Consider the following 57671-nt stretch of genomic DNA (forward strand, 5'->3'; position numbering starts at 1 on the left):
AGGGCTGCGTGGGCGGCCGGCCATGCCTGGTTGCCGATACCGAGGAAGAACGCCGCCGTCCCGAACAGCCAGACGTGTCCCGCCGGAGCGGCCAGCAGCACCACCACGCCCAGCACCCGCACCAGCATCGACGCTGCCACGACCGTGCTGCGTGTGCCCCGATCCAGCCAACGGCCGACAGCGGGCAGGCACGCCAGACCCACGACGGCGCCGAGCGTCATGGCGATGCCGGTGGCCGGCGCGCCCAGCCTCAACACCGTAAGCCCGTAGAGCAGCAGAAAGGGCCGCAGCAGGCCGGTGCCGAGCGCATCCACGGCAAGGGCGACGGCATAGCGGGGGCCTCCGGAGGCACGGACGAGGGCGCGCGGCTGGATCTTGGTGGTGGTTGCCATGGCGTCAACGGTGCATTCGGCCGCCGAGCCGACCATGTCGGTTGACGGACATCGTCAACCGACGCGCTCGGCGGTCGGCCGACCAGCGATGATGAGGAGATGACGTTGAGGATCGGCATCGGCGGCCTGCCGTCCGGGCGACTGCGGTTCGCTGCCTCGCCGCTGGCCGAGCTGACGGCGATGCTGCACGTGCTGGCCGAACCCGGGCATCATCCACGACTCGCCGGCTGGGCCGGGGATGTCTGGGCTGGGCTGCGGCCGGAGCTGGCCGAGCAGCTCAGGGAAGCGGAGTTCCTCTGGCGTTCCTCACGAGCCGATTTCCTGGTCCCCGCTCGCCCCCGGCCGACCCTCGTCGAGGAGTTGGACGACGTGGACCGGATCGACGACGAAGCGTATGTGGCTTCCGCGCTCGTCACCACGTGCGGCAGCAACCGGGTCCACTTCGCCGCGCCGTCGCCGCTCGCCGACGCGACGGCGCGCGAGCGGGCCCTGGACCTGGCCCAGGCCCGCGGCCCGCTGCAAGAGGCCTTCGCAGAACGGCTGCTCGCAGATCCGCCCGCCGTGCGGGCACGGGTGCGCCGCACCCTTGAACAGTGTGTCGACGCCTTCTTCTCACCCGCTTGGACGGGCGTCGCCGTGCAGCTGGCCACCGACCTGCGTCTGAAGAACGACCTGCTGAAGTACCAGGGCGTCGGGGCGGCACTCGCCTCGGTCTCCGACGCGGTCACCCTGGCGCCGGACGGCGACAGCATCATCGTGGACAAGCTGCAGGACAACGCGACCGTGGCCCACGGCACCGGGGTCACCTTCCTCCCCAGCGTCTTCGGCCGCCCGCACCTGGTGGTGGTCCACGCGCCCGGGTGGCATCCGGTCGTGCAGTACCCCGTGGCCGAGCCGAGTCCATCGGAGCCGGTATCGCTGGAGACGGTCGCGCTACGGCTGGAGGCACTCGCACATCCGGTACGACTGCGGCTGCTGCGCACCCTGGCCCGTGGCCCGCACACCACCGGTGAGCTGGCACACGCCTGGGAACTCTCACCCCCGGAGGTTTCCCGCCACCTCGCTGTCCTGCGCCGCGCCGGGCTGCTCACGGCCCGGCGTCGCGGGCGCTACGTCCACTACACCCTCGACGTGTCCGCGACGGCGACGCTGGGGGCCGACCTGCTGGCGGCCGTACTGCGCTGAGTAGCTCGATGGCCGCCTGGTGCTCGGTGAGCACGGCGCGCGCGGCCCGGCAGGTGGCCGGCCGCAGACCTTTGGTCGACGTGGGACAGCGGGCCGTGCCTCAGCTCGTCGATCTCACCGATGACTGTGTGCAGCCGACGTCGCAGCCGTGGGCGACCATCAGCCCCGCGACGGACCGAATTCTGGGGCGGCGAGCAGGACTCGATCTCACCCTCCAGCGCCTCCACGTCGAGCGCGAAGAAACCCAGCGCAATGCGCAGTGCCCGCCTACCGAGCTGGGCATCCCCTAGCCGCACAGGAGGAAGGGTTCTACAGGCTCAGAGGTCTGCCCGCCGCCGGTTCACTTTCCCGTGTCGACGACGCCGCTCCCCGGGTTGATGCCCCTGTTCCTGTTCACCCAGGCCGTCCGCAGCATCTCGTAGTCCTCATCACTGAGAACCTGGCATGCCTCGGGCCGGTCGGGGACGGTGTATGTGCGTGTGGCGTTGATGGCCTTCTGACAGTCGGCCTGCCTGTCGGTCTCGGACGTGCCACATGCGGTAAGTGCGGCCGTGAGCAAGGCGATCGAGGCGACGGCGGTGCGCGTCCTCATGATTCCCCCAGGATCGTGTGATGCGAGTGAGGCAATCATGCGATGGGTGAGGTGACGGAGGGGAGGCTTCGGCGGCAGTTCGCGTTCCGTGCCTCGGATCCGCTGAAGGGCGGAGGATCCTCCGGGGCTGTCGTCTCAAAGGCGATGGGCGCGCACCAGGTCGATGCTCGGCTTCGCCGGACTGCACAACCTCCCCCTCGGCAGGTGGCCGAGCCGGGTGGGATCGAGCGAAGCAGTGCGTGACCGGCCGATGGAACCGCCAACGGTGCCACGGGCGGCGGACGGCCGGCTGGCCATGGCCGCCGACCTGACCGGCCGCCTGCGATCCAGCGCGCACACTTCACCGCAGCGGATCCTGGGCCACGCCTACTGATGGGGCAAGGACCACCCCATCCTCGCGCCCGGACGGCCGTACCCGTTGATCCGCGCACTGGAACCGGCCGCAGTTCCTGCACAGCACCGCTGGACGCACTACGCCTGGCAGCAAGCGACGGTGCCTTCACCCTCACCGCCCGGCAGATGCGCGAACCCGTCGGGCGGCTGATCACGGCCGGGCATTGCGTCGGGTCGAGGCCACAGCCTGCCACGGTCGATGCGTTCCCTGCGGCGCCGGTGGCAGTCGCCAAGAAGGCGCAGGATCGTGTCGCGAACCTGGCGACACGCCAGATAGCCCTGGTGTTCACCCTGGTGGTCCATGTCGCCGCCGGAGTCGGGGTGAAGGTCGGGGGGTGAAGGTCGGTGAAGGGGAGGCGCAGGTTGGCACACAGGACATCGATGCACGTCGGCCGCAGGCCATCGACATGCCGGGACAGTCAGGTGGTTGGCCCACTCGGGGCAGCTCGCGGTCCGGGAACATTGCCTACGGCGCGTTTGAACTCGGGACAGTCGACGATCGGCTCGTGGTCGCAAACGGCCGCGTGGCGGAGACTGTCGCGCAGACGTGTGAGCTGGCCGATCTGTTCGTCGAGTTCGCGGGCCTTGGTTGCCATCCGGGCGCGCAGGTCCACGTCGGACGGCGCCGCCGAGACGACGCGACCGATCTCGGCGATCGAGAATCCTGCGCTGCGCGCACAGGTGATCAGCGCCAGTCGTTCCAGAGCATCCGGGTGGTAAGTACGGCGTAGACCGTTGCGGCCTGCGGCCTCGATCAGTCCCTTCTTCTCGTAGAACCGCAGCGCCGACGGGGCCACCCCGGAAAGCTGTGCGACCTCCGCGATGTCCAGAGTCGATGCGTCCATCCCAACCCCCTTGACTTGAAGTGCGGTTCAAGTCGCAGTCTAGGCGACATGAAGATTCATCACTTGAACTGTGGATCAGTCATGACCATCGAGGCCACCTATGAGGGCCCGCAGCCCACGCCCGCGGTGAACCATTGCCTGCTGGTCGAGACGGAGGCCGACGGCCTCGTTCTTGTCGAGACAGGACTGGGCCTCGGCGACATCCATGACCCTGGAGGCACACTCGGTGGTGACTGGGTCGAGATGGCCCAACCTGTGCTCGACGAGGGAGAGACGGCCATCCGGCAGATCGCCCGGCTGGGCCTCGCACCGTCCGACGTGCGTCACATCATCGTGACCCACCTGGACGTCGACCACAGCGGCGGACTCCCCGACTTTCCCGAAGCCCGCGTCCACGTGCTTGCCACCGAGCTCGACGCGGCACGCGCTCAGGCGCCCAGCTTCCGTTACCGGCCGGCGCACTGGGCGCACCAAGTCCACTGGGTCACTTACCCGTTCGAGCCGGGCGAACCGTGGTTCGGCTTCACCGCACTGCAGCCGAAAGGGCTGCCACAGGAGATCAAGCTCGTCCCCCTAGGTGGTCACACCGCCGGGCACACCGGCATCGCCGTGCAGAGCGGTGACCGCTGGCTCCTGCACTGTGGTGACGCCTACTACTACCACCGCGAGATCGACGAGACGAGAGAGGTCCACCCTCTTCTCGACCTTGTCCAGACGAGCTCACAGGTGTCTCGCGACCTGCGGCTCGGGACACAGGCCCGCCTTCGCGAACTGGTGCGCGAGCACGGTGACCAGGTCGAGGTGTTCTGCGCACACGACCCATGGGAGTTCGCCCGCTATTTCGATGACGGCACATCGACGGGCTGACATGTGTGACGAGCCTGAGTCTGCGTCCCAGCCGGGCCGCAGACAGGCTGTCTCGGGCGAGCGGCGTGCGGGCCCAGGAGCGCCCAGAGGGCATCTTGAGCTGCAGGCCCACGAATCCGGGCAGCACGGCGTGAGCTACGGAGTTGAGGAGTACGCCCGTGCCGCACATCCTCAAGTCAGGCCGCTGGGCACGCCTGTGGACCAGTTATGGCGGGTTCATCCGGGCGGCGACACCCAGGCGGAGGCCCCTCCGCCGAGTCAGCGCAAGGTCGCCGGATCCTCAGCGTGAAGCTGACGTTCGGGGAAGTACCAACTCTTGATCCACCAGGTTCGGAGGCTCGACACGGGATGCTCCGGCTATGGCAGAATCTGCCTCCTTTGCCTGCTCCAATTGGGGGGATCATGCGCCACCTCGTCACCGCTTCCACGCTCGCGGCGGTCGGCTGTCTGAGCCTTACGGCCTGCACGGACAGCGACGACCGGAGTACGCCTCAGCCGCGCCCGCGCTCCATACTCCAGTTGGGGCAGAGCGTGGACAGCGTAGGTGCCGGTGGCCGCGGGGCTGCCCAGATCACCCCGGATACGGTCGTGTACGTCGACAGCGCTCGTTTCGGTACCCCGGAGCACGGCCTGTTCGCTGTCGTCAGCTACAGGTCCACGAATCGGACCAAGTCGCACGTGACAACCACCGCCGAACAGGGCGGCTTGCGATGGAAGGCCGCGGATGGACATACCGTCACGGTGAGGAACAGCAAAGCCGCGACAAAGGTCGCTCCCATCGGGTTCAGCGAAGGCGGGCCGGCCCTGACACGCGAGACAAGTCACCAGGACGTGGCTGTCTTCGACATCGCCGCAGCTGAGAGGGGCGGCACCCTCATCTACGTTGACGGCGACGGCACCGCCTTCCGTTGGAAGATCCCTGCTACCAACTCCGGTTCTTCGGTCCCCGCGCTGAAATCCGCCCTGAGCTAAGAGGTCGAACGCGATCAGGGTTCGGCCTTTTCGGGCCTCGCCGGCAGCTGACGGCCCGGGCCAACGAGACGACAGCACGGCGGTCGAGGATTCGTTGTCAGAGCAGTGCGATCCGCGTGAACCGAGGGAGCAGGGTGAAGCCCGCTCCACGACGTAGGGGAACTTCCCGGGCGCTGCACGACGGAGAAGAAGATCTCTATCCGGTTCAGCCAGGATGCGTGAACGGGGGTATGGGCCATGACGGCGTTCGGGAATCTGACGGCCAAGCGGTCGATGGCCTGCTTGCCGCGATGCGGGGGCCGTTGTCGACGATCCAGAACACGTGTTTCGCGCTGGAGTAGGGCTCTCTGGCCATCACCTGCTCGACCATGTTCATGAACACCACGATGCCGGTGCTCTGTTCACAGCGACCGAGGGCTTCGGTCCGATGGATGTCGTAGGCGGCCAAAGTAGGCCAGGCTGGGCAGCAGCCTAGGCCGCTGCCCAGCACAGATGTCGTCAGGCGACGCGGAGGATGCTTTTCCCATGGGTTGCGCCTTCGGCGAGCCGCTGCACGGCCATGGCCAGGTCTGCGAGGTCGTACTCGGCGGTGATGTCCGTGCGGACCTGGCCGTCGGCGACGAGGTCGAGTGCACGGCGGGCACTGTCGGCGAGTCGCTCGGGGTGGGTCTGGCTGAGCAGGTTGCTGTTGTAGGTCAGGAGCGATTTGCCGTGCGTGAGCAGGTCGTTGGCGTCGGCCAGGACAGGTTCGTAGGTGGCGAGGTTGCCGTATGCCACCAGTCGGCCGTGCGGTGCGAGCTGCTCGACGAGACCGGCGTGGCGGGTCGAGCCGCCGACGGGGTCGAGGATCACGTCGAACTTGTCGTCGCCGAGCTTGGCCGGGAATTCCTCGCGCAGCAGGAGCTGGTCGTACCCGAACTGTGCGGCGTAGTCGGCCCTGTCGGCAGTGCCGACAACACCGACGATCCGGTCGGCCCCTGCCAGTCGGGCGAACTGGGTGGCGAGTGTGCCGACTGAGCCGGCGGCGGCGTGGATCAGCACGTGCTCGCCGGGCCGTACATGTGCGGCGGTGTTGATCAGGTCGTAGGCGGTCGGTGCGCCCCACCCGAGACCTGCGGCAGTCCGCAGGGGCATGTCGCCGATGCTCAACGTGAGCACGGCGGGCGCCAGGACCATCTCGGCGTAGGCGCCTGCCATGGTCAGCGTGGTGACGGGTTCACCGACACGGCTTGCGTCGACGCCCTCGCCGACCGCGACGATGTGTCCGGATGCCTCGAAGCCGGGGACGAAGGGACGCGGTACGGGGAAGTGGCCGTCCCGGACCATGGTGTCGCCCCACTGGATTCCGGCATAGGCGACCCGAATCGCCACCTGGCCGGGGCCGGGGGTGGGCTCATCAAGTTCGGCAATCCGGTAGTGATCATCGGTGTCGAGAACGGCAGCCCTCATGGATTACAGCCCCTTGTGTTGACTCAGTATCCTTACAGTCGAGGACGGTACGTATATAAGGTTCCTGAGTCAATGCATGAACCTGTTAATGAAGTGGGAGTGCGCCATGGATGCCCCGATCGGGAACGACCTCTGCAGCCGGATCAGACGATCGGAGCAGGCGCTGATGGCGCACCACGAGGCAGTGTTGCGGACCTACGGGCTGACGATGACGCAGTACACCGTTCTGCTGTTCCTCTCGCACGAAGGCGGGATGTCCGGCGCCCAACTGGCCCGCTCCTGTGGGGTGACACAGCAGAGCATGAGCAGCGTGCTGACCAACATGGAGACCAAAGAGCTCATCCACCGCGAGACGTCCCCCGTCCACGCCAAGGTGCAGATCGCCACCCTCACCGAGCAGGGCCAGACGCTGCTGGACCGCGCCTACCAGGAGGTGATCATCCTTGAGCGCGCGCTCACCGACGCGTTCACGCCCTCCGAACACGCCTCACTCTGCGCACTCCTGGAACGCGCCACCACCGTCCTGATCCAGCAGACCCGCCACGCGGCAGCCCCGCCCACGACCTGAGACCGCGGCCACCACACGCGCCGCCGCCCCATCACCGTGAAGCCGCTCCGGAGGCGTCCCCGCCAGCCGCCCTGAAGACCCTCCGTCGCCCTGGTTATCCGATCAACCCCCGAAGGACTTCCGGGGCCGACCACATGCCGTATCCACTGAGTGGATACCCCCCCGTCCAGGTCGTGCGCTCCCGCCACCTGTCAGGACGGCCCCGGCGTTTCTCGCCCGTCGGCCATGCGTCTGCCGACCCGGGCCGCCGTCTCGCGTAGCCAGATGTGTGCGGCGTCGTGCGTGTGGACGGGGTGCCACCACATTGCCTCCTGCAGCGGCACCGCTTCGTAGGGCGGTTCCAGTACCCGCACGGCGGCGAGGGGCGTCATCAGCTGGGCGAGGCGGGCCTGGATCAGGGCGATGCGCCGGGTGCCGGCGACCAGCAGAGGCAGCAGCTGAAAGCTGTCGACTCAGACCTCCACGCGCGGTTCGACGCCGAGCATGCCGAGTTGCCGTACGGCCGGGGCGTCGTAGGTGCGCTGGTAGGTGACCCACGGCAGCCTGGCGAGGTCCTGGCGGGTGAGCCGGTCCTCCACACTCGGGTGATCGTTGGCGACGAGGTAGACCCACCGGTCCTGGTAGAGGTCGGTGGCGGGGAAGTCGCTCACGACTCCGTGCGGCATGAGCAGGCCGTCGGTGGTGCTCAGCAGCGTGGCGGTTTCGTCGACGATGGTGGTCGGGGGCTGGGTGAAGCGCAGGCGGATGCCGGGAGCCTCCTCGTGCACGACCCGGGCGAGCTCGGTACCGAACACGGCGACGGCGTAGTCGGACGCGATGAGCTTGAACTCGCGGCTCTCGCTCACCGGGTCGAAGTCGGCCTGGCTGGCGAACAGGCGCTCCAGCACGTCGTAGGCGGTCGTGGTGCGATCGAGGAGGACCTGCCCGAGCGCTGTGAGTTCGTAGTGACCGCCGACCCGGGCGAGCAGGTCGTCGTCGAAGTGGCGGCGCAGCCGGGCCAGGGCGGCGCTCATGGCCGGCTGGCTGAGCCCGACGCGCTGTCCGGCGCGCGTGACGTTGCGCTCCTCCAGCAGAGCACGCAGCGCCACGACGAGGTTGAGGTCCAGACGGGACAGGTTCACGGGCTTTCCTCTTGCGATAGGACGCTGACCAGGAAGAATAAACACTGTGGATGACTATGATCCACAGAATCGATTTCCATGATTGCGGGCGGCAGGTTCAGATTAGTCACATCGCCATCAGGAGGACATGTCTGTGAAACCTGCACCCGCGTCCGCGCTCTTCGCCGGACCGTTCGCCCTCGCCACGCTGTCGGCACCGGACGGACCCTCGTTCCCCGCTCTTGTCACACCCGACGCGCAGGTGGTCGATCTACGCGCCTCATTCGGCGACGACCGGTTGGACATCCGCGGCCTTCTCGAGATCTGGGAGGAGGCCCTCCCCCGGCTGGAAGCACTGGCAGAGGACGGCGGGCAGCAGCGAAAGCCGCTGGCGGACTTCCGGGTGCACGCTCCCGTCGAACCCCGCCAGGTCTTCCAGTCGGGTGCGAACTACCGGCAGCACGTCATCGATCTGCACGTCGCACACCGCGCCCCCGACGACGACCGTTCCGAGGATGAACGGCGCGCGGAGGCGGCGGAGATCATGGACCGCCGGGCGGCCGAGGACCTGCCGTACGTGTTCATCGGGCTGCCGAGCGCGATCACCGGTCCGTATGACGACGTTGAGCTCCCGGCGTGGGCCGAGAAGCCCGACTGGGAGCTGGAGTTGGCCGCCGTCATCGGGCGGCCCGCCTACCGGTTGTCCGCCGAGGAGGCACTGGACCACGTCGCCGGCTACACCATCGCCAACGACCTGACCGATCGCACCACCGTCTTCCGCCGGGACATGCCCCAGATCGGCACTGACTGGCTGCGCAGCAAGAACGCCCCCGGTTTCACCCCGCTCGGCCCCTGGATCGTGCCCGCCGCGTCGGTCACCGACCCGGACGACCTGCAGGTGACGCTGAAGCTGAATGGCGAGACCATGCAGGACGAGTCCACCCAGGACATGATCTTCAACGTCGCGCGGGTGGTGGCGTACGTCTCGCAGACCGCACGACTCCTTCCGGGGGACGTGGTGTTGACGGGAAGTCCGGCCGGGAACGGCATGCACTGGGGCCGGCTGCTGCGCGACGGAGACGTCATGGAGGGCACGGTCACCGGGCTCGGCGTCCAGCGCACCCGTTGCGTCGCGGAGGAGACGTCGTGAGCCTCGACCGCACTGACCCCGAGGGTTCGATCGCCGCGGCCGCCAAGGCGTACAGCAACTGGGGCCGCTGGGGCGAGGACGATGTGCTCGGCACCCTGAACTTTCTCGACGCGGCCAAACGCCGCGAGGGCGCCGCCCTGATCCGGCGGGGCGTCAGCTTCTCCCTCTCCCAGCGCTTCGACATGGACGGCCCGCAGAAGGGCTGGCGCCGGCGCACCAATCCCGTGCACACGATGCTCGACACCGGCACCGACGCCGTCCTCACCGGGCAGGGCTTCCCGCACGGCATCGGTGGCGCCGACGACGTCATCGCGATGCCGCTGCAGTGCTCCACCCAGTGGGACGGGCTCGGTCACATCTTCGATCACGGCAAAGCGTGGAACGGGCGCCCGGCGGAGAAGGTCGTCACCTCCGAAGGCGACCTGGTCACCGGCATCGAGCACATGGCACCGCACGTCGCAGGACGGGGAGTGCTCCTCGACGTCGGCCGGGTCATCGGCGAGAGCGGCGAACTTCCCGACGGGTTCGCGATCACGGCGGACCACCTATCGGCCACGGCAGATGCCCAGGGCGTGAGCGTGGGACGCGGCGACATCGTCCTGGTGCGTACCGGGCAGCTCGCCCCGGTCCGACGCGACGGCTGGGGCGACTACGCCGGCGGACCGGCTCCCGGCCTGTCCTTCACCACGGCCGGCTGGCTGCACAGCACGGAGATCGCCGCTGTCGCCACCGATACCTGGGGCTTCGAGGTCCGGCCCAACGAGTTCGAGCACGCCTTCCAGCCGCTGCACCAGGTCGCCATCCCCAACATGGGTCTGCTCATCGGGGAGATGTGGGATCCGGAGGCGCTGGCCGAGGACTGCGCGGCCGACGGCGTGTACGACTTCTGGCTCACCGCCGCCCCTTTGCCGATCACCGGCGCGGTCGGCAGCCCGGTCAACCCCATCGCCGTCAAGTAATCAGCGGAACAGAGGAGTTCCCCATGAGTATCGACCGTACGGTCCTGGTGATCGGCGGCGGCGCGGCCGGCAACGCCCTCACCGTCCTGCTGCGCCGCTCCGGCCTCGGCGTGGACCTGATCGAAGCGAAGGACGACTGGAACGCGACCGCGGGTTCCGGCATCACGCTCCAGGGAAACGCCCTGCGCGTGCTGCGTGAACTGGGCGTGTGGGAGCAGGTGCAGGCGTCCGGCTACGGCTTCGGCTCGGTGGGCATCACCGCCCCGGACGGCACCGTACTGCACGCGCAGGACGACATCCGCAGCGGCGGCGACGACCTGCCGGCCACCGTCGGCATGCAGCGCCCCCAGCTGCAGCAGATCCTCATCGAAGCCGTCCGTGCGAGCGGGGCCCAGGTGCGCCTGGGCATCACGGCCACCGACTTCGACCAGGACGACCAGGGCGTCACCGTGCGCTTCAGCGACGGCTCCGAGGGCCGCTACGGCCTGGTGGTCGCCGCCGACGGTCTCGGTTCCGCCACCCGCGCCGCGATAGGCATCACCGAGAAGCCGGAGCCGACCGGCATGGCCATCTGGCGGATCGCCGCCCCCCGCCCGGCGGGTCTCACCCGCACCGATCTCGCCTACGGCGGGCCGGCCTACATCGCCGGCTACTGCCCCACCAGCGAAACCACGCTCTACGCGTACGTGGTCGAGGCCAGGCGCGACCGGGCGTCCATTCCGCCGGGGACGTACGCCGACGAGATGCGCCGTCTGACCTCCGCGTACGGCGGATTCTGGCCGGAGATCACCGCGACGATCACCGACCCCGGGCAGGTCAACTACACCTGGTTCGACCGCATGCTCGTCGAGGGGTCATGGCACCGCGGCCGCATCGTACTCATCGGCGACGCCGCGCACTGCTGTCCGCCCACCCTCGCCCAGGGCGCCGCCCTGTCGCTGGAGGATGCCTGGGTCCTCGCAGAGATGCTGACCGAGGCCGGTGCCTGGGACGACGCACTGCTCCAGGCGTACTACGAGCGCCGCATCTCCCGCGTCCGGCCGGTCGTGGAGGCTTCCGTACAGATCGGACAGTGGCAGCTCGACGGCGTCCGTGACGCAGACGTCCCCGGTCTGATGGGCTGCACCATGACCATGCTCCGGGAGCGGCCGTGACCACCCCGACCGTGGATGTGCACGCCCACGTCCTGCTTCCCGAGGTCGATGCGCTCGTCGCCGGTATGCCGGGCCACGCCGAGGCCAAGGCGCTGGACGTCCGGCGCAATGGCTCCGACGCCCTCGCCGTCAGCGGCCCCATGGTCCGCGCACGCATCCCGAAGATGACCGTCGTCACCGCACGCCTCGCGGCGATGGACGCGCAGGGTGTGGACGTCCAGCTGGTCAGCCCCTCCCCCTCGCACTACCACTACTGGGCGGACCGCGACACGGCCGAGAAGGTCTGCCGGCTCGCCAACGAGGCCACCGCCGCACACTGCGACCAGGCGCCGGACCGCCTGCGTGGGCTGGGGCTCGTACCCCTGCAGCACCCGGATCTCATGGTGCGCGCCCTCGACCATGCCCTCGACCAGGGGCTGGCCGGTGTGGAGATCTCCAGCCACGCACCGGGGCGGGAGCTGTCCGATCCGGCGTACGAGCCGTTCTGGTCGCGGGCCCAGGAGACGGGTGCGCTGGTCTTCCTGCACCCCTTCGGGTGCACACTCGATGAACGCCTGGACCGGTGGTACCTGTCCAACACGGTCGGGCAGCCCACCGAGAATGCCGTGGCGCTCTCGCACCTGATCTTCTCCGGGGTCCTGGACAGGCACCCCGGCCTGAAGCTGATCGCCGCCCACGGCGGCGGTTACCTCCCCACGCACATCGGCCGCTCCGACCACGCCTGGTCGGCACGTTCCGACGCGGGCGCCGGGTGCGCGCACCTGCCCAGCAGTTACCTCAGGCGCATCTACTTCGACTCCCTCGTCCACGACCCACGGGTGCTGGGCTCACTGATCGAGGCCGCGGGGGCGGACCGGGTCCTGCTCGGCTCGGACTTCCCCTTCGACATGGGGTCCGAGGACCCGGTCGGCGCGCTGCGCGCCGCACGGCTGTCCGAGACCGACTCCGACGCGGTACGCGGCGGCAACGCCGCCACCCTCCTGCGACTCGCCTGACCTCAACGAGGAGGAACACCATGAACGCACGCCTGCTCACCCACCTGCGGCACGTCGACCTCGCCGTGCCCGACTACGACAAGCAACTCGACTTCTACGCGGGGGTGTGGGGCCTGGCCAAGGTCGCCGAGGACTCCGGGATCTCGTTCCTGGCCGCCGAGGGCTCCCCCGAGCAATACGTCGTACGACTGCGCAAGGCCGAGGAGAAGCGCCTCGACCTCGTCTCCTACGGTGCCGCGAACCCGGCCGACGTGGACACGCTCGCCGAGCGGCTGCTGGCCGGTGGGGTGGATCTGATCAGCCGGCCCGGGAAAGTGGACACCCCTGGCGGTGGGTACGGTTTCCGCTTCTTCGACGTCGACGGCCGCACCATCGAGGTGTCCGCCGACGTCGAGGTCCGCCGGCACCGGAAGATCGAGGAGAAGGAGGCCATCCCGGTCAAGCTCTCCCACGTCGTCCTCAACTCCCCCGACCTCAACCGGACCCGCGAGTGGTACGAGCGCCACCTCGGCTTCGCCCTCTCCGACACACTCAGCTCCCCGCACATGGGCGAGGTGATGCACTTCATGCGGATCAGCAACCAGCACCACTCGATGGCCATCGCGCAGGGCCCGCACACCGCCCTGCACCATGTCTCCTTCGAGATGCGCGGGATCGACGAGTACATGCGCGGCTCGGGCCGGGTCATGCGGGCCGGGTTCAAGAAGATCTGGGGCCCCGGGCGGCACATGGCGGGTGACAACACGTTCACGTACTTCCTCGACCCGCACGGCAACACCGTTGAGTACACGACGGAGTTGGAGAACCTCGACGAGGACACCTGGCACCCGCACGTCTACGACTTCTCCCAGCCCGAGGTCACCGACCAGTGGGGCACCGCCAACGCGATGAACGAACTCGTCGCCAAGGAGTCCTTCAACGACCCCGACCGCGGCGTCTTCGTCGCTCCGCCCGTCTAACGGCTGTCCCCTCCCGCACCGCTCGTGCTGCCGCGGAGGTCATAGCCGTGGGGCACGCCTCGATGCGCGTTCACCTCGACCGACCCCTCCCCCTTCAGGAGCAGCACGTGCGTTTCGCCAGCTACGAGCACCAGCACCGCCACCGCGTGGCCGTCGTGGAGGAGGGTGGCACCCTCCACCCCCTCCCCGGTGTCACCTCACTCACCGCTCTCCTCAAGGAAGTCGACGGGCTGCCGGGGCTGCTCGCCGCCGGTGCGGCCGCCCTGGACGCAGCTCCCGGCCCGCACGTTTCCCAGGTTCGACTGCTCCCTCCCCTGCAGCCCTCATCCATACGGGACTTCGTGACCTTCGAGGAGCACGTCGAAGGCGTCCGCCGCGCCGTCGACGGCGTCGCCGGTGTTCCCGAGCAGTGGTACGCGGCGCCGACCTTCTACTTCACCAACCCGCACGCCGTCTACGGCCCGCACGACACGGTTCCGATGCCCCCCGGGTCGTCGGTGCTCGACTTCGAACTGGAGGTGGGCGCGGTGATCGGCAGGGAGGGGCACGACCTCACCCCCGAGCGGGCCCGCGACCACATCGTCGGCTACACCGTCTTCAACGACTGGTCCGCGCGCGACCTCCAGTCCGCGGAGATGAAGGTCGGCCTCGGCCCCTGCAAGGGCAAGGACACCGCCACCACGCTCGGCCCCTACCTCGTCACGGCCGACGAACTGGAACCGTACCGGGGCGCCGAGGGACTGCTGCGTCTCGCGCTGACCGCGGAGGTGAACGGGGAGGTGATCGGCAAGGACCTGCTGTCCAACATGAGCTGGACCTTCGAGGAGATGACCGCCTACGCCTCGCGCGGCACCCGGGTGGTGCCGGGAGACGTTCTGGGCTCCGGTACGTGCGGCAATGGGGGCTGTCTCGCCGAACTGTGGGGGGTGCGCGGCGAACAGACACCGCCCCCGCTGAAGCCGGGCGACACGGTGAGGCTCACCGTAGAGGGGATCGGCACCCTGACCAGTACGGTCGTGGCCGGCGTTGCGCCCGTGCCGCTGCCCGTGGGCCGGCGTCGCGATCGGCAGCGACCGTGAACGAGGGGTACTCCAAGAGGCTCCTGGGCAAGGTCGTCGTCGTCACGGGCGCGGCCCGTGGCCAGGGCGCCGCCGAGGCCGTAGCCCTCGCCGGCGAGGGCGCCCGCGTCATCGCCACCGACGCGACCGACGCCCCCGGCTGCCGCCGCCTCGACGTCAGCAGCGAGCAGGACTGGGCCGAACTGGCCGCCGAGCTGCGCGAGAAATACGGCCAGGTGCACGGCCTCGTGAACAACGCCGGCATCACCTGGCGCGCCCGCATTGGCGAGGTACGGCCCGAGGACATGGCACGCGTCCACGCGGTCAACGTCACCGGTCCGCTGCTCGGTATCCAGCACGTGACCCCGCTGATGCCCGTCGGCTCCTCCATCGTGAACGTCGGCTCCTCAGCGGCCCTCACCGCCCACTACCCGGTCGCGTACACGACCAGCAAGTGGGCGCTGCGCGGCCTCTCGAAAACGGCTGCTCTGGAACTCGGCCCGCGCGGCATCCGCGTCAACACCATCCATCCCGGCTACATCGAGACCGAGATGACCGCATCGGCCGCCCCTGCCTTCCGGGAGGCCAACATCCGCGAGACTCCGCTCGGCCGCACCGGCAGCGTCGATGAAGTCGCCCCGCTCGTCGTCTTCCTGCTGTCGGACGCGTCCTCCTTCATCAGCGGTGCCGAGATTCCGGTGGACGGCGGCATGACCGCACACGGCGGCGTGAAGTCCGTATCCGACGCCCTGCGACCGGACAGCAGCGCATGAAGCGGCTCGAAGACGAAGTGGCCCTGTCAAAAGACGCCTGCGGCCTCATGCGCTCCGGCACAGCACCCGCGCGCACTCCCCGCGCGCATCCACCGCACTCTGCACCCGTCTGTACGCCCCACACCACGTTACGTAGCCTGCTCAATGGACAGACAACGCCCCTCGTCGGTCGCGAAGGCCGCGACAACGTCAGGGGCGACCGAGCCGGAATTCCGTTTCGCGTGAGTCATCACCGCGACCGACCGACACCTCGCTTCTGTCAGGCCAGTCAACTCACCACCGACCGGCATCCGTTCGTGTCTTGACGGCGTCCGGTGCGTCAGGGGGAAACGATGTCCATCCATCAGCGACGTAAGCGCGAGCGGATAGCCGACGGCAGACGTATCGGAGCGGTGCCGAACAGCGGACGGTGGAGGCGGCGTGCGATCGGCGTGCTGTCGTCACTTGCGCTGGCGGCCGTCGCGGTGGTCGCGGTGCCATCGGGACCGGCGGCAGCGGTTCCCGCGGGGACGTATGCCTTCATCGCCGGCTACGGGAACGGCACCGTGACGGTGATCGACACCGCCACCCACACGGCGGCCACGAGCATCGACGTCGGCGGCAGCCCTCGCTCCGTGGCCCTCACCCCGGACGGCACCCGCGCGTACGTCACCAACTACAGCACCGGCAAGGTCTCGGTGATCGACACGACCACCAACGCGGTGACCGCAACCGTCGGCGTCGGTACCTACCAGGAGGAGCTGGGGGTGACCCCGGACGGATCCCGCGTCTACGTCGCCAACGCCGGCAGCGCCAGTGTGTCGGTGATCGACACGGCCACCGACACGGTGTCGTCCACCATCTCCGTCAGCGGAAACCCCCGCGGTCTCGCGGTGTCGCCCGACGGGTCACGTGTCTACGTCACCAACTCCGGCAGTACCGTGTCGGTGATCGACACCGCGACCGACACCGTCTCGGCCACCATCGGCGTCGGTGGCAGCGCACTCGCCGTCGCGTTCACCCCGGACGGGGCACACGCCTACGTCACCAGCGCGGGTACCGACAGGGTGTACGTGATCGCCACAGCCACCAACACGGTGACCGCAGCCATCGGTGTCGGCTCCAGCCCGCACGGGGTGATGGTGACCCCCGACGGTTCGCGTGCGTACGTCGCCAACTACTACAGCAACAGCGTGTCGGTGATCGACACGGCGACGAACACGGTGACCAACGCGATCGGCGTCGGTACCCACCCGTGGGAGGTATCGCTACCGCCGGGCGGCGACCACCTCTACGTCACCAACAGCGACAGCAACAATGTGTCGTTGATCGACCTGGCCGACAACACGGTGACCTCCGCCATGAACCTCGGCACCACTGTCCTCGGCGTCACATCAGGTGTCGTACGTCCCGCGCAGGCCGACCTCGCCGTCGATCTGAAGGCCAAAGCCAACGTGCTGCTCCCGGCCTCCATCGGCTACACGCTGACGGTGCGCAACACCGGCCCGGGTAAAGCTACCTCGGCCGAGGTCACCGCGACCCTGCCCGTCGGCACCACGGCGACCGGCCTCTCGCCCGGCTGTACGACCACGGGCAACACCGTCGTCTGCACGTTCGCGGACCTCGCCAAGGCCTCCACCGCCACGGCGAATTTCAGGGTTCCCCTGACACTGCTCACCCTCGGCCAGGTCACGGTCAAGGCCGCGCGTACGACGTCGTCCCCGGTCGACCCCAACCCTGCCAACGACGCCTCGTCGGCCTCCTGCACGGTGGTCTCCATCCTGCTGGCCACCTGCTGACGTCGACGCGGATCGGACGTACTCGTAGCTCAGGAGGGAGAAGCGCGGCCGCGCAGCGATCGCGCAGGGGAGACATGTACCTCGGGGAGATGCGGCGCCGCCGGCCTCCAGCGACAACGACCGGGGCCGGCGGTCGCCCGCACCACCGCTGCGCTCCAACCCCGTTTCCGCTCCTGCAGGAGCGCCCCCCGGGAAGCCCTCGGCCAGGCAGAGGAGGGCGGCCGATCCCCACTTCTGGAGCTGGTGATCGTCGGCAGCCTGTCCGCACGACCGGCGTCGTGTGCGGATCCGAGTACGAAGGTGGTGACGGAGCGCTTCGGTTCGAGCCGGCGTCAGGCGGCAGACTTCACGTGGCGGACCAGCCACTTCAGCAGAGTGTCCAGGTCGGCGGCGGCCGAGAGGACCCGGTCGACCGCCTCGGGGGTGTGCAGCCACTCCTCGCAGCCGAAGGAGCGAGCGGCGATCAGCGAACGGTGGCGCAGCAGGTTCGTACGGGAGTGGTCCGCCGGGTAGCCGCGCGGGGGGCGTTTCATCACGTCCCCGGAGATGTCATAGCCCTTCTTCCGTACGTCCTCGACGATCGCGGACAACTCGCGGCCGCTCCTCTCGGAGGCCACGGCTTTGCGGAACATGTCGACCTGGCCCGGATCGGGGTACCACCAGGCACCCTGGACCCGCAAGCCGTCCAGTGAGAACACGAGACTGATCTCGATCTTGCGGCCGAGCCGGATCACCGCGCCCTGGTGCTGCCACCACCAGGAGTTGGTGCGGTAATGCCAGACGGAGAAGTCCTCGTACCGGGCGTCCGCGTCCGCGACCTCGTTGAGCAAGGCGATCATCGGCTGCCGGATCAGACGTTCGCGTTCCTCGCGGTAGCGCTCGCGAGTCGCGTGCGTCGGTTCGCCCTGCAACTGCCACAACACGTCCAGGGCCTGTTCCGGCCAGCCGGTGAACTGTCCACGCATGCGCGGAGAATAGCGCACCCACGCTCCGCCGCGCCGAAAGTGGGACGGGCGAGCGGCGAGCTGACGAAGGCGCACGGAGAGGCGTGCGATTGCACCTGACCCGCGGCTTCCACCCGCCGAGGCCTGGCGCTTCGACATCCGCCGGCACCCCGTCCGGACGAGCTCGGGAACCGTTCCCCCAGCTCCTGCGTCAGCTCCTTTGTTGCCGACTGTGACTGAGGGGCCTGAATGCGAGTTCGGACGCTGGTGAGCGTGGCCGTATCGACGTGTGTGGCGCTGGGGGCGTGCGCGTGCGGTCCGGAGAAGTCGGAAGAGAGCACGTCCACGACCGCGAAGCCCTCGCGGTCGTCCGGATCGGTGCGGCCCGAAGAACCATCCGCGTCGCCTCGGACCGAGAAGCCGTCCGCGGAGCCGCCCGGTGACCAGTCCGCGCCCAGGACGAAGGAGGGCGCGATCCAGCGGTACGAGCAGTACCTCCATGCGGTGGGACGTGAGGACATCAACACGGTCTGCGAAGTGGCGGGGCCGGCCGCGAAGCAGGCAGAGGACCAGGGATTCGGCCCATGCACGTCGACGTTCGTCGTGACGTTCCAGATGATCTCGCCTGCACAGAAGAAGGCCCTGCGAACCGCGACGGTCGACCCGCAACGCGTCGACGTACTGACCCCCGCCAAGGTCGAGATCCCGGCCGAAGCAATCAAGGCCTCCGTCACATTCTCCGATAGCGAGCTCGGCAGCAGCACCCTGGAGTACCAGAAGAGCAACTGGTACATCACCGACTGAAGCCCGATCGCCGTCGCCCGCACCAGCGGGTAAGGCCCGCCATCACGGCGAACACCTCTGCGATGCCAGGGCCGGGCCGGTCCGGAACAAGATGCGGCCCGTCGCGCAGGCAGAACTCTGCGTCAGGCCAGGACGGCCACGCGCATGGCTCGGTGCGCACCACAGCACCAGGTGCCTCCGCGCACAGCGCGTCGTCCGACCAATCGCCCGTCGGCATGCGGGCAGATGGCGTCGATGGAGGCGGCCGCCGGCTCAGTCATCCTCCAACGTGTCGGCGAAGGCGCGGAGAGCATCGGCCAGCTCCTTCTTGGAGGGCAGCTCATCCACCTTCTTCTCCAGACCCTCGATGCGCTCGGCCAGGTCGTCCAGGCTCGCCGGAGCCGTGGGAGACGATGTCGGTTCGTCCGTAGGAGCAGGGGTGTCGGAGGGCATCGGTCCCGCATCCGAACCACCCGAGCCCCCCACATCCGCACCGCCGGAGCTGGCTCCGTCGGTGCCACCTGAACCACTGACGGAGCCACTGTCTCCAGTGCCGGCGTCGGCGCCGGCCGAAACGCCGGCGATTCCCGCATCGGACGTCTCCGAGGGCACCGGAGTCGGCCCGGACGCTCCGCCGTCCTCGCCGGCCACTGCAATCGCCCCGCCTATACCCAGCACCATCGCGGCGGCCGCGCCGACCAGTGCCACCGTCATCCGCCTCGCTTGCATCTTCCGCACATGTGTCATGTCTCGGACACTAGCCACTGTTCACCGCGGAAGGATTCCTTCCGATGATTTGCTGCCACATGGGCTTCTCGTGCAGTCGGGAGCCGGGGTCACCCGCCCAGGCCCGCAGTCCCACCGCCGCAACCGCGAACCCACTGCCTGGGCCACGTGGGCGTCGCCCAGGCATGCGCGGTGTGCGGCACATCGAGATCGAGAGTCCCCCACCTCGACGGCGCCCGCCACGCCTGGGACCTGATCGACCGAGGGCGCGACAGGTCAACTCGCCCGACGTACCACGCGTGCCCCTCCGGCAGCGGACGCGCCTGCGGGCGAATGAGCCCGGAGGCCTCAGCCGCCTGTTCTGCGCTCCGGCCCCAGCCACCCCTGCCCGGCCGCCCGCAGCGCGATCTGGAAGCGGGTCTTCGCGCCCAGCGCGTTTCCCGCATCTGTGACGTGTTTCTGCACCGTGCGACGGCTCACCTTCAGCACCCGGGCAATGGATTCGTCCTTCAGGCCAGTGGCCATGAGCCGGAGGATCTCCCGTGTCCGCTCGTCGACCCGGGGGACGTCCGGCCCGGCCGGGCCCCGCGGACCATCGGGGACGTTCGCCCCGCCCGGCACCGGCCAGTCGTCCCGGCTCTCCAATGACACCGGCGTAGCCCCCGCCCACACGCTCTCGAACAGCGCCGCCAGCGCCTCCACCAATGCGGGGGAATGAACAACCAGCGACCCCGCCTCCGGCCGGTCGCTGTGCACCGGCAGCAGCGCCGCAGTCCGGTCGAAAAGCACCAGCTTCACCGGCAGGCGCGAGGCCAGGCGCAGTTCCCCGCCCCGCGCCGTGCCCTGCAACGCAGTCTCCAGCGAGACCGCGTCGGTGAACCCGTCCGTCTCGTACACCGAACGCAGCCCCACTCCCGTCACCACGCCCGGTTCACCCGAGGAGGCCTCGGTGCCCGTCAGGTACGGCGGCTTCGCCAGGTGCAGCACCTCCACCTCGCTCTGCTTCAGGAGCTGGGTGTAGCGCGCGGACACTTCCTCCTCGTGCTCCAGCACCTCTATCAGGTGCGCCGCCCGAGGGCCCGACGCCGCGTCGTACGCCTCTTGGAGCCGCTCCAGAATCCCCTCGGCCGTGGCCAGTTGGGCCCGCCGGCGGGCCAGGACCGCGCCGAGCGACGAACGTGGCGGACCCGCGGCCCAGCGCATCGGCCGCCCCTCGAGCCGTATCACCAGCAGGGCGCCTTCCAGCCGCCGCAGCGCTTCCTCGGCCCGACGCGGCGAGATCTCGGCCGCCTCCGCGACCGTGGTCACTTCCGCGGACGGCACACCCACCAGGTGCTCGAGCACCCGCCCGCTGATCGCGTCCAGACCTGCTGCCGCCCATGGGCTGTCCGGGATGACGTTCATACGGCCTGAAACTCCTGTGCGCGGGGCCGGCCGAGGCCGGCCCAAGCCGATGCTGAAGCCTAACGGGCTCCGACGGTCGCTCCGCCGGGATGACTCAGCACATGTGGGCAGTTGCGCCAACACGCGCGTCGGCGCTCTTGTTCCGGCCGCCGCGTCCCACGAGAGCAAGCGCGCACTCCGCACGATTGGCGCACGCCCCACAGCCCTGGAGACGTGGCTGGGCTCCCCCTCCGTTTCCTCCCACGAGGAACCTTCCCGGCCGCCGCATGCCGCCACCCCATCTCCGAGCGTCGGGCGCGGTGCTCACGGCTTGGCTCATCGCCGTGCCGGCAGCGCCCGTCTCCCACGCGGCCGATTACGCCCGGCCCGGCTCGCCGGCCACCGCCTCCGCCTCCCGGGGGCGGTTCGCTCCGCCGGACCCAAGCCGCCCCCGGCGACAACCAGCTCCACCTCGACTCGGCCGGAATCCTCGAGAGCAGGACCCCAACCTCGGCGAAGTCCCCCTCGACTTCTCGATGATGTCCCGTGGCGGCACAGCATCACAGCACGCCCACCGGCGGCGCCGCACCTCTTGTGGGGGTGCGGCGCCGCATTGCGTCCGGGCGACGCGGGATCGCCGTACGGGGGCGGATCAGGGGTCGAGGGTCAGCTGTCCGCTCTCAGCCTCACCTTCCCGGTGACCACTCGGTCGGCCCGCGCCCGCACTTTGCGGGTGACCGTGTCGTATCCGGATGCGCCCACGGTCAGGGTGTGCCGGCCCGGTTCGGCCAGGAAGAGCGTGTAGAATCCCTCCCCTACGGCCGGGTCGTCCGGGGTGGCCGCGGTGAGGACTCCTGTGTCCGGCGCCGAGGCGTCCACAACGGTGGCGCCCACCACCCCCTCGCCGGTTCCTGCATCGTTCACCGTACCGACGGCGAGCCCGCCGGATACGGGCAGCAGCGTCCGGGCCCGGACGTTCACGTCGTCGATGGCCCAGTAGTAGCCCCAGTTCGCGACGAAGTGGAAGCGCAGCTTCACGGAGGAGTCGCCCGCGTACTTTCTCAGCGGGACCCGCACGGTCAGCTTCTGCGCGTCTCCGCTGACCTTCGGTCCCGCCCAGACGTTCGCCCAGGTGGCGCCGTCGTCCGCGCTGGCGTCCACGGTCATGTGCTGCTGGCTGATGTTGGCCAGATAGGCGGTGCCGAAGGTGAGTTCGGCGGACTGGGCGTCCGACAGATCGTATGCCGCGGTCGTCAGGTAGGTGTCCTGGTGCGGGCCGAAGGGGCCGCTGTCGCTGTCGACCACGGCGAAGGTTCCACTGCCCCCCGTGTAGTTGCCACGCTGGATCGGGTCGTCGAACTGCCAGCCGTTGTCGGTGCCTTCGGCGTTGGTGACCGTCCATCCGCCGGGGGCCGCGATGGTGGAATCGAACGGCTCGGCACGGTCGGTGACCTGCGGGGTGTATCCGACGGCGGTGGCGGCGTCCGGGTCGGCAGTCAAGGAGACGTGAGCGGTCACCGCCCTGCCGGCCACCGTCACCTCACGGGTCGCGGCCTCGTATCCCGGCAGCACGGCGGTGACGTCCAGGGAGTAGTCGGACCCCTTCGGCAGCAGGATGTCGTACTCGCCGGTGGCCGGGTCGGTCCACGCGGGGGCCTCGGGCGAACCCTCGACGGCGAGCCGCGCGTAGAGCGGCCAGCCGTGTCCCGAGCCGTCCCTGACCTTCCCCCGGACATGGACGCGGCGTATCGGCTGGAGGGCCAAGTCCTGCGTTCGGGTCTGGTCCTCGGCGATCTCCACGGTGATCGGTTCGGTGGTCGTGTATCCGAACATCGTGACGGTGAGCCCCTCGACCGTACCGGCCGGCAGGTTCAGTGTGTAGCTGCCGTCGGCGAGGGTGCTCGCGACGTCGGCACCGGAGCCCACGATGGCTCCGGCGAGGGGTTTCCCGGACTTCGCGTCCGTCACGACACCGGACAGAATTCCGCTCGGCCCGCCGCGGAAGGCGGCCAGGCCGGACGGGGTACCGAGACCGGTGGGGCCGTCGTAGCCGGCGACCGCCGTGCAGAGGTACTCGGTGTCGCAGTCGCCGTTGGACCCGGAGGCGATGTCGTTCAAGCCAGCACCATCGCCCTTGTACGGGTAGGAGTTGGGATAGGTGGCGGGTCGGGGAGCACCGGCCAGGGCGTAGACGGCCGCGATCAGCGGTGTGGAGGCGCTGGTGCCCCCGTAGCGCATCCAGCCGGTGCCGGTGGAGCCGAAGCTGTGGTAGACGGCGAGGTTGTCGGCGACGGCGGAGACGTCGGCCACGCTTCGGCCCGCGCAGCCCGTGTCCATCTGGAAGTCAGGCTTGGGCTGGTAGGTGGCACACCCGGACCCCGGGCCGTAGAAGTCCCGCTGCCACACGGTTTCGGACCAGCCGCGGGTGCTGTCCGGGTCGGCGACCAGGTTCGTGCCGCCGACCGAGGTCACGGTGGACAAGGTCGAGGGGAAGGACAGTCCGTAGCCGAAGTCCCCGCTGGCCGCGACGATCGCGATGCCGGGGTGATCGTAGTGGGCGCCCCAGGACGAAGCGTCGGCCGGCGAGTCTCCGCTTCTGCCGTAGGAGTTGGAGACGTACTTGGCACCCATCGACACAGCCAGGTCCACGCCGGCCCCGAGGTTCTCAAGACCGGCGTTGTCCGTCTCCACCAGCAGGATGTGGGCGTGCGGCGCGGCGGCGGACACCATGTCGAGGTCGAGGGCTATCTCGCCCGCCCACCCCTCGTCGGTCGGCGGGTAGTGGGTGCCGCCCCGCTGGTCGACCTTCTTGAAGCAGCCGTTCTCCGTGGTGCACGGCGGGAGCCCGTACTGGCTGCGATAAACGGCGAGGTCCGCCTCGGCGTTGGGGTTGTCGTTGGCGTCGACGATGGCGATGGTCTGCCCGGAACCGCCGTCCGAGGGCAGGCTGTAGGCGCTCTGGATGTCCTGTGGTCCGAGCCCCGCCGGCGTCTGCGCCGCGCTCAGCCTCATCACCGGCGCCTCATCGGCCGCGCGCATCGCATAGCAGCGGGCACGGCCCTCGGCGGGAACACCGCAGACGGGTTCGAGGTCGTCCGTCCGCCCGTCGGCCGGGAGTTCGTCGGAGGTGGGTACGACGGCGGTGCTGGGCTGCGGGGCCAGTCGCGTCGGCGTGGTCGCGGTGGCTTCGGCCATGGCGCTGGGTGCGGGGCCGGCCGGGGTCCCGGCCTGGGCAGCGGGCTGGACGCCGAGGATGACCAGGGCAGTGAGGCCCAGGACCGCGGTAGCGCTGCGGAGTGCGCGGGGTACGTGGGGTGTGTCCCCGGCGCGCTTGACTGTTTTCACGCATCACCTGTCATGACGTGCCCTCAATTCGGGCGCGGAAAAGGGAGATCGATCGTTCACGCATTTGCGCGGAAGACCTATTAGTCGCCTCAGCCCGATGGGGTGTCAATAGCTTCCCTGTTAAGAGCGCATGTCGTGCCGACGTCTACAGCTTCCCTGGTGGCGGCGGCACTTCTCACTTGCGCAGTCTCACGAATGTCCTACGGACAGCGCTTGCCCGGGCCGCTCCACGCGACGCAGAATGAGAGCGATGCCGATGCGTCCGGCGTTCGAATGCAATTACGTACGGCCAGGCTCGAATACGCCCGACCTCTTCTTTACCGGTGTTTTGGAAGGCTGTTCCATGACCAAGTCGGTCTGGCTTTCTGGAAGGATCAGCCCATGTTGGTATTGCCTTCTCCACTGAGTAGCGGGACGGCACGGAGAAGGCCCCGGCCATCATCCGAGCGGACGGGCCCGGCCTCCGGGAGGTGCTCCGCGCAGCGGCCGAGGCGGACACTCCGCGATGATCCCGCTCGGCCGCCGCGCCGGAGCACCAACTTCCGCCCGAAGCTGTTGACGCAGGGGCAGGCCTTCATCACGTCGCACCGCTGAGTGCCGGAAGATTGCCATGCTTCTGAGCGTTGTCGCCGGGTATGAAGATCAGCGAAGCTTCCGAAGTCAGCGGCGTGAGTGCGAGATCATTACGGCACTACGAGGATGAGGGCTTGATCGTCCCTGGCCGGTTCAGCAACGGCTTCCGCGACTACTGCCAGTCCACGATCGACCGGGTGCTCGTCATCCGTTCGCTACTGGAGTCCGGGCTTCCGGTGCGGTTGATCCGAGAACTCCTGCCCCGCCTCACTGACGCATCCGATGTCGGCACAGACGCGGTGTGCGCGGAATTCCTGCACGAAGTACAGAGCTACCGCGATCGGCTCGCTGCACGAACTGCGATTCTCAACGATCAGCGGGCAGCACTCGATGCCTACCTGCGAGAGATCCGCCGTGCTGATCTCTGACTGCCCCTTGACCTTGACGCAAGTGTCAGGTTCTTACCTTCGGTGCATGGAGACCAACGAGCAGCAGAGCACTACTGAGCCGACGATGCGAGCCCTGGTGCAGCAGTCGCACCAGGGACCGAAGGCCATGACCCTCACGACAGATCTGCGCCGCCCGACCCCGGGGCCTGGCGAGTACTTGATCCGCGTGGGCGCTGCCGGGGTCAACTTCGCTGACGTCATGCAGACGCATGGAACGTACGGAGAAGGCCCCCAGGCCCCGTATGTTGCCGGCTTCGAGGCCGCCGGTGAGCTCGTGGGTGTCGGCCCGGACGTCAAGAGTCCGATGCCCCTCGGCACCCGCGTTGTCGGAGCAGGCGCGGGGGCCTTCGCGCAGTACATGACGATGCCGGCCGCGGGTGTGCTTCCCGTGCCGGCCGGATGGAGCGACGCCGCAGCACTCGGCCTCGTGTTGAACTGGGCCACTGCCTTGGCGGCGCTGAGGCCGCTGGGCGAGATCAAGAGGGGCGAGGTGGTCCTCATCCATGCCGCCGCCGGCGGCGTGGGGCAGGCTGCCGTTCGCCTGGCCCGTCACTACGGTGCGCACGTGATCGCCACGGCGTCACCAGCGAAGCACGACACCGTCAGGGCGCTCGGCGCCGACGAGGTGCTGGACAGCCGGCGCCCTGATCTGGCTGCGGAGATCACACACCTGACCGGCGGGGTCGACCTGGTCCTGGAATCGGTGGGGCGGGCCACGTTCGAGACCAGCCTGTCAGTCACCAGAGCCTTCACCGGACGTCTTGTCGTTTTCGGCGCTGCGTCAGGCGACGCCACCCTCACCACGCGCGACCTGGTCTTCACTCACCAGGTTCAAGTCAAAGGCTTGCATATCGGGGCTTTGGCGGTCGCGGCCCCATCGGTCTACCGAGAGTTGCTCGTCGAGATCGATGCGCTCATCGCCCACGGCGTGTATCCGCCCGGTACCCCTCAGCTTCACCCCCTGGCTGAAGGGGGCTTGGTTCTGCAGCAACTCGAGGCCGGCCGGACCAGCGGTAAGCACGCACTCGATCCGTGGCGTTACTGAGGTTGATCTTGTGGTGTCGTTGTCCTGATCTCAGTGAAGGTGGAGGTTCTCACCCACGATTGACTGCTGTGGTGTGACTGCTGTGGTGTTGTTTCAGCGAAGCTTGATCGAGATGTCCAGCTGGGATCCTGGGACCGTGGAAGACTTCATGGAGCAAGGACTGCCCTACTCGGTCGCTGAAGCCGACTCTCCGGCCTGGCACGTCCGGGCAGCTGCGGGGCGACGGCTGGCGGCGGCGTCTCGGATCGAGAGCGTCGCCGGTGTCCTGCACCGTCTCCTCCTGGACGCTCACGACACCGGAGTGACCTCCGATACCGCCGCGGCTTTGTTGGCTCGGAGGGATCTGGCCGGCCTCCGTGCCGTGCTCGCGGCCCGTGCGGTGGCGTCCGACTTGGGGACGGCTGATCAGCTCGCCGCGGAACTCGACGGTGACCCACGCTGGGCGACCGGAGAGGGCGGCGTCGAGCTGATCGCGCAACTCCGGACTCTTGCGTCGGATCCAGATCCGGAGGTGCGCAACGAGGCCCTCTTGCGACTTTCGCGCCTGTGCTGATCACCGTGCGCCCGCCAGGAATTGCGGACAGCCCTTGGCTCAGTGGTGACAGGACGAACCCATTCGGCTGAGGGGGCTACCCACGGGCGCGTTCACGCTCTCCCAGGAAATGGTCACGATTCAGATGCGCGTCACCGATCCGTATCGACCCATTTTCCTCTGACCGGATCTCAAGTGCGGACTCATGTGCTCGCTCCGGCAAAGGAGGCTTCGCTTCGTCCCGCCGGTCATGACCACCTGCTCCCGGCCCGATCAACCGAACTGGCCTCGGGGCGCGGCAGGGAGTTCCTTTGCGTCGGGAGCCGCTACCAGTAGTGCCGTCGTCCACCGACCGCGTGTCCCACAGATCCGAGGATCCAGAGGACGATGCCGATGACCAGCAGAACAATGCCAATGGTCCAGAGAATGCCAATGCCAGCCACGAGGCCGATGACAAGGAGGATGACTCCGAGGACGATCATGACGCCCTCCGATCTCGCAGGAGTAGTACTCGTAGCGGTACCCGCTGCAATAATTCTACCCCGTTATGACCGCTTCTCGGAAGCAGATCTTCCGTAACCAGCATGCATCCGGAGCACGTCCGCTCGAGGGATCACCTGCGCACGTCGTGCGCGACGGCGTTTTCCTCCCCCATTCGGAATGGTTCGCTCCGAGAGCGGTGCACCGATGGGATGCCATTGCCGACGCGGCAAGGGCTGTCGCTCTTTCCGTGACGACTGCGCCGCTCACCCACGCCACCCGGGAGCTCGTCGCGCCCCCGGACATGGTCGCGCACTGGAGCGTTCCCGCAGCCGGCCGGCCCTCTCCTCCTCGAAGCATCAGCCCCGCGCGGGGATATCGAGACGGAGCTGCCCGCGATCCTGCTCTCCGCCCTCATCGCTCGACTCCGGCCGCCTCATATGAGGTGAGGTCGACAAATCCAGTGTTCCGCCCGCACCGGTTCAGCGTCGAAGCGCACGTCCGGAAACGTCACGACGCCGGCTACTACGCCCAGGCATGGGGATACACGCCGCGCACCCTCTAGATGATCGATTCCAAAGGGTTCAGTGGTTCGTGCGTCGAGCGTGAATACCGCTCGCCCACGGTCATGCGCTTTCCGGCGCTGCGGATGCCAGCCGTTCCGCTGGTGGCAGTGGTGCGTGCTGCGGGCAGGCTTCGAACGCCTGGATCACCAACGCTGCGAAGCGTCGGGAAGCCTTGATCTGGCCGGCGGTCGACGTGGCGCGGATCCCCTTGTTAGCCATGAGTACGAGAATCAGGTCGTCCAGGACGAAGTCGGACCGCAGCCGGCCCGCTTCCTTGGCTCGCTGAGCCAGATCGGCGACTGCTTTCACCGTGTACTCACGGCCTGCGGCAACATCCTTCACCTCTGGGTAGGACGACAGGAAGGCTTCGGTGAAGCCCCGATCGCGTGCGTGCAGCTCACAGATCCTCTCGATCACCAGGCACAGACCACGCCACGGATCAGGATCGGCGCACCCCTCGTCGACAATGGCGCGACATGCATTCAGCTGGTCCGCGAAGGCCTCGGCAACCAGCATCTGCTTGGTCGGGAAGCGACGGTACAAGGTGGCAGGTCCCACCTCGGCATGCCGCGCGACCTCCCGCATCGGCACGTCCAGACCATCGGTGGAGAACAGCGCTCGGGCCGCGTCGAGGATGCGTTCGCGGTTGTCCCGCGCGTCGGAACGCAACGTATGAGGCAAACGGTCGGTCACCACTCTCACTTTACCTAAATGGACGGGGGCGTCCGTTACCGTCCGGGACGTAGAAGCTCTCGTGCTTGAGCTGTCCGAGGACCTGGAGACCACCGTGAAGGCAATATCGATCCAGACGTTCGGAAGTCCTGACGGCCTGGCCGTTGTCGGCCTGCCGGTACCCGCACCTGCTGGCGGGCAGGTACTGATAGCCACCGAGGCGGTGGGCGTAGGCGGTGTCGACACCGTGATCAGAAGCGGGGCTCTGGCCGTCCACGGCTTCAAGGAGGGCCACATCCCGGGCAGCGAGGTGGCGGGCACGGTGGCGGCGGTCGGCGACGGCGTCGACGCGTCGTGGATCGGCCGTCGGGTGTGGGCCTTCACCGGCACCGGCGGAGGATACGTCGAACAGGCCCTCGCGCAGATCGAGGAGATCGTTCCCCTGCCCGTGAACCTGTCCGCGGTCGATGCGGTGACACTCGGCAGTTCCGGGGTGGTCGCCCACTTCGGGCTACGCCACGCCCACTTCGTTCCCGGGGAGACGGTCCTGGTGCGGGGTGCGGCCGGCAGCATCGGGATCATGGCAGTGCAACTCGCCGCTCGCGGCGGCGCCGCTGCGGTAGCGGTCACCACCTCCTCGGCCGAGCGTGGCGAGCGGCTGCGACGTCTTGGCGCGTCCCACGTGCTGAACCGCTCCGGCGAAGGAGCGGAACAAGCTCCCGCAGGCTACGACGTCATCATCGATGTGGTGGCCGGCAAGGACATGCCGTCGTTCTTCGACCGGCTCAACCCGAACGGCCGCATGGTGGCCGTGGGCGCTGTCGCAGGCCAGCCACCGGCGGACTTCGGCACGAAGATCATGGCGGCGTTCCAGAAGTCGATGTCCTTCGCCACTTTCAGCGCAGCCACCGTCACCGCAGCCGACCGACGTGCCGTGCGGAGCGAGCAGTTCGCCGCAGCGGGCCGGGGCGAGATCGAAACAGTGGTGCACGAGGTGCTGCCACTGGACGCGGCCGTGCTGGCGCACCAGAAGATGGATGCGGGCGAGGTCTTCGGCAGGATCGTGCTGACTCCGTAGCGTCACCACCGCCGCCGGGACGGTCGAGGCCAAGCCTCCGCGCGTGAACGACAAGCGTGTCGACGATGCGACCGGGGAACGCAAGCGGTCCTCCTCGGGCGTGTTTCGAAAGTCCCGAAAAGCGGCGAGGTGTTGCCGCTGCTTTCTCTGCACGGCCGGTGCTCCGAGCGACATTCGTGCCCGCGCTCGGGCAATTCCTCGGCTCCTGTGCTGGGCTCTCGCCTGCCACGGTCGCCCCGGCTGACCACGCAGTGGCGGGCCGGCCACAAGGCCCTCGGCAAGCGCGACCCTTCTGTGTGCCACTACGTCTACGACTGGACCGACGGCATCCCCCTGCGCGTCCGGCCGGCCGAGGCCAAGTCCTGTGTCCTGGTCGTCGTGGGCGGGCGTCGGACGACGTCAAGGATCTCATCGCGATGGCCGACGGCTACCGCGAAAAACGCACCGCACCTCGTCGCCCTCGTCAGAGCTGGATCCCGCTTCGAACGCGGGGTGCTGGTTGACCGCAGTGAAAGGATCGCCGCATGAACCAGCCCACCACCGACGCGGCGACGTCGGCTGCTCCGCCTGGAAGAGTGATCATCCTCACCGGTCCACCCGGGGCGGGCAAGAGCACGGTGGCCCGCTTGCTGGCGGCCCGCCTGTCGTCCAGCCTCCATCTGCACGGCGACGACTTCTGGGACTTCATCAAGAAGGGTGCGATCGCTCCCTATCTGCCTCAAGCCCAACGGCAGAACGAGACCGTCATCAATGTTCTGGCCCACGCGGCGTTCGGCTATGCCGCCGGTGGCTACCAGGTGATCTGCGACGGCATCATCGGCCCCTGGTTCGTCGACGTGTTTCGTGCCGTGAGTGAGACACGGGGGGTGGAGCTTCACTACATCGTCCTGCGCCCCGACCAGAACACGACGCTGCGCCGGGCAGCCAGCCGCAGCAACGAAGCACTGACTGAACCTGAACCAATCCGTGCGCTGCATCAGCAGTTCACTGACATCGACGTATTCGAAGGCCACGTGCTCGACACGACGCACCTCACACCCGAGGCCACCGGTGACTCTGTCCTGCATGGCCTCGACGAAGGTGCCTTCCTGCTCGAGCCGAGGTTTCTCACGCAGTGAGTGAGAAACCGATCCACGACTCTCGACGATTGCGCGTTCTGGAGCAGCTCAAGCGGAATACCGACACCGACGTCGTCAGAGCTCGGATGTCCGGCCCCTCCGTTCACGTGCCCTGGCGTCCCCGTAGTTCCTCCACAGCGGCCCGGGCCGCAGCGCCGATGACCGCGTCGGCGCGTGGGAGCTTGTTGTCGGACCGGGCGGCCTGGGTGAAGACGACTGCGGTGTAGGTGGTGCCGTCGGCGAGTTCGACGACGCCCGCTTCGTGGCGCAGTGAGCCGAAGGTGCCGGTCTTCCCGTAGACGGTGACGTCGTCGTAGGGGAATCCGGACCCGAGCCGGTGTGTCCAGGGCTGTTGGCGCATCACCCCGCGCATGAAGGCGCAGTGTTCCTCGGAGGCGGCCTGTCCGGTCCAGATCGCTCGCAGAAGCCGTGCCATGTCCGACGGTGTGGTGGAGGCCTTGTATGCGGGGTCGTACACACCTGGTGGCACGACGGTGTCGTTGTCCGCCACGCTTGCCAGGGCCGCGTCCAGTGAGTGGGCGCCTGTTTCGGTGACCAGTTGGCTGAACGTGTTGACGACGCCTCCGTGGATTCGGGTGTCGGGCATGCCAAGGCTGCGGCACACGGCGTCGACCACGTCCGGGCCGACCGCTCGGAGTACGGCGTCGGCCGAGGTGTTGTCGGAGATGGTCATCATCAGCACCACCATGTCGCGCAGCGACATGGTGACGGCGTCGCGCAGGATGGAGATGCCGGTCGGCCCGGGAACTCGCTCGTCGGGCACCAGCGTCACCCTTCGCACCGGATCGATCAGCCCCGCCTCCGCGAGCCGGCAGAAGGCGACCATCACAGGAATCTTGTATACCGAGCCCATGGGCAGTTGTTCGTCGGGGTCGACGGCGACCTGCGCCGACGGCCGGTGCAGTTCCGCCACGTGCAGCCAGCCGCGGACACCCGCGTCGTCGAACATGCCGCGGATGGTGCTCTCCACGCCGTTGCCTCGCAGTATCCCGCTCACGGTGCCACCTTCCGAGTCAGCGCGTCCTCCAGTAGTTGCGCTGTCCTGGCGGCCTCCTTCGCCCCGGGACGACGCGGGTCCCAGGCCACCCGCAGGCGCAGTGGCAGCGGCGGGTCTGTCGTAGGTCGCCGGTCGACGCCGGGGGCGGTGAGCGTGTCGTCCGCCGTGACCAGCACTGCCTGACCGGCCGCGACGAGTGCGAGGCCCGCACGCTCGTCGGAGACCACCACAGTTTCCACGCGGCGGCCGCGGCTGGCCAGGGTATCGATGAACAGATCGTGGGCCGCGGGGGCTTCGGCGCGGGGACGTACGGCAACGGGCAGACGCGGCGCCCGTGCGTCACGTACATCCCCGCGACCGGCAGGGGCGAGGATCCAGGTCGGCAGAAGGATCACGCGGCCGGCGGCGAGACCGTGCAGCACGGAGGGGTGCCGGATCACGGCGATGTCCAGCCGCCCGGCAGCCACGTCGCCGAGCAACACGGACGTCGACGCCGTCACCATACCGATCCGCGTCCGTTCGCCTGCCCGGACCGGCGCGGCAGCCACGCCCGCCGCGAGGGACGTCGGTACTTCGGGAGCCAGCCCGAGCCGCAGCCGGCGGCCGTCGGCCTGCTCGCGAGCCCCGGTCTCACGGAGTGCCGCGAGCGCGGCCAGTGCTTTGCGGGCGTGCGGAAGCAGCTGAGTCCCCTCCTCGGTGAGGGAGACTCCCCTGTCACGGTCGAACAAGCGGACACCGAGCAGGGTTTCAAGTCGCCGCAGCCCTTGTGACAGAGGCGGCTGGGTGATGCCCACCCGCTGCGCCGCGGCTCCAAAGTGTTCCTCCTCCGCCACCGCGATGAAGATTTCCAGATGCCGTTCCGTCAGCACTCTGCACCTCCTGGCCTCTACTGATACGACCTGTGAATCACTTCGACGCCGAGATCGTATTCGACATGCAGTCCGGCAGCGGGCTTGACTCCCGACAGGTCCGGTTCCGACAGGGCCAGCACCGAGCTGCTGCCAAGCCGAGGCCCCCGCCCACGCCGAGACCGCATCCGGCCGACCATCCGGTGCGAACGGCACGCCCCGAAACGGAGATCACCTTGAGGCGTACCCACAGCCAGAACACTTCCGTCCCGCGCCGCCGCCGGTCGCGAAGCGTGCGGCGACCACTGGTCGTGGTGCTGTCCGTTCTCGTGCTGGCGGGAGGCGGGTATGCCGCATTCGGTCTCCGGGGCGGCGATGCGGGGGAAGACGACGTGGATGTGGCGGCCGCCCGCCGGCCCCTGGCCGCGTTCCTCGCCGCATGGGCCGGGCACGACGCGCGGAAGGCTGCCGGCTACACCGATACCCCCGACGACGCCGCATCGCTCCTCACGTCGGTCCTGACCAATCTCAAGCCCTCCAAGACCACCATCGTCGGAGGCAAGGGGGCGAAGAAGGGTGAGGGGGAGGTGCACTTCCCCTTCACGGTGACCATGGCGGTACCGGGCGCCGGAGACGTCATCTGGCGCTCCGGCGCGCAGGTGATCGACTCATCGGGCACCTGGAAGGTCGAGTTCACTTCGCCGTTGGTCCATCCGGAGCTGAAGCCGGGGCAGACCCTCGCGCTCAAGAGCACGAACAGCAGGGCAGAGGTTCTCGACGCCGAGGGAGACCCGCTCCGCGCGGAGAGTCTCACCGGAACCGTCGACCCCGTCAGCGGCAAGGGGACGTCGGGCCTGGAGGCCCGGTACGACGACATCCTCTCCGGGGGCAGGACCGCAGCCAAGTCCGTCGTGGTCGCGGACCGGCAGAGCGGGCGCGCCGTCAAGGACCTCACCAGTGTCGCGGGGAGCAAGGGCCGCCCGGTGCACACCACCATCGACCCTCACGTCCAGGCGGCGGCGGCCGATGCCCTGACCGGGGTCGAGGTCAATGCGGCCATCGTCGCGATAGACCCGCGCAACGGGCACATACTCGCCGCCGCCAACCGTCCCGGCGGCTTCAACCGCGCCCTCGAAGGTCGGTATCCGCCCGGTTCCGTCTTCAAGGTCGTGACGGCAGCGGCTCTTCTGGAAGGCGGTATGGAACCCGGGGACTCCGCGGCCTGCCCGAAGTTCGCGCGTGTCGACGGGCAACGCTTCGAGAACCAGAACCAGTTCGAACTCCCCACCGGTTCGACCTTCACGGACGTCTTCGCCCAATCCTGCAACACCTACTTCGTCAACGCCCGCAACCGGCTTTCCGACACCGACCTGAGGGACGCGGCGCAGGCGTTCGGCATCGGCGGCAGCTGGGACGTGGGCACCACCACCTATGACGGCAGCGTTCCCGTCTCCACGAGCGACAACGACAAGGCCGCGGCGACCATCGGCCAGGCACGCGTTCAGGCGTCACCGCTGGTCATGGCGTCCGTCGCCGCCACCGTCAAAAGTGGGGCGTTCCACCAGCCAGTACTGGTGCCGGACGCGGTGAAGAAGAAGTACCAGGCACCGAAGGCGCTGGACGCCGAGGTCGCCGACCGGCTGCGCGCCATGCTGCGTACCACCGTGACCTCCGGCTCCGCCCACGCCCTGAAGGACCTCTCCGGTCAACCGCACGCGAAGACCGGAACCGCCGAATTCGGCAGCGAGACCCCGCCGCGCACCCACGCCTGGATGATCGGTTACCAGGGCGCCACCGACCTCGCGTGGGCGGTGCTCCTGGAAGACGGCGGCTCCGGTGGCGCCGACGCGGGCCCGGTCGCTGCGCGGTTCCTGAGCAACCTCGCACGGTGAGCCAGGACCGGACCGTCCGAACCACCACCACCGAAGGGAACGCCCGCGCCTCATGCACCGTCGATCTCGTGTCTCCCGTCGTGCCGCCCTCGCCGCGCTGGCCGGGGCCGCGACCCTGCCTCTCGCCGGGTGCACCACCACTCCGGACGGCACCGCCCCGCCAGCATCCGGTCCGACTCCGCCCGCCGCGAAGCCATCCGCATCACCTCAGCCTGCCGATGAGCCTTCGGAGCGCGCGTTCGTCGAACTGGAGCGGAAGTTCGACGCCCGGCTCGGGATCCACGCGCTCGACACCGGCAGCGGCCGGACAGTGACCCACCGGCCCGACGAACGCTTCGCCTACGCCTCCACCTGCAAGGCTCTGCTCGCCGGCGCCGTGCTCGGCAGGAACTCCCTGCGACAGATGGACCGGCTCGTGCGCTACGGCCGCGACGACCTCATCAGCAACTCGCCGGTCACCGAACGGCACCTCGCCACCGGACTGACTTTGCGTGAGCTGTGCGACGCAGCCGTCCGATACAGCGACAACGCCGCGGCCAACCTCCTCTTCCGTGAACTCGGGGGGCCGCAGGGCCTCCAGGACGCCCTGCGCGCACTGGGCGACAGCATCACCCGCTGTGACCGCTACGAGACCGCGCTCAGTGACGCGGTGCCGGGGGACCTCCGCGACACCAGCACGCCCCGCGCCCTCGCCGACGATCTGCGCGCCTACGTCCTCGGCGCCACTCTTCCGGCAGACAAGCGGGCCGTTCTGACCGACTGGCTCGGACGCAACACGACCGGCGACCACACCATCCGGGCCGGCACTCCCGCCGGGTGGCAGGTCGGCGACAAGACCGGCACCGGGGACTACGGCACCCGCAATGACATCGCCGTCCTCTGGCCTCCGAACGCAGCTCCCGTCGTCCTGGCCGTCCTCTCGCGCCGCGACACCAAGGATGCCGAACGCGACGACGCCCTCATCGCTCACGCTGCCGAAGCCGCTCTGCGTGCGCTTGCCTAAGGGGCAGCAGGCTTTGAGTGGACCGCTAGGATCAGTGCCTTTGGGTGCGAGGCTGCGGGGAGGTCGTTCTATGGTCGGCTTGGCGGGCCTGAGACGTCGGGGTGCGCTCGCGCTGGGCCTTGCGACGCTACTCGCGGCGTGTACGTCGACTGCGAAGGACAAGGACGGCAACGAAGTCCGTACGGACTCCGAGCCGCTCGAACGTCGGTTCGCCCCGCTCGGCCCGCTCTCCGATGCACATTGGCTGGGCGTCGCACTGGGTACCACCGATGCGAGGGTTCCGGGCCCCACGGACCTTCGCGTCGTGGGGTTCGCCCAGTTGCGAGCCGGAGCCGTCTCTTCCATCACGGGGACGTCGTCGCAGCGAGGCTTCAAGGCCGCGAAGCCACATCAACTACCGTCGGAACTGGTGCAGTTCATGCCAGAAGGGGCCCGGTGGGTTCGTAGCGAATCCTTCGACCGTCAGGTGACGGGCGAGACGTATGCGGGGCGGTTCTACTTCGACGCGGCTACGGACCTGGTCTACTTCGACACGATCAATCCGAGCGTTGCTTCCAGTTCCGGAACGTGACGGTGTCCCGGTTCGACCCGGTAGATGATCGAGGGCTTCCAGAGTCATCGCGTGGATGGCCGACCCTCTGGACACCCCCGCGAACGCGCGCTGGGCGAAGACCGGCGACCGGCGGGACGAATCGCCGGTCCGACTGCGCACCGTCAGTCCCCGACGAACCACAGATACCGGTGCACTCCCTGCTGGGCGACCTGGCACAACTCGCGGGCCTGCCCCACCCAGTCACCGTCACACTCCGTCGGGAGCCGGTCGAGCTCCGCCAGCAGCATGGGAACCTGACGGTGGTTGAAGACCGCATCCCCGTAGGGATCCAGGGCCCAGAGCATCGGGAATTCCGCCGGGTCCAGATCCGCGAAGGCAGCAGTCCACTCCACACCGCCTTCGGCCCGGGCCACTACGCTCCTGCGGTCTCCCCGCACCGACATATTGATCATCTGCCGAGCCTATCGGCGCCCGTCCCGAACGACGAAGGAGCGCCGCCTGCCACACACCTGGGTCTCCGAAATGGGTCTCCGAAAAACGCCAGGCCGTCCCTCCCACGGCTACCTGCACGGGCATTCTCCATGGCCGCTGAAATCTCCCCGGCCAGGCGGGGGCACCTGGTGGCCAGTGACTCGACAGAAGGCATGCGCCACCTGCTGAGGGCTGTCCCGCAGCCCGGCACGGTCCACGGGCTCCCGAACGCAGCGGTCACGTGTGGGAGAGGGCGAAGGAGACCAGGAAGCCGGACACCGTGATCAGTCCGATGGCCAGGTGGGCGTCTTCGAACGCCTCGGGAATCATCGTGTCGGCAATCATGGCGAGAATCGCTCCCGCCGCTACCGCGGTCACCGCGGCAATCACGGACGGGGAGAAGGAACCGACGACCGTGTAGCCGAGGACGGCCGAGACCGTGCTGGCTGCGGCAATCGCCGCCCAGACACCGAAGACATATCCCTTGGTGCGGCCCGCCTTCTTCATCCCCGCCGAACTGGACAGCCCTTCGGGCACGTTGCTGATGAACACCGCGGCCACCGTCACCAGGCTGACCGCACCGCCCTCGAGGAGTCCGACGCCGATCACCGCGGACTCCGGTATCCCGTCGAGCAGCGCGCCGAGCGCAAGCGCCATTCCGGAGCCCCCCTGCTCCGTCTCCGAGGGCTGCACCTCCCCCCGCGCGTGACCGGAGCGCTTGCGGTGCCTGGCACCCCGGCCGGCCAGCCACACGTTGCCCCCGGTGTAGGCAAGTGCGCCGATGAGCGTGCCCATAGCCGCGGGAGCAAGTCCCGCCTGCTCATACGCCTCACCGACCAGTTCGAAGGAGACCGCCGATATCAGCACACCTGCCCCGAACGCCATCACGGTCGCGATCACCTTGCGCGGCACCCGCAGCCCGTACCCGAGCGCAGCACCGAGGAGCAGCGCGGAGCCCGCCACCAACCCCCATAGCCCAGCCTCTACCACGTCAGCCATGCCGCCCGTCTACCCGCTACGGATGTGGATCAACAAGGAACTGGCACAGCGTGGGGACACCGGCACAGCGGGCAGGCTGCTGGTCCCGGGACCGGGACCGGGACGACCGTGGTCACGCAGTAGCGGCCGGAAGTCCTGGGGCGGCCGTCCGAGGACGTTCCCACTGCACCGCGACCACTGCGGGCGCTGCCAGGTCGACACGAAACCCGGCCGCTATGGACTGTCCGCAGTAACCACCGGCTTTCGTCGCCCTCGATATCGCGAGCGCGGACTCGTTCTGTCACCGGGCGAGGCTCGGCGTCCGGATGCCGCTGGAGGGTCGTGTTCAGGAGATGTCGTTCGAGTCGGTCGCGACCGTCTTGGCTACGGCCCCGTTCCGGGTGACGCCGTCCCTGCCACGCAGATACCGAAGACGCGCTCACGGCTGGTCCAGCCATCGACGCGGCCACGGTCAACAGGCGCTTGAGCCGTGATATTCGCCGATTCGCTCTTCAACCAGCTGAGATACGCGAGCAAACCTGATCAACTCGTCCTCAGCCGGCACACCGCCGCGGCCGACCAGCACGCCCAGGGCGACCAAACGGAAGATCAGAGCCCGCAAAAGCATCTGAGCGCCCTCGGCGCTAGGGGCCGCGGAGTCGACCAGGTCGGGTCCGGCCCCGTGATAGAGCAGGCCATCGACCACCACGATCGCATCCGCGTACGCAACCGGGCGCCAGTACGGCGAGAAGTCAATGATCGCGGGAGCATGGCCAGGAGCGAAGAGAACATTTCCCGTAAGGTCACCGTGAATGAGCTGAGCACGCACGTCCACGGGTTCGCGGAGCGCCTGCAGTCCGGTGACCAACTGGGCGATGCTCGCTGGTACTTCCACGGTGGTCTCGCCCCAGGCAACGCGATCGGCCAACGCCCACGGATGCTGGTGCACGTCCAGCCGATCGGGACGCGGCACGTTCCGCAGAGCCTCGTGGAAGGCCCTACCCGCAGCCAACAAAGAGTCCCATCTGCCGGCCGGCCCTGGCTCGCCCGTCAGAAATCGGGTCGCCGCCCACCCTTCGACGACGTGACCACCCCTTGCAGAACGCAGAAATCGCGGGACACGAAAGCCCTTCCTGTTCTGCAGGCCATGCATCAGCGTCGCGGTCCACTCCACGTCAGCACCGTCACCAGCCGGCTTCAGCACGACGTCGCCCACTCGAACGCTCTGCCCCTGCCCGCCTTCAAGCACCTGAGGACGCCCTGTCAGCTGGAACCCTCGCAAAACGGATGGTGGTGGCAGGGCTGAGTCAGTCGCGGGAGTCATACCGTGCATCCTTAGGCCACGGCACCGCCTCGCGCATCCCCATTTCCGCCAGGCCCACTTCCCTCTCCACCCCCTCCTTCCCGGTGAAGCGAAGAGAGGGAGCGAGCGATGCAGTGACGTGAGACAGCGGTGCCAGGCCCGTCTGACGCGTGAGCAGCTGTGGGCTCTGGACGCCAGATGGAATGGGGCCAGGTTTCGGCGACGAAGTCCTCGCCACCGCTATCCTCGACCGCCTCCTGCACCACTGCGAAGTCGTCGCCATCAACGGTCCCGGCTATCGGCTGAAGAACCGCCTCAAGGCTGTCGAGCGCGAGACGGAAGTCGCCTGATCCGGGAGTTCGATCCTGGCCCAGCTCCTCACCCGGCGGGATGAAGGCGTCGGCACTGTCGGCATCGTCAACATACCCGTGAGCATCCGTCGTGATGGCCGTTGGCCGGCCTGCGAGGTGATCAGCCACGCGAGTACCTGTTCCGTGAGCGGAGTGTTCCCCGGGCCGTCGCCCTTCCAGTGGGCCCGCCACCCGCCACCAGGAACTGCGGCTACGACCTGGCCGGCCTTCGCAAGGTGGGAGAAGGCCTCGTAGTCCGTGACGGGACGCATGGCGCCTCGCTTCGGGTCGACTACGAGTGCCGTTCCAGTTGCCGGGTCCCATGCCTCCACCCGCACCGCGCGGCCGATCTCGGTCTCGGTGCCATTGAAGATCGCGGTCCAGCCGGTCTGATTGAAGTAACGAACGTGCACTGCCCCGTCCTCTCGCATGGCGATGAGCGCAGCGGGCGGCTACTTGCTCTGCACGTTCATCCGTACGCACCTCTGCCCATAGGCAAGTACGCCGACAGATGACGCCTGTGGATCGGGAGGCCGGGAAATGTCGTTGCGATTTGACGTCGCGGAGCGGCTGACTGGCGGGTGGTGACAGCTGGGGGGGGCTGGCTTCGGTTCGGCCTTGCCAGGGCTACTGTCTGGAGATCATCGCCAACGCGAGTGGCGCGGACAGCGAGTGCCGGATGAGGAGTGCCCGATGCCTGAGCTGATAGATCACCTTGAGGGCCGGCTCGGCCGCATGGGCGGTGCCTGGCCGGCCCGTGACGGGGCTCCTGAGGGCAGTCCCCAGGTGGCGTGGTTCCGGGATGGCCGGCTCCCGCGGGTCCAGGCGTTCGCCACGATCGGGTTGTTTCGGACACCGTTGCAAGTCCGGACGTCGGATCGTCACCACCACCAGGAACTCATGGCCTGCGACTACTTGAAGGACGGGCAGGAGCCCGGCCCGTTGCCGGAGGTGGTGGAATTCGTGGCCGAGCGCATGGTGCACGGTGGCCACGCAGTGATGCGCGGGGACGTGATCCCTCTGCCGGTCCCTCTCCCGGGCGGAAACAAGACGGCTCTCTATGCAGCCCTGCCGGTCTACTTCGACGACGCTTTCTTCTCCGTGACGATCGAGAACGGCAGTGACGTCGCAATCATCTGGTTGGTCCCCGTTACGTCAGTCGAAGCCGACTTCGTCCGGGTCCAGGGCTGGCAAGCCTTCGAGCAGGCGCTCGCGGCCCAGGACCCGGACCTGGTCGACATCAACCGGGCGGGTCTCGATCTTTGACCGCTCTCCTTGGGTCGACCTCGTTCGCATGCTGACCGGGACCGATTGCCTGCTCATCCCGTAAGCGCCTGTTCGGCGCGAGCTCAGGTGGTGGCGAGGCGGAGGAGCCGGTCCGGGTTCGATGATGGTGCCGTTGAACGTGAGGCGGTCGACGATGGCCGCGCAGAGCCGCGGGGCCGCCTCGGCGCCCAGGGCGATGAGCATGTGGGACTTGCCCGTGTCGGAGTCGCCGATCAGGCAGAGCGGCTGGCGCTTCTTGATCCATTCACAGCTTGCAAGGGTGTGAATGGTAGCCGCGTAGATGTTCGTGTCGGCGTCAGGTCGAAGGCGCGCAGGGACTTCTCCCGCGGGAAGACGGCCGCTTTGATCCGCCTCTGCGAGCGGCGGCGGGACCGGTCGTCGAACTCGGTCATCGGCAGTTCGGCAAGGAAGCCCCGGTAGGTCATCTGGTCCTTCATCGCCCGGTCGGCGATGTCGGAGGACTCGTTGCGGTGGACGTGGCCTTCGAAGAAAGCTTCCTGGCCGCAGGAGGCGCACACACGGTGGACGGCCTTGCCCGAGTACGACAGCCGGAGGGAAAAGGGGTAGCTGGTGACCAGTTCACCGGATCGCAGTCCGGTGCTCCGGATCATCACCTCGGCGGCGCGGGAGTCTTTGAAGCCGCTCGGCCTGGACCATCGCGGGCGGTCGCGACTATGGATTGATGATCGCGGCTGGTGGCTCGGGGTTGTGGAGTTCACGCCGCCGCGGATTGCCGGCAGTGGTCTGCACGTCGGTGCGATGTGGCTGTGGCACGACGTGGACCAGCTGGCCTTCCACGTGGATGCAGTCCGGGTCGGCTCCGAGCTGTTTCGCAACGAGGATCAGTTCACGTCGCTGGCGCTTGAACTCAGTCGGCAGGCGGCTGCGAACGTGACCGCGCTGAGGGAGAGGTTTGCGGGTCTGCCGGATGCCGCTCGATACCTGACGTCCCGGCCGGTGCGGCGGGGGTTTCTCTGGGACTGCTTCGACTCTGGGATCGCAGCCGCTCTGGTTGGGGATCCGGACACGGCCCGCGATTACTTCGAGCGAGTCCTTCGAGAGGACGCCCTGGTCCCGTGGGAATTCGATGCCCAGGAGAAGGCGCGTGAGCTTCACGCGATCGCGGGAGATCGCGACGCAGTGACCGCCTGGGTCACGCGGGCCGTCGACTCATGCCGGAGAAAGCTGAGCCTGGATCCCGTGCCGTTTGCGATCAGCTGAGCGGACACGCTCGTCGCGTAACAGAGCCGCAGGCAGGCACGGAGGACTCGCTTCCGCAACAGACTGAATCCGGCCCGGCCGTACATCTGGCGTTTGATCATTTTGATCCGGCTTACGTGGCCTTCGACGATGCCGGAGGCCACTACTGCTCGATAGGGCCAAGTCAGGCAGCTTCCCAGGCATCGCTGGTGCACGACAGCTCGAAGCCCCACCATCCCTCGTCCTGTCCTCGGATCAGCAGTGCCTTGATCTGCCTCAGATCAGCGGTGGGCGGCACGTTGAGGGCAACAAGCGGGAGTTGCAGGCTGAACGCCTCGCCACCGAGGCCATACGGAGCGAAGAGGTCGTGCACGGCTCGCGCGCTGGGCCCGAGCGGCCCCTTCGCGGCCGGCAGGACACGAACGGTGCAGTTGCCTGACCACTCCACTCGCTCCGTGACCCAGCGCAACCCATCGTCCCCGATGACGTAGCGCACGACGTCGTCCTGCGCTACTCCCGGGACGAGGAACGGGACGTTGTTCACCTGAGCGGTGTCTCCCGACAGGACGGTGGCCCACAGCCCCTCGGAGTCCTGCGGGAGCCAGCCCTCACGCGGTACGAAGCGAAACCAGACCTTGACACGATCACCGAGGACTGTGCCGGGTTCTTTGGATGTCGGGGGAACCATGACCGCCATGATCGCGTACTCAGCCGGTGGGACCGGCACCGGGGACATCCACTGATCACAGCCACTGATCACAGCCGTGACGGGATCGGAGGGCCGCGCGGAAGTAATCAACACCGGCCACCGTATCGTCCGCGTTGCTGCGGCGCGAGGAGTGTGCCCTGCGCTGCCGCTGGGCGATTGCGCGCGTACCGGACCGGACCACACCCGCTTCCTGCTTGAAGCGCTGAAGACCCGCAGCAGGCGCCTACCTGACGAGGCGGTTCGCCGAAACGAGCCACCGCCAGCGTCGACGCTCCGTGACGAGGGTGCCGGCGGCGAGCACGGTCGCAGGAACCGCCGCCCAGGCGGGCCAGGCCAGCCAAGAACAGGTCACAGCCGCGGCGATCTGGAGCAGCACCAGCAGGATCGTGGCCCAGCCCGGCACCGCGACGATGACGTTGGCCTTGTCGCCCGGGGTGGAGAACAACGTCGGGAGGCCGATCAGGGCCAGCACGGACAGTCCGGCAAGCAGCCACGAGTGGCCGGCGAGGGCCCAGGGGGTGGCCACCCACGCGACGAGTTCCGTCGCGAAGCGCATGGCGGACGCGGTGCCGTCGTCAGGTCGCCCCAAGGCTGTGGCCCCACCATCAGTGTCATTCACCTGCGGACGATCTCACAGCGCGTGGTTGACGGCCAAGGCGTCGGGGAGGGCGTTTTCGCACCGGGAGGAAGATCAGCGTGCAAAGCAGGAGGCCGGGCCGAGCGAGGGGCCGGGATGGGGGACGAGCGGCTTCGGGAACACGATCCGGGGGTCAACTGGAGGCTGGTGGCCGGACTCGCATCGCCGGTGCCGAGCCGGACCGAACACCGGCCCGAAGCTGACGCCCAGCGGTGGGGGTGCGCAGACGGGGACACATTTCGGCCGTGTGTCCCCTGATCGGGCGCCGTGGAACGTACGGCGCGACAACTGCCGCGGACACGGCGCCCGGTCGGCTCCATCCCGGCCTGCACCGTCCCTGCCGTGGGACGCGCGCGGGCTGCGCGCGACGCGCCAAACCGGCGCCCCTGCACTCGATCATGGCGTTTGTCCTGGTCCGATGCGCGTCCGGCATCTCCCTCAGCATCAATAATCTGGTCCAGACCATTGACCCACAGTTGAGTCTCTCTCTAGCATCTGCGGCATCACGACAGGCCATCAGGGCAGCTGTCCCCCTCCCTCCGCGCGTCACCCACCTGCGGAACACGTATGCGGTTTCAGCCAGTTCGGGCCGACCTAACGGCCTGGCCCCCAGGAGCGTCATGCCCACACCCGACCAGCAGCTTCAGCCGGCGAGCGAAACGGGGCCGGTGAGGGCTCACGCCACGGCCGTGCTCTCCGTCGGGCAGGAACGTCTCTGGTTCCTGGACCAGTTCGAACCGGGGGACGCGGCCTACAACATTCCGTTGGTGCTCCGGTTCACGGGACCTCTGTCGCCCAAGGCCCTGAGTGCCGCCCTGGACGCGGTGACTGGGCGGCACGAGGCGCTGCGCAGCCGGTTTCCCGCCGTCGACGGACGTCCGTACGTGGTCGTTGAACCGCCGGCTTCCGTGCCGCTCGACACCCGCGATCTGCGGGGGCGTTCCGAGGCCGACACCCTCGCGTGTCTCGGCGAGTTCACCAATCGGCCCTTCGACCTGGCCGAAGGGCCGTTGCTGCGAGCCGCACTGCTGCGTACCGGGGAGAACACGTACACGTTCTGTCTCGTGGTGCACCACATCGTCGCCGACGGCTGGTCCCTGGGTCTCCTGCGTTCCGAACTGGCCGCGCACTACTCCGCCCATCGCGCGGGCGTCACAGCGGAGTTGACGGAACCGCCGTCGTATCTGGCCCACGCGGTCGCTGAGCGCGCGTGGCTGGACGGGCCCGAGGCCACCGTAGCCCTCGACCACTGGCGCGAACTGCTGTGTGGGGCAACGCCGTTGGCGCTTCCTCTCGAACGCCCGCGCCCCGAGGTCCCCGGCAGCTCCGGCGCCTACCACACCCGGGTGCTTCGCGGTCTGGGCGCCGGGGTGGAGGCCTTCGCCCGTTCACGGCGCTTCACGCCGTTCATGGTGATCGCCGCCGCCTATCAGGTTCTTCTCCACCGCTGCACCGGTCAGGACGACTTCTGTGTAGGAGTGCCCACCGCGGCGCGGACCACGGTCGACAGCGAGCGGACCGTGGGCTACTTCTCCTCCACGCTGGTCCTGCGCGCGGACTTCGCCGACGCACCGTCGTTCGACGCCGTCCTGCGGCGGATCCGCGGCGACTGGCTGCGCGCTCTGACGCACGGCCGCGTTCCGTTCGAACGGCTTGCCGAGGAGCTGCGGCAGGACCGCGACACCGGTCGTACGCCCGTCTTCCAGACCCTCCTCACCGTGCACACGCAAAGCGGCGGCGCTCTCGGCGAGCACCGTTTCGCGGACCTCGTGTGCGCCGAGGGCGACGGCGGCCACACCGCCGCCAAGTTCGAACTCACCCTGGACGTCCGTCCGGACGGTGACGATCTGCACGCCGTCTTCGGCTACCGCACCGATCTCCTGAACGCGACGCAGACCGCCCGGATCGCCGCTCGCTTCGAGGTCCTCCTGCGCGCCGCCCTGGAAGCCCCCGGCACGCCCATACGTCTGCTGCCGCTGCTCGACGAAAACGAACTGGCGCTACAGCGGGACGAAGCTGCGGGACCCGCTCTCGCGGCACACCCCCCGACGGTCCTCGCCGCGATCGACGAGGCGCCGCTCGCCCCCGGCGCCGCGGCCCTCATCGGTCCCGACGAAAGCCTCACGCGCGGTGAACTCGCCGACGCCTCACGCGCCCTGGCCGCCCGGCTCCTCGCCTGCGGTGTGCGCCGCGGGGACCTCGTCGCGCTCTGCCTGCCCCGTGGTCCGCAGCCGGTCGTGGCGATGCTCGCCGCCTGGCGCATCGGCGCCGGATACCTCCCGCTGGACCCGCAATATCCCTGCGCACGGCTCGACTTCATGCTCAGGGACAGCGGGGCCGCCCTCCTGCTCACAGCTGACGGCGAGCCCGTAGCGGGCCTCACCCTCGACCTCCCCGTCCTCTCCGTCGCCCCACCGGCCGACACCGGGACCACCGGGCCTCTCCCCGGGCCCGGCACCGAGGCGGGCCCGGACGACCTCGCCTACGTCATCTACACCTCGGGCTCCACCGGCACGCCCAAGGGCGTCCTCGTACCGCACCGCGCGCTCGCGGCGCGTGTCGCATGGATGCGCGAGGGTTACGGCCTCGGCGAGGCAGACCGCGTCCTGCACTGTGCCTCGCTCTCCTTCGACACCAGCGCCGAGGAGATCTTCCCGGCACTGGTGTCGGGCGCGGCCCTCGTCACGGCCCGGCCCGGCGCCACCCTCTCCGACCAGCTGGCCGAACCGTACGCGGCCGGTGTCACCGTCCTGGACCTGCCGACCCCCTACTGGCACCACCTCGTCGCCGATCTGGACGAGACACCGTGGCCGGACTCGCTGCGCCTGCTGATCCTGGGCGCCGACCAGGCACGCGCCGAGGCGGTCGCCGCCTGGCGGGCCCGATTCGGCGACACGGTGCGGCTGGTGAACTCCTACGGCCCGACGGAGACGACCGTCATCGCCACCACGGCGGACCTGGGCGCGGCCGACGAGCTGCGCATGCCGCCCATCGGCCGCCCCATCGGAGCGACGACCGTCGCCGTGCTGGACCGCCACGGCACACCCGTGCCGCCCGGCACGCCCGGCGAGCTGGTGATCGGCGGGGCCGGTGTCGGCGACGGGTATCTGGGGCGTCCCGGCGCCACCGCCCGGTCCTTCGTGCCCGATCCGGACGGTCCGCCAGGGGCCCGCCGCTACCGCACGGGCGACCGCGTACGCCGTCGCGCCGACGGACAGCTGGAGTTCCTGGGCCGCCAGGACGGCCAGGTGAAGGTGCGCGGATTCCGGATCGAGCCCGGCGAGGTCGAAGCCGCGCTCGGCGCCCTGCCCGGGGTGGCCGAGGCTGTGGTGTCCGCCCGCGACGACCGGCTGATCGCCCACGTCGTGCCCGCGCCCGGAACGCCCCCGCCGGACCCGGCGCGACTGCGCGCCGAGCTGTCCACCACACTGCCACCCCATCTCGTCCCCGACGCCTGGGCCGTGCTCGATCACCTGCCCCTCACCCCCAACGGCAAGGTGGACCGGGCGGCCCTGCCGCATCCCGGGACCGTCCCGCCCGTCCGAACCGTCCACCTGCCGCCCCGGACCGAGGCGGAGGAGCTCGTGGCGGACATCTGGCGGGAGGTACTCGGCACAGGCCCCGTCGGCGCCTTCGACGACTTCTTCGACCTGGGTGGCCACTCGCTCCTCGCGACCCGGGTGGTCGCCCGAATCCGCGCCGCCGTCGACCTCGCCGTCCCCCTGCGCACCCTGTTCACCCACCGCACCGTGGCGGCCTTCGCCGAGGCTGTCGAAGCCGCCCTCGCCGCCGAGATCGACGCCCTGTCGGAAACGGCGGCCGAAGAGCTCCTCGCCGCGCAGAACGCACTGGAAGGAAGCCGGCCCGCCTCATGAGCGCCGACACCGCCCACCCGGCAGAATCCGCTGCGACCCGCCTCTCGGCCGCCAAGAAGGAACTCCTGCGGCGCCGGCTGGCCTCGCGCGCCACCACCCGCGCCACCGTGCCCCGCCGGGACCCCGGCGCGCCCGTCCCGCTGTCATTCGCCCAGGAACGGCTCTGGTTCATGGAGCAGTTCGCCCCTGGAACAGCCGCGTACAACATCCCCGTGGTCCGCAGGCTGTGCGGCCCGCTGGACGCCGGTTCTCTCCGCGCCGCTCTGGACGCGAGCGTGGCCCGGCACGAGACGCTGCGCTCGCGGTATCCGGCCACCGACGACGGACTTCCTCTGCTCGTCGTCGATCCGCCCGGGCCCGCTGATCTCACCCTCACCGAGGCCGACGGCCTGTCCGAGGCCGAAATGCTCGTCGACGAGGCGTCGGCCGTACCTTTCGACCTGGAGGAAGGGCCGCTGCTGCGAGCGCTCCTGATCCGGCTCGCCGACGACGACCACATACTCCTCCTGGTGGTCCATCACAGCGTCAGCGACGGCTGGTCCAGCGAGGTCCTGCTCGGGGAGGTGCTGCGCGGCTACGCAGCGCGCGTCGCGGGGAGTCCGGATCCGCTCCCCGAACTGGCCGTGCAATACGGAGACTTCGCCCTGTGGCAGCGCGAGCAGCTCAGCGGTGAGCGGCTCGCCGCCGAGGTCGCTCACTGGAGCCGCGAACTTGCCGGGATCGAGCCACTGGAGCTCGCCTTCTCCCGTCCCCGCCCGCCACGTCAGACCTTCGACGGCGCCGGGCGCGCGTTCTCCGTCGACCGCACCCTCCTCGACCGGCTCGCGGCGCTCGGGCGCACGCACGACGCGACCGTCCACATGGTGCTCCTGGCCGCTTTCCAAGTCCTCCTGGCCCGCTACAGCGGTCAGCGGGACTTCGCCGTCGGCTCCCCCGTCGCCGGGCGCACCGAACCGGAACTCGAGCCGCTGGTCGGCATGTTCGTCAACGTGATCGCTCTTCCGGCCCGGCTGGAGGGCGACCCCTCCTTCGCGGAGTTCCTGCGCCGCACCCGCGAGACCTGCCTCGACGCCTACGCCCACCAGGACCTGCCGTTCGCGCAGCTGGTCAGCGAGCTGAAGGTGCCCCGGGACGTGTCCCGGCCGCCCGTCTTCCAGGCCGTCCTGGCGGTCCAGAACTACGCCACCCAGCATGATGCCGGCTCGGAAACCTCCCTGAGGGTCGAGCCGTTCGGGGTGCGGGCCAGCGGCACCCGTTTCGATCTCGAGCTCTTCCTCCAGGAATGGCCCGACGGGCTGCGCGGCTCCTTCAACTTCAACACGGACCTCTTCGACGCGTCCGACATCGCGCGTCTCGCCGACCACCTCGGCCGCCTCCTCCAAGCCGTGGCGGCCGCCCCGGAGACCCCGCTGTCCGGCCTCGCCGGGCCCACTGCGGACGAGTCCGACTTCGAGACCTGCCGGTTCAACGGCACTGCGCTGGAGCGTCCACCCACCACCCTGACCGCCCTCGTCGACGAGCAGACCGCCCGCACGCCCGACGCGGTCGCCGTGGCCGTCGAAGGCCGGGCCGCCCTCACCTACCGGCAGCTCGACGCACAGGCCGACCGGATCGCCGCGCGTCTGACCGCCGAGGGTGTCGGCCGGGGAAGCCTGGTGGCCATCTGCTCCGAACGCTCGCCCGAACTCGTCGCCGGCCTGCTCGGCATCCTGCGGACCGGCGCGGGCTATGTGCCGCTGGAACCCGGCTACCCTGCCGAACGCCTCGCCTTCCTCCTCGCGGACAGCGACGCGCCCGTCCTGCTCACCCAGCGCGGACTGCCCACCCCGCACGGCTGCACCGCTCAGATCATGCTGCTGGACGATCCTGCGGAGCCGCCCAGGTCACGCCGCGGTCCGTCGGGCCCCGGCCCCGACGACACCGCGTACCTCATCTACACCTCCGGTTCCACCGGCCGCCCCAAGGGCGTCCCCAACACCCACCGGGCGATCGCCAACCGCATCCAGTGGATGCAGGACGCCTACCGTCTGGGAGGGGACGACGCCGTCCTGCAGAAGACCCCCGTCGGCTTCGACGTGTCGGTCTGGGAGTTCTTCTGGCCCCTGGCCACCGGCGCGCGCATCGTCCTCGCCAAGCCCGGCGGCCAGAAGGACAGCGGCTACCTGCGGGACCTCATCGCCTCCGCCGGCGTCACCGTCGCCCACTTCGTCCCCGCCATGCTGACGGTCTTCCTCGGCGAAGAGGGAATCGAACGGTGCACGACACTGCGCCGTGTGATCAGCAGCGGAGAAGCCCTGCCGCCCGACGCCGCCCGCGAGCTGACCGGCCGGCTTCCGCACTGCTCCCTCGCCAATCTGTACGGCCCCACGGAGGCCGCCGTCGACGTCTCCTCGTGGGAGTGCGCCGGCCCCCTGGAGACGGTGCCGATCGGGCTCCCGATCGACAACACGCGGCTGTACGTCCTGGACGCCGCCCTGCGCCCGGTGCCGCCCTGCGCCCCCGGTGAACTGCACATCGGCGGAACCGCGGTCGCCCTCGGCTACCACCGCCGGCCGGGCCTGACCGCGTCCCGCTTCGTACCCGACCCCTACGGCCCGCCGGGCTCGCGCCTCTACCGCACCGGAGACCTCGCCCGCCGCCTCCCGGACGGGGCCCTCCAGCACCTCGGCCGCATCGACCAGCAGATCAAACTGCGTGGGCTGCGGATCGAGCCCGGCGAGACCGAGGCCGCACTGCGCGCACAGCCCGGTATAGCCGACGCCGCCGTCGTCCTGCGCGAGGACCGGCCCGGCGACAAGCGCCTCGTCGGGTACGTCGTGGCCGCTTCAGGTTCGGACGAGCCCGATCCGGCTCGGCTCCGTACGGCGCTCAAGAGGTTGCTGCCCGACCATCAGGTCCCCGCCGCGGTGGCCGTCGTCCCGTTCCTGCCCCTCACCCCCAACGGGAAACTCGACCGCCGCGCCCTGCCCGCTCCCCAGCTGCGGCGCGCATCCGGAGCCACCCGGCCCGCCACCGCGACCGAGCGCCTGCTCGCCGAGATCTGGAGCGAGGTGCTCGGCCTGACGGAAGTCGGCACCGACGAGGACTTCTTCGACCTCGGCGGCCACTCGCTGCTCGCCACCCAGGTCGTCGCCAGGGCCCGCGGCAGGCTCACCGACGCGGGCGCACAGCCCGTCAGCGTCATGGACCTCTTCACTCACCGCACCATCCGCGACCTGGCCGCCGTCGCCGCCAGGGACGAGCACGAGGACGGTCCGCGGCCGCTGCTGCACCGGCTCACCCCGCCCGTGTCCGCCGCCCGCCGGACCCGCACCTTCGTCTGTGTCCCCTACGGTGGCGGCAGCCCCGTCGTCTACCAGCCGGTCGCGGACGCGCTGCCCTCCGACGTCGAGCTGTGGGCCGTCGCCGTGCCGGGCCACGATGTCGGCGTCACCGAGGAGTCCGTTCCGTTCGACGAACTCGCCGAGCGCATCGCGGGCGAGGTGAGGGACCGGACGGAGGGCCCCGTCGTCGTCTACGGCCACTGCGCCGTCGGCACGGCGCTGGCGATCGCCGTGTCCCGGCTGCTGGAGGCGACGGGCCACCCCCTGGAGGCCGTGTACGCCGGCGCCCAGTTTCCGTTCGCCCGGCCGCGCAGCCGCGTCCTCGGCGCACTCAGCCGCGTCGCCTCCCTCGAACGCCTCCTGGGCGACCGGGTCTACGCGAACTGGCTCATCGGGCTCGGTGTGAACACCTCCGACCTGGACAAGGAGCAGGCCGCGTTCATCATCGGCAACATGCGCCGGGACACGCAGGCCGCCGAGGACTACTTCACCCGCGCCATCGCCGATGTCTCCGCCGGCGCTCCGCGGCTGCGCGCCCCGCTCATCTGTCTGGTCGGCGACCAGGACCCTGCCGCCGACTTCTACCAGGAGCGCTACCGCGAGTGGCTGTTGCTCGCCGAACGCTCCGCCGTCGCCGTGCTCGACCAGGGCGGTCACTTCTTCCTCAAGTACCGGGCGGCCGAGGTGGCCGACGCGGTCACCACGGTGCACCTCGCCGTCCGCGACGGGCGGACGGACGAGCTCCCCGCCTGCGATCCGCTCCAGTCGTGGTGGTTCCACGGCGACACCGGCCCCGCCACTGCGACCGCCGGCACACCCGTGGCCGGGGAGACCGCAGCGCAGCCGCCGTCCGCTCAACCCCATGACGACGCGGAGTCCGACGCCGGGCCCGAACCCAGCATGCGCCGCTTCCTCCTGGTCGCAGCCGGGCAGCTCGTCTCGATCACCGGTTCGGCACTGACCGAGTTCGCCCTGCCGATCTGGATCCTCCTGAACACCGGCTCCCTGACCCGGTACGCGCTGTACGCGGTCGTCGCCATGGTCCCCGGCATCCTCGTCGGTCCGCTCGCGGGAGCCCTCGTCGACCGGATGAACCGGCGCACAGTCCTCCTCGCCGGCGACATCGCCGCCTGCACCACTCAGGCCGGACTCCTGGCCCTGCTCCTCACCGGAAACCTGCACTCCTGGGAGGTGTACGTCCTGCTCGGCGTGCTCTCCCTCGCCCTGACCTTCCAACGGCTCGCCTACGCCTCGGCGGTGCCGCAACTCGTGCCCAAGCAGTACCTCGGCCATGCCAACGGCATCGTGCAACTCGCTTTCGGAACAGCGCAGTTCGTTGTTCCGCTGGTCGCCGTCGCACTCATGGCGGCAATCGGACTCGACGGCATCCTCGTCATCGACGTGGTCAGTTACGTCCTGGCCATCGGCATCCTGCTCGCGGTGAAGTTCCCCCGGACCCTGCCGTGGACGCGGCGCGAGTCGCTCGTCTCCGAGATCCGGCACGGCTTCGCCCATTCATGGCGCAACCGGGGATTCCGGGCCATGCTCCTGTGGTTCGCGGGCCTCAACATCTTCCTCTCACCCCTCTTCCTGCTCATCACCCCGATGGTCCTCGCCTTCGACGACCTCCAGGGCGCTGCGCGGGTCGCCGTCGCGGGCGGCGCCGGAGCGATCCTCGGAGGGATCGTCATGGGCTTCTGGGGCGGGCCGCGCAGGCACCGTCTGCGGGGCATGCTCGGCGTCGCGGCCCTCCTGGCCCTGGCCGGAGCCATCACCGGTCTCCACGCCAGCCTCTGGGTGATCGCCGCCGGGGCGTTCGGCATGTCCTTCGCGCTCTCCCTCGTCAACGGCGTCTACTCCACGATCGTCCAGGTCAAGGTGCCCCAGCGCTTCCACGGCCGCGTCTTCGCCCTGAACACCCTGGTCGCCTGGTCCACCCTGCCGCTGGGCCACGGGGTCATCGCACCACTGGGCTCCTCGTTGCTGGGGCCGCTGATGGAACCCGGTGGTGCGCTCGCCCCCGTCTTCGGCACCCTGATCGGCACCGGCCCCGGGCGCGGCATCGCCCTGATGTACGTCCTGTTCGGGTGCGCCATGCTCGGCATGGTCGCGCTCGGCCTGCGCCTTCCCGTGCTGGCCCGCTTCGACCGGGACGTGCCCGAGGCCGAGCCGGACGACCTGGTCGGCCTGCGTGAGCGGGCCCGCATCGCCGCCGCCCGCCGCGCGAAGGCGAGCCGGACGTGACCCACGCAGCCGCCACCCTGCCCGCCCTGCTCGCCCACCGTGCCGCCGCGCACGGCGGCCGCACGGCGCTCGTCACCGGTACCGAGCAGCTCGACTTCGCTTCCTGGCAGGCCCGTTCAGGGGCGTACGCTTCCGCCCTGCGTGCCGCCGGAGTGCGGCCCGGGGACCGCGTCGTCCTGCACTACGGTACGAGCCGGTGGACCGAGTTCGCCGTCGCGTTCCTCGCGGTGCTGCGGGCCGGCGGAGTGGCGGTTCCCCTGTCCGACCGGTCAGCGCCCGCCGCCACGGCGTACGCCCTCGACGACACGCGCGCCCGCTTCCTGCTGCACTGCGGGACCGGCCTCCCCGACGCCATCCCCCCTGGGACATGCGTGCTGACCGAGGCCGACGCCGACGGACACCCCACCTTGCCGGACCTGCCGGACCCCGCAGCCGGTGATCTCGCCCAGATCCTCTACACCTCCGGCACCACCGGAACCCCCAAGGCGGTCGGTGCGCGCCACGCCAACCTGGCTCACGGCTGCACGCTGGACGATCGCCGCCGGCCGCTGCGTCACTCCTCCTTCTTCCTGCACGCCTTCCCCGTCGGCACGAACGCCGGACAGACGATGCTGGTCAACGCGCTCAACGCGCACGCCGCTTGTGTCACGGCTCCGCAGTTCACCCCGGCCCGCTTTCTCCGTCTCCTGTCCGAACACGACGCCGGCAGCGTCTTCCTCGTCCCCGCCATGGCGATCGAACTGCTGGCATCACCGGCCCTCGCCCGCGCCACCGCTTCCGGCGCCCTCGACTCCGTGTACCTGGTCGGTTCCACTGCCGCCGCGCTGCCCCAGCCGGTCGCGCTCGCACTCGGCCGGGCCTTTCCCCGAGCCCAGATCGCCAACTACTACACCTCCACCGAGGCCGCGCCCGCGCAGATCACCCTGCTCTTCGATCCCGCCCGTCCCGCCTCACCCGGCCGGCCGGCCTCCCTCGCCGATCTGCGCGTGACCACCCCCGAGGGCCTCCCGGTCCCGGCGGGCCGGGCGGGTGAGCTGTGGCTGCGTTCTCCCGCGGCTCCGCGGGCCTACGTGGATGAGGCGGACGACGAGGTGTTCCACGGCCGCTGGGTGCGGATGGGCGACCTCGGCCGCATCGACGAGGACGGCTTCCTGCACCTGCTCGACCGGGAGCGCGACGTCGTCAAATCGGGGGCCCACAAGGTCTCCACCCTCCAGGTCGAGAACGCCCTGCACTCCCATCCGCAGGTACGCGACGCCGCCGCCGTCGGGGTCCCCCACCCCGTGCTCGGAAGCGTCGTCGCCGCGGTGGTCGTCTCCGACACCGGACTGACCGCCGCCGCGCTGCGGACCTACCTGCTCGATCACCTGGCCGTCCACGAACTGCCCGCCACCGTGCTGTTCCACGACGCGCTGCCCCGTAACGAGGCCGGCAAAGTCCTCAAACGCGATCTGCGCCGGCTCCTCGCCCACGACGACCCCGAGGCCACCCTGTGAACGCGATCCTCAGCCCCGCCCAGCACGGCGTCTGGCTCACCGAGCGCACCCTGGACACCGCTGCCGCCTATCACATGACCGTGGCCGTGGACTTCGACGGCCCCATCGACTCCCACCGCATGGCCGGGGCCTGCGCCACCGTCGCAGCCCATCACCCCGCCCTCACCACGGTGTTCCCCGACGGCACACTCCGCCCCGGCCCGGAGACGTCCCGTCCGTGCGTCGTCGACTGCGCCCCCGGTGAGTTCGGCACGCTCCTCGCCCGCGAGCGCGCCCTTCCCTTCGACCTCGACAGCGGACCCATGCACCGCTTCGTCCTCTTCCGGCTGTCCCCGGTACGGCACATGCTGGTCCTGACCGCCCACCACCTCGTGTTCGACGGCGAGTCCAAGGACCGGCTGATCAGCGACCTGGCCACCGCCTACCGGGGAGGTCCGCTCACTCCTGTCACCCCGCCACCGGTCACCGACCCCTCCCCCGACGCTCTCACGGGCGCGGAGGCGTACTGGGCAACCCGTTGGCGCGAGCCGGCCACTCCCACGCTGCCGGGCCTCACGCTCTCCCGCACCCCCGGCACCGCTCCCGCGCCGGGCACCGAACTCTCCTTGAGCCTCGGCCCGGCACGGACCGCTCTCCTGGACACGACCGCGCGACGGCTCGGCCTCACCCGCTTCGACATCCTCACCGCGTCCTGGCACGCGCTCCTCGCCCGTTACGGGGACCCCGCCCCGGTCACAGCCATCGAACTGTCCCTGCGCCCGCGAGGCGAAACGGCCGGCGTAGGGCTGGCGGTCAACGAGCTGCCCCTCTTCAGCGCCGCGGCGCCGGACGCGAGCTTCGCGGACTGGTCGCAGACGGTCCGTGCCGAACTGCGCGCCCTCTACAGGCATCGCGCCATCCCGCTCGGCCGGTCCGTCCGCGGCCTGACCCCGCGCACCGCGCTCACCCCCCTCTCCCTCAGCTACCGGCGCCGCCCCACCACGGATCAGCCCTGCTTCGGCACCGGAGTGCGCGCCGAAGTCCGCTGGATCGGCTTCTGCGGCACCGCTCGCAACCTGCTCCACCTCCAGTTCGTCGACTCCGGACCTGAGATCGACGCAAGCCTGCAGTACAGGACCGGCGCCCTCAGCGCCGAGTCGGCACAGCGCATCGCCGGTCACTGGACGAGGCTCCTCGACGGCGTACTGGCGGACCCCGGAACACCGGTCGGCGACCTGCCCCTGCTGACGTCCCCGGAGCGGTCGGACCAGCTCGCCGCGCCGCCCCCTCGACCCGAACTCGCCCGCTGCACCGTGCCCGCACTGTTCGCGCAGGCGGTTGCGGCCCGTCCCGAGGCTCTCGCCGTCGTCAGCGGCGAGGAGACCCTGAGCTACCGTGAGCTCGCCGACCTCGTCGCACACGCGGCCACCGCCCTGCGCCGCCACGGCGCGGGTCCGGGCACCCTCGTCGGCATCGGGTTGCCCCGCGGCCGCGACCAACTGGTCGCCGCCCTCGCCTCCCTGGTCTGCGGAGCCGCCTACCTGCCCCTCGATCCGGACTACCCGGCCGAGCGGCTGGCCTTCATCCGGTCCGACTCCCGTCTCGCGCTCCGGGTCACCGCGCACCCCGACAGTCCGGGCGACCTCACCCCGGCCGTTCTCGCACCCACCTGCACGGACACCCCGGCGCTGCCCCCCGGCCCGGAGCCCTCTCATCCCGCCTACGTGCTCTACACATCCGGCTCCACCGGGCGGCCCAAGGGGGTGGAGGTACCTCACTCCGCTCTGGCCAACGTCCTGGGGGCGCTGCGCGACCACCTGGGCTCCCGGCCCGAGGACCGCTGGCTCGGACTCACGTCGCTGTCCTTCGACATCTCCGCGGTCGAACTGTTCCTGCCCCTCATCACCGGAGGCAGCGTCGTCCTCGCACCGGAGGGCGGCCACCGCGACGGGCCCGCGCTCCTCGGCCTCATCCGCGGCAACGGGGTCACCCACGTCCAGGCCACGCCCAGCGGGTGGCGACTGCTCCTCGACGCGGGCCTCGACGACGCCTCGGCGGGGCTCGTAGCCCTCACGGGCGGTGAGGCACTGCCCCCGTCCCTGGCCACGGACCTGGCCGCCGTGAGCAAGCGGCTCGTGAACGTCTACGGTCCGACCGAGACGACGATCTGGTCCACCCTGGCGGAACCCGCCGTCACCGACGACGGACACGTTCTCATCGGCGGTCCGCTCGCCAACACCCGCGCCTACGTACTCGACGAACGACTGCGTCCCCTCCCGTACGGGCTGCCGGGCGAACTCTGCCTCGGCGGCGCGGGCGTGGCCCACGGCTACCGGCACCGATCCGGCCTGACCGCCGCACGGTTCGTCCCCGACCCGTACGGGCCGCCGGGATCACGCCTCTACCGCACCGGCGACCTGGTCCGGCGGCTGCCGGGCGGTGGTCTCGTCTACCTCGGCCGCTCCGACACCCAGGTCAAGCTGCGCGGCCACCGGATCGAGCTGGGCGAGATCGAGGCGCTACTGACGTCGCATCCCTCCGTGGCCCAGGCCGCGGCCGCGGTCCACGGCGCGGACGGTGACCGCCGGCTGAGCGCCTACGTCGTCCTCGCCGGTCCGGCGCCCTCCGCACAGGAGCTGCACGCCCACCTGTCCGCTTCGCTCCCCGCCGCCGCCGTGCCCGGCACGTACACCGTGCTGGACGCCTTCCCGCTCACGCCCAACGGCAAGCTGGACCGGGCCGCGCTGCGGGAGCCGGTCCCGGACCGGAACGGCCCCACGGCCGCCGACGACCCGCACGCCGCGCTCGACCCCACTACCGGCGCGGTGCTCGCCATCTGGCGCGAGGTGCTGGCCCTGGACGACCTCGGACCCGACGAGGACCTCTTCGACCTCGGCGGACATTCACTGACCATCACCGCCATCGCCGCCCGCATCCGCCAGAACCTGGGCGTGGACGTGCCCTTCGACGTCTTCTTCGACACCCCTACCGTGCACGGCGTCACCGCCGCCGTCACCGCACTGCGCAAGGAGTAACCCATGAGCGATCCCACCCGCTATCTCGTGGCCGTCAACGACGAGGAGCAGCACGCCCTCTGGCCGGACGGCACTCCTTTGCCCGCAGGCTGGCGGGCCGAGGGCTTCAGCGGCGCCGAGGAGGAGTGCGTCGCGCACGTCGACCTCGTCTGGCCGGACATACGACCGCTCAGCCTGCGTCGCCGTCTGGCGGACGAGGCGGCCCGGCAGGCCGGCGGTGCGCGGTGAACGCGTCCGCCCCGACCCGCCACCGCCTGGCCCAGCTCGTCGAACAGGCCACCGACGGCCGCGTCGCCGCCGCCGACATCGCCGACTCCGCCGAGCCCCTCGCCGCGCTCGGAGTCAGCTCGCTGTCCCTGCTGCGGCTGGCCGACAGCCTGGAGTCCGAGTACGGCGTCCTCATCGACCTCGGGGACCGGGCGCTGTACACCGAAGGGCTCGCCGGGCTGACCGCTCGCGTGCGGAGTCTGGCGGCGGAGGAATCCCGATGACGGCGGCGGCTCCGGACACGGCGGCGCCCGGCACGACGGCGCCGGGCACGGCGACCCCGCACGCGGCGGTTCCCGACCCCGGCCGGTCGCCCGGCG

At 69.5% G+C, this 57671-nt stretch carries 50 protein-coding genes and 4 pseudogenes (2 of these 54 cut by a window edge); 34 read left to right on the forward strand and 20 right to left on the reverse strand.

Going from position 1 to position 57671, the window contains the following annotated elements; genetic code table 11:
* A protein-coding gene (locus OG538_RS00485) for an MFS transporter (RefSeq protein ID WP_406088972.1) crosses the window boundary here: on the reverse strand, positions 1-392 show its 5' end (the start). 883 nt of this gene lie to the left of the window's left edge; only the first 392 of its 1275 coding nucleotides appear in the window; its start codon is at positions 390-392; the stop codon falls past the left edge of the window.
* Between the two features lie 99 nt (positions 393-491).
* Here OG538_RS00485 and OG538_RS00490 point away from each other — a divergent pair, with 99 nt between their 5' ends.
* The gene (locus tag OG538_RS00490; protein ID WP_406088974.1) at positions 492-1577 is read left to right on the forward strand and encodes a DUF5937 family protein; all 1086 of its coding nucleotides are present in this window, start codon (positions 492-494) and stop codon (positions 1575-1577) included.
* Between the two features lie 340 nt (positions 1578-1917).
* On the opposite strand, the gene OG538_RS00495 is transcribed toward OG538_RS00490, so the two are convergent.
* Complete coding sequence (locus tag OG538_RS00495; RefSeq protein WP_406088976.1) at positions 1918-2169, reverse strand: hypothetical protein; 252 nt, start codon at positions 2167-2169, stop codon at positions 1918-1920.
* A gap of 250 nt (positions 2170-2419) precedes the next feature.
* On the opposite strand from OG538_RS00495, the gene OG538_RS00500 reads away from it, so the two are divergent.
* Positions 2420-2542 (forward strand): hypothetical protein, encoded by a 123-nt coding sequence (locus OG538_RS00500; RefSeq protein WP_406088978.1) that lies wholly within the window; start codon positions 2420-2422, stop codon positions 2540-2542.
* A 146-nt stretch (positions 2543-2688) separates the two neighbouring features.
* A complete protein-coding gene (locus OG538_RS00505; protein WP_406088980.1) occupies positions 2689-2901 on the forward strand; it encodes a hypothetical protein in 213 nt (70 codons plus the stop codon).
* A gap of 80 nt (positions 2902-2981) precedes the next feature.
* Here OG538_RS00505 and OG538_RS00510 read toward each other — a convergent pair whose 3' ends face one another.
* Positions 2982-3407 carry a MerR family transcriptional regulator gene (locus OG538_RS00510; protein ID WP_406088982.1) on the reverse strand — a complete coding sequence of 142 codons (426 nt, stop codon included), beginning with the start codon at positions 3405-3407 and terminating at the stop codon, positions 2982-2984.
* An 81-nt stretch (positions 3408-3488) separates the two neighbouring features.
* Between OG538_RS00510 and OG538_RS00515 the strand changes: the two genes are divergently transcribed.
* The gene (locus OG538_RS00515; protein WP_406088984.1) at positions 3489-4274 is read left to right on the forward strand and encodes an MBL fold metallo-hydrolase; all 786 of its coding nucleotides are present in this window, start codon (positions 3489-3491) and stop codon (positions 4272-4274) included.
* 402 nt (positions 4275-4676) lie between these two features.
* A complete protein-coding gene (locus tag OG538_RS00520) occupies positions 4677-5246 on the forward strand; it encodes a hypothetical protein (protein WP_406088986.1) in 570 nt (189 codons plus the stop codon).
* 205 nt (positions 5247-5451) lie between these two features.
* Here OG538_RS00520 and OG538_RS00525 read toward each other — a convergent pair whose 3' ends face one another.
* Together OG538_RS00525 and OG538_RS00530 are read right to left on the reverse strand one after the other, a co-directional pair.
* A complete protein-coding gene (locus tag OG538_RS00525) occupies positions 5452-5694 on the reverse strand; it encodes a hypothetical protein (protein WP_406088988.1) in 243 nt (80 codons plus the stop codon).
* 50 nt (positions 5695-5744) lie between these two features.
* Positions 5745-6695, reverse strand: a complete 951-nt coding sequence (locus tag OG538_RS00530) for a zinc-binding alcohol dehydrogenase family protein (RefSeq protein ID WP_406088990.1) — start codon at positions 6693-6695, stop codon at positions 5745-5747.
* 106 nt (positions 6696-6801) lie between these two features.
* On the opposite strand from OG538_RS00530, the gene OG538_RS00535 reads away from it, so the two are divergent.
* Positions 6802-7263 carry a MarR family winged helix-turn-helix transcriptional regulator gene (locus tag OG538_RS00535; RefSeq protein ID WP_406088992.1) on the forward strand — a complete coding sequence of 154 codons (462 nt, stop codon included), beginning with the start codon at positions 6802-6804 and terminating at the stop codon, positions 7261-7263.
* Between the two features lie 191 nt (positions 7264-7454).
* Here OG538_RS00535 and OG538_RS00540 read toward each other — a convergent pair.
* A pseudogene (locus tag OG538_RS00540) lies at positions 7455-8384 on the reverse strand (LysR family transcriptional regulator).
* Positions 8385-8511: 127 nt separating this feature from the next.
* On the opposite strand from OG538_RS00540, the gene OG538_RS00545 reads away from it, so the two are divergent.
* The 8 genes from OG538_RS00545 (at position 8512) to OG538_RS00580 (ending at position 17189) form a co-directional block, all read left to right on the forward strand.
* The gene (locus OG538_RS00545) at positions 8512-9513 is read left to right on the forward strand and encodes a fumarylacetoacetate hydrolase family protein (protein ID WP_406088994.1); all 1002 of its coding nucleotides are present in this window, start codon (positions 8512-8514) and stop codon (positions 9511-9513) included.
* Positions 9510-10472 carry a cyclase family protein gene (locus OG538_RS00550; RefSeq protein ID WP_406088996.1) on the forward strand — a complete coding sequence of 321 codons (963 nt, stop codon included), beginning with the start codon at positions 9510-9512 and terminating at the stop codon, positions 10470-10472. The genes OG538_RS00545 and OG538_RS00550 overlap by 4 nt, the downstream gene beginning before the upstream one ends.
* A gap of 23 nt (positions 10473-10495) precedes the next feature.
* Complete coding sequence (locus tag OG538_RS00555; protein WP_406088997.1) at positions 10496-11626, forward strand: FAD-dependent oxidoreductase; 1131 nt, start codon at positions 10496-10498, stop codon at positions 11624-11626.
* Positions 11623-12621: an amidohydrolase family protein gene (locus OG538_RS00560; protein ID WP_406088999.1), complete on the forward strand. Its 999-nt coding sequence runs from the start codon at positions 11623-11625 to the stop codon at positions 12619-12621. Before OG538_RS00555 ends, OG538_RS00560 begins: the two co-directional genes overlap by 4 nt.
* Positions 12622-12641: 20 nt before the next feature.
* Positions 12642-13580: a VOC family protein gene (locus OG538_RS00565; protein ID WP_406089001.1), complete on the forward strand. Its 939-nt coding sequence runs from the start codon at positions 12642-12644 to the stop codon at positions 13578-13580.
* 107 nt (positions 13581-13687) lie between these two features.
* Entirely contained in the window at positions 13688-14659 is a 972-nt protein-coding gene (locus OG538_RS00570) for a fumarylacetoacetate hydrolase family protein (RefSeq protein ID WP_406089003.1), read from the forward strand.
* Positions 14656-15411: an SDR family NAD(P)-dependent oxidoreductase gene (locus tag OG538_RS00575; RefSeq protein ID WP_406089005.1), complete on the forward strand. Its 756-nt coding sequence runs from the start codon at positions 14656-14658 to the stop codon at positions 15409-15411. Before OG538_RS00570 ends, OG538_RS00575 begins: the two co-directional genes overlap by 4 nt.
* Before the next feature lie 332 nt (positions 15412-15743).
* Complete coding sequence (locus tag OG538_RS00580; protein ID WP_406089007.1) at positions 15744-17189, forward strand: beta-propeller fold lactonase family protein; 1446 nt, start codon at positions 15744-15746, stop codon at positions 17187-17189.
* A 332-nt stretch (positions 17190-17521) separates the two neighbouring features.
* On the opposite strand, the gene OG538_RS00585 is transcribed toward OG538_RS00580, so the two are convergent.
* Entirely contained in the window at positions 17522-18154 is a 633-nt protein-coding gene (locus tag OG538_RS00585; RefSeq protein WP_406089009.1) for a DUF2461 family protein, read from the reverse strand.
* 252 nt (positions 18155-18406) lie between these two features.
* Between OG538_RS00585 and OG538_RS00590 the strand changes: the two genes are divergently transcribed.
* On the forward strand, positions 18407-18937 hold the full coding sequence (locus OG538_RS00590; RefSeq protein ID WP_406089011.1) for a hypothetical protein: 531 nt from the start codon (positions 18407-18409) through the stop codon (positions 18935-18937).
* A 252-nt stretch (positions 18938-19189) separates the two neighbouring features.
* Here the strand turns inward: OG538_RS00590 and OG538_RS00595 are convergent, their stop codons facing one another.
* From OG538_RS00595 to OG538_RS00605, 3 genes are all read right to left on the reverse strand, one after another.
* Complete coding sequence (locus OG538_RS00595) at positions 19190-19663, reverse strand: hypothetical protein (protein ID WP_406089013.1); 474 nt, start codon at positions 19661-19663, stop codon at positions 19190-19192.
* 327 nt (positions 19664-19990) lie between these two features.
* A complete protein-coding gene (locus OG538_RS00600) occupies positions 19991-21046 on the reverse strand; it encodes a LuxR C-terminal-related transcriptional regulator (protein WP_406089015.1) in 1056 nt (351 codons plus the stop codon).
* Between the two features lie 645 nt (positions 21047-21691).
* A complete protein-coding gene (locus tag OG538_RS00605; RefSeq protein WP_406089017.1) occupies positions 21692-24370 on the reverse strand; it encodes a carboxypeptidase regulatory-like domain-containing protein in 2679 nt (892 codons plus the stop codon).
* Between the two features lie 635 nt (positions 24371-25005).
* On the opposite strand from OG538_RS00605, the gene OG538_RS00610 reads away from it, so the two are divergent.
* The 3 genes from OG538_RS00610 to OG538_RS00620 all read left to right on the forward strand — a co-directional run bounded on the left by OG538_RS00610 (position 25006) and on the right by OG538_RS00620 (position 26990).
* Complete coding sequence (locus tag OG538_RS00610; protein WP_406089019.1) at positions 25006-25371, forward strand: MerR family transcriptional regulator; 366 nt, start codon at positions 25006-25008, stop codon at positions 25369-25371.
* Between the two features lie 46 nt (positions 25372-25417).
* Positions 25418-26437: an NADPH:quinone oxidoreductase family protein gene (locus tag OG538_RS00615; RefSeq protein WP_406089021.1), complete on the forward strand. Its 1020-nt coding sequence runs from the start codon at positions 25418-25420 to the stop codon at positions 26435-26437.
* Between the two features lie 136 nt (positions 26438-26573).
* Positions 26574-26990 (forward strand): hypothetical protein, encoded by a 417-nt coding sequence (locus tag OG538_RS00620; RefSeq protein ID WP_406089023.1) that lies wholly within the window; start codon positions 26574-26576, stop codon positions 26988-26990.
* A gap of 305 nt (positions 26991-27295) precedes the next feature.
* Here OG538_RS00620 and OG538_RS00625 read toward each other — a convergent pair whose 3' ends face one another.
* A complete protein-coding gene (locus OG538_RS00625) occupies positions 27296-27451 on the reverse strand; it encodes a DUF6131 family protein (protein ID WP_406089025.1) in 156 nt (51 codons plus the stop codon).
* A gap of 179 nt (positions 27452-27630) precedes the next feature.
* Here OG538_RS00625 and OG538_RS00630 point away from each other — a divergent pair.
* A pseudogene (locus OG538_RS00630) lies at positions 27631-28011 on the forward strand (AraC family transcriptional regulator); the annotation flags it as partial.
* 64 nt (positions 28012-28075) lie between these two features.
* On the opposite strand, the gene OG538_RS00635 reads toward OG538_RS00630, so the two are convergent.
* Positions 28076-28708 (reverse strand): TetR/AcrR family transcriptional regulator, encoded by a 633-nt coding sequence (locus tag OG538_RS00635; protein WP_406089027.1) that lies wholly within the window; start codon positions 28706-28708, stop codon positions 28076-28078.
* 94 nt (positions 28709-28802) lie between these two features.
* Between OG538_RS00635 and OG538_RS00640 the strand changes: the two genes are divergently transcribed.
* Together OG538_RS00640 and OG538_RS00645 are read left to right on the forward strand one after the other, a co-directional pair.
* Positions 28803-29765 carry a zinc-binding dehydrogenase gene (locus tag OG538_RS00640; protein ID WP_406099925.1) on the forward strand — a complete coding sequence of 321 codons (963 nt, stop codon included), beginning with the start codon at positions 28803-28805 and terminating at the stop codon, positions 29763-29765.
* Between the two features lie 524 nt (positions 29766-30289).
* On the forward strand, positions 30290-30883 hold the full coding sequence (locus tag OG538_RS00645) for an AAA family ATPase (protein WP_406089029.1): 594 nt from the start codon (positions 30290-30292) through the stop codon (positions 30881-30883).
* 103 nt (positions 30884-30986) lie between these two features.
* Here OG538_RS00645 and OG538_RS00650 read toward each other — a convergent pair whose 3' ends face one another.
* Entirely contained in the window at positions 30987-31901 is a 915-nt protein-coding gene (locus OG538_RS00650) for a serine hydrolase (RefSeq protein WP_406089030.1), read from the reverse strand.
* Positions 31898-32770, reverse strand: a complete 873-nt coding sequence (locus tag OG538_RS00655) for a LysR family transcriptional regulator (protein WP_406089032.1) — start codon at positions 32768-32770, stop codon at positions 31898-31900. Before OG538_RS00655 ends, OG538_RS00650 begins: the two co-directional genes overlap by 4 nt.
* 272 nt (positions 32771-33042) lie before the next feature.
* Here OG538_RS00655 and OG538_RS00660 point away from each other — a divergent pair, with 272 nt between their 5' ends.
* The 3 genes from OG538_RS00660 (at position 33043) to OG538_RS00670 (ending at position 36215) form a co-directional block, all read left to right on the forward strand.
* Complete coding sequence (locus OG538_RS00660; protein ID WP_406089034.1) at positions 33043-34641, forward strand: penicillin-binding transpeptidase domain-containing protein; 1599 nt, start codon at positions 33043-33045, stop codon at positions 34639-34641.
* A gap of 52 nt (positions 34642-34693) precedes the next feature.
* Positions 34694-35644: a class A beta-lactamase gene (gene bla, locus OG538_RS00665; protein ID WP_406089036.1), complete on the forward strand. Its 951-nt coding sequence runs from the start codon at positions 34694-34696 to the stop codon at positions 35642-35644.
* A 70-nt stretch (positions 35645-35714) separates the two neighbouring features.
* A complete protein-coding gene (locus tag OG538_RS00670) occupies positions 35715-36215 on the forward strand; it encodes a hypothetical protein (RefSeq protein WP_406089038.1) in 501 nt (166 codons plus the stop codon).
* Positions 36216-36358: 143 nt separating this feature from the next.
* On the opposite strand, the gene OG538_RS00675 is transcribed toward OG538_RS00670, so the two are convergent.
* The 3 genes from OG538_RS00675 to OG538_RS00685 form a co-directional block, all read right to left on the reverse strand.
* Positions 36359-36649 (reverse strand): hypothetical protein, encoded by a 291-nt coding sequence (locus OG538_RS00675; RefSeq protein ID WP_406089039.1) that lies wholly within the window; start codon positions 36647-36649, stop codon positions 36359-36361.
* A 256-nt stretch (positions 36650-36905) separates the two neighbouring features.
* Entirely contained in the window at positions 36906-37667 is a 762-nt protein-coding gene (locus OG538_RS00680) for a ZIP family metal transporter (protein ID WP_406089041.1), read from the reverse strand.
* Positions 37668-38118: 451 nt separating this feature from the next.
* On the reverse strand, positions 38119-38862 hold the full coding sequence (locus OG538_RS00685; RefSeq protein WP_406089043.1) for an aminoglycoside phosphotransferase: 744 nt from the start codon (positions 38860-38862) through the stop codon (positions 38119-38121).
* A gap of 288 nt (positions 38863-39150) precedes the next feature.
* Here OG538_RS00685 and OG538_RS00690 point away from each other — a divergent pair.
* Both OG538_RS00690 and OG538_RS00695 read left to right on the forward strand, forming a co-directional pair.
* Positions 39151-39299, forward strand: a pseudogene (locus OG538_RS00690) (ATP-binding protein); the annotation flags it as partial.
* A gap of 693 nt (positions 39300-39992) precedes the next feature.
* Entirely contained in the window at positions 39993-40565 is a 573-nt protein-coding gene (locus tag OG538_RS00695) for a suppressor of fused domain protein (protein WP_406089045.1), read from the forward strand.
* Between the two features lie 174 nt (positions 40566-40739).
* On the opposite strand, the pseudogene OG538_RS00700 reads toward OG538_RS00695, so the two are convergent.
* Positions 40740-41026: pseudogene (locus OG538_RS00700) on the reverse strand (ATP-binding protein); the annotation flags it as partial.
* A gap of 157 nt (positions 41027-41183) precedes the next feature.
* On the opposite strand from OG538_RS00700, the gene OG538_RS00705 reads away from it, so the two are divergent.
* Positions 41184-41807 (forward strand): hypothetical protein, encoded by a 624-nt coding sequence (locus OG538_RS00705; protein ID WP_406100448.1) that lies wholly within the window; start codon positions 41184-41186, stop codon positions 41805-41807.
* Between the two features lie 163 nt (positions 41808-41970).
* On the opposite strand, the gene OG538_RS00710 is transcribed toward OG538_RS00705, so the two are convergent.
* Together OG538_RS00710 and OG538_RS00715 are read right to left on the reverse strand one after the other, a co-directional pair.
* Positions 41971-42474, reverse strand: a complete 504-nt coding sequence (locus OG538_RS00710) for a DUF4265 domain-containing protein (protein WP_406089047.1) — start codon at positions 42472-42474, stop codon at positions 41971-41973.
* A 244-nt stretch (positions 42475-42718) separates the two neighbouring features.
* Entirely contained in the window at positions 42719-43084 is a 366-nt protein-coding gene (locus OG538_RS00715) for a hypothetical protein (RefSeq protein ID WP_406089049.1), read from the reverse strand.
* Positions 43085-43752: 668 nt separating this feature from the next.
* Here OG538_RS00715 and OG538_RS00720 point away from each other — a divergent pair.
* The 7 genes in view from OG538_RS00720 to OG538_RS00750 are tightly spaced (at most 3 nt apart) and all read left to right on the forward strand, a layout consistent with a single transcriptional unit that may run on beyond the window.
* Entirely contained in the window at positions 43753-47007 is a 3255-nt protein-coding gene (locus OG538_RS00720; protein WP_406089050.1) for an amino acid adenylation domain-containing protein, read from the forward strand.
* Positions 47004-52574: an amino acid adenylation domain-containing protein gene (locus OG538_RS00725; RefSeq protein ID WP_406089052.1), complete on the forward strand. Its 5571-nt coding sequence runs from the start codon at positions 47004-47006 to the stop codon at positions 52572-52574. Before OG538_RS00720 ends, OG538_RS00725 begins: the two co-directional genes overlap by 4 nt.
* A complete protein-coding gene (locus tag OG538_RS00730; RefSeq protein WP_406089054.1) occupies positions 52571-54070 on the forward strand; it encodes a class I adenylate-forming enzyme family protein in 1500 nt (499 codons plus the stop codon). The genes OG538_RS00725 and OG538_RS00730 overlap by 4 nt, the downstream gene beginning before the upstream one ends.
* Positions 54067-57084 carry a non-ribosomal peptide synthetase gene (locus OG538_RS00735; RefSeq protein WP_406089056.1) on the forward strand — a complete coding sequence of 1006 codons (3018 nt, stop codon included), beginning with the start codon at positions 54067-54069 and terminating at the stop codon, positions 57082-57084. Before OG538_RS00730 ends, OG538_RS00735 begins: the two co-directional genes overlap by 4 nt.
* Before the next feature lie 3 nt (positions 57085-57087).
* Positions 57088-57312, forward strand: a complete 225-nt coding sequence (locus OG538_RS00740; protein ID WP_406089058.1) for an MbtH family protein — start codon at positions 57088-57090, stop codon at positions 57310-57312.
* A complete protein-coding gene (locus OG538_RS00745; protein WP_406089060.1) occupies positions 57309-57575 on the forward strand; it encodes an acyl carrier protein in 267 nt (88 codons plus the stop codon). The genes OG538_RS00740 and OG538_RS00745 overlap by 4 nt, the downstream gene beginning before the upstream one ends.
* Positions 57572-57671: the start of a condensation domain-containing protein gene (locus OG538_RS00750; protein WP_406089062.1), read on the forward strand. Its footprint extends 1418 nt past the window's final position; 100 of the gene's 1518 nt are visible here — the first part of the coding sequence; the start codon lies at positions 57572-57574; its stop codon lies beyond the right edge, outside the window. The genes OG538_RS00745 and OG538_RS00750 overlap by 4 nt, the downstream gene beginning before the upstream one ends.

Origin of the sequence: Streptomyces sp. NBC_01013 (assembly GCF_045162765.1) — a bacterium.
Taxonomy (GTDB): Bacteria; Actinomycetota; Actinomycetes; order Streptomycetales; family Streptomycetaceae; genus Streptomyces.

Coding starts and splice junctions, on each gene's coding strand:
- OG538_RS00490 (WP_406088974.1), top strand. CDS start 492: ATGACGTTGAGGATCGGCATCGGCGGCCTGCCGTCCGGGCGACTGCGG.
- OG538_RS00495 (WP_406088976.1), bottom strand. CDS start 2,169: ATGAGGACGCGCACCGCCGTCGCCTCGATCGCCTTGCTCACGGCCGCA.
- OG538_RS00500 (WP_406088978.1), top strand. CDS start 2,420: ATGGAACCGCCAACGGTGCCACGGGCGGCGGACGGCCGGCTGGCCATG.
- OG538_RS00505 (WP_406088980.1), top strand. CDS start 2,689: ATGCGCGAACCCGTCGGGCGGCTGATCACGGCCGGGCATTGCGTCGGG.
- OG538_RS00510 (WP_406088982.1), bottom strand. CDS start 3,407: ATGGACGCATCGACTCTGGACATCGCGGAGGTCGCACAGCTTTCCGGG.
- OG538_RS00515 (WP_406088984.1), top strand. CDS start 3,489: ATGACCATCGAGGCCACCTATGAGGGCCCGCAGCCCACGCCCGCGGTG.
- OG538_RS00520 (WP_406088986.1), top strand. CDS start 4,677: ATGCGCCACCTCGTCACCGCTTCCACGCTCGCGGCGGTCGGCTGTCTG.
- OG538_RS00530 (WP_406088990.1), bottom strand. CDS start 6,695: ATGAGGGCTGCCGTTCTCGACACCGATGATCACTACCGGATTGCCGAA.
- OG538_RS00535 (WP_406088992.1), top strand. CDS start 6,802: ATGGATGCCCCGATCGGGAACGACCTCTGCAGCCGGATCAGACGATCG.
- OG538_RS00545 (WP_406088994.1), top strand. CDS start 8,512: ATGTCTGTGAAACCTGCACCCGCGTCCGCGCTCTTCGCCGGACCGTTC.
- OG538_RS00555 (WP_406088997.1), top strand. CDS start 10,496: ATGAGTATCGACCGTACGGTCCTGGTGATCGGCGGCGGCGCGGCCGGC.
- OG538_RS00565 (WP_406089001.1), top strand. CDS start 12,642: ATGAACGCACGCCTGCTCACCCACCTGCGGCACGTCGACCTCGCCGTG.
- OG538_RS00580 (WP_406089007.1), top strand. CDS start 15,744: ATGTCCATCCATCAGCGACGTAAGCGCGAGCGGATAGCCGACGGCAGA.
- OG538_RS00585 (WP_406089009.1), bottom strand. CDS start 18,154: ATGCGTGGACAGTTCACCGGCTGGCCGGAACAGGCCCTGGACGTGTTG.
- OG538_RS00595 (WP_406089013.1), bottom strand. CDS start 19,663: ATGACACATGTGCGGAAGATGCAAGCGAGGCGGATGACGGTGGCACTG.
- OG538_RS00600 (WP_406089015.1), bottom strand. CDS start 21,046: ATGAACGTCATCCCGGACAGCCCATGGGCGGCAGCAGGTCTGGACGCG.
- OG538_RS00610 (WP_406089019.1), top strand. CDS start 25,006: ATGAAGATCAGCGAAGCTTCCGAAGTCAGCGGCGTGAGTGCGAGATCA.
- OG538_RS00615 (WP_406089021.1), top strand. CDS start 25,418: ATGGAGACCAACGAGCAGCAGAGCACTACTGAGCCGACGATGCGAGCC.
- OG538_RS00625 (WP_406089025.1), bottom strand. CDS start 27,451: ATGATCGTCCTCGGAGTCATCCTCCTTGTCATCGGCCTCGTGGCTGGC.
- OG538_RS00645 (WP_406089029.1), top strand. CDS start 30,290: ATGAACCAGCCCACCACCGACGCGGCGACGTCGGCTGCTCCGCCTGGA.
- bla (WP_406089036.1), top strand. CDS start 34,694: ATGCACCGTCGATCTCGTGTCTCCCGTCGTGCCGCCCTCGCCGCGCTG.
- OG538_RS00670 (WP_406089038.1), top strand. CDS start 35,715: ATGGTCGGCTTGGCGGGCCTGAGACGTCGGGGTGCGCTCGCGCTGGGC.
- OG538_RS00675 (WP_406089039.1), bottom strand. CDS start 36,649: ATGATCAATATGTCGGTGCGGGGAGACCGCAGGAGCGTAGTGGCCCGG.
- OG538_RS00680 (WP_406089041.1), bottom strand. CDS start 37,667: ATGGCTGACGTGGTAGAGGCTGGGCTATGGGGGTTGGTGGCGGGCTCC.
- OG538_RS00695 (WP_406089045.1), top strand. CDS start 39,993: ATGCCTGAGCTGATAGATCACCTTGAGGGCCGGCTCGGCCGCATGGGC.
- OG538_RS00710 (WP_406089047.1), bottom strand. CDS start 42,474: ATGGTTCCCCCGACATCCAAAGAACCCGGCACAGTCCTCGGTGATCGT.
- OG538_RS00720 (WP_406089050.1), top strand. CDS start 43,753: ATGCCCACACCCGACCAGCAGCTTCAGCCGGCGAGCGAAACGGGGCCG.
- OG538_RS00725 (WP_406089052.1), top strand. CDS start 47,004: ATGAGCGCCGACACCGCCCACCCGGCAGAATCCGCTGCGACCCGCCTC.
- OG538_RS00740 (WP_406089058.1), top strand. CDS start 57,088: ATGAGCGATCCCACCCGCTATCTCGTGGCCGTCAACGACGAGGAGCAG.